51 protein-coding genes, 1 pseudogene and 1 riboswitch (2 of these 53 cut by a window edge) are annotated in these 57671 nt (G+C 42.6%); of the genes and pseudogenes, 30 read left to right on the plus strand and 22 right to left on the minus strand.

Translation table 11 applies throughout. The annotated features are described in order from the left end of the window. From FTV88_RS00240 to FTV88_RS00280, 9 genes are all read left to right on the plus strand, one after another. Positions 1 to 455, plus strand: partial view of a YhcN/YlaJ family sporulation lipoprotein gene (locus FTV88_RS00240; protein WP_162007817.1) — the 3' portion only. It extends 46 nt beyond the left edge of the window; only the last 455 of its 501 coding nucleotides appear in the window; its start codon lies off the left edge, out of view; it ends in the stop codon at positions 453 to 455. Positions 456 to 626: 171 nt separating this feature from the next. Further along, entirely contained in the window at positions 627 to 1589 is a 963-nt protein-coding gene (locus tag FTV88_RS00245) for a substrate-binding domain-containing protein (protein ID WP_153723843.1), read from the plus strand. Between the two features lie 143 nt (positions 1590 to 1732). Continuing rightward, positions 1733 to 3259 (plus strand): sugar ABC transporter ATP-binding protein, encoded by a 1527-nt coding sequence (locus tag FTV88_RS00250; protein WP_243137212.1) that lies wholly within the window; start codon positions 1733 to 1735, stop codon positions 3257 to 3259. Then, the gene (locus tag FTV88_RS00255; protein WP_153723845.1) at positions 3234 to 4202 is read left to right on the plus strand and encodes an ABC transporter permease; all 969 of its coding nucleotides are present in this window, start codon (positions 3234 to 3236) and stop codon (positions 4200 to 4202) included. The genes FTV88_RS00250 and FTV88_RS00255 overlap by 26 nt, the downstream gene beginning before the upstream one ends. 27 nt (positions 4203 to 4229) lie before the next feature. Further along, entirely contained in the window at positions 4230 to 5171 is a 942-nt protein-coding gene (locus FTV88_RS00260) for a sugar kinase (RefSeq protein WP_153726438.1), read from the plus strand. A gap of 18 nt (positions 5172 to 5189) precedes the next feature. Beyond that, entirely contained in the window at positions 5190 to 6041 is an 852-nt protein-coding gene (gene gatY / locus FTV88_RS00265; RefSeq protein ID WP_153723846.1) for a tagatose-bisphosphate aldolase subunit GatY, read from the plus strand. A gap of 29 nt (positions 6042 to 6070) precedes the next feature. Next, complete coding sequence (gene pfkB / locus FTV88_RS00270; RefSeq protein WP_153723847.1) at positions 6071 to 7006, plus strand: 1-phosphofructokinase; 936 nt, start codon at positions 6071 to 6073, stop codon at positions 7004 to 7006. A 50-nt stretch (positions 7007 to 7056) separates the two neighbouring features. Continuing rightward, positions 7057 to 7779, plus strand: coding sequence for a GntR family transcriptional regulator (locus FTV88_RS00275; protein ID WP_153723848.1), 723 nt, complete (start codon positions 7057 to 7059; stop codon positions 7777 to 7779). Between the two features lie 255 nt (positions 7780 to 8034). Next, positions 8035 to 11733, plus strand: a complete 3699-nt coding sequence (locus tag FTV88_RS00280) for a chemotaxis protein CheB (RefSeq protein WP_162007818.1) — start codon at positions 8035 to 8037, stop codon at positions 11731 to 11733. 14 nt (positions 11734 to 11747) lie between these two features. Here the strand turns inward: FTV88_RS00280 and FTV88_RS00285 are convergent, their stop codons facing one another. The 11 genes from FTV88_RS00285 to FTV88_RS00335 form a co-directional block, all read right to left on the minus strand. Then, positions 11748 to 12509, minus strand: coding sequence for an energy-coupling factor ABC transporter ATP-binding protein (locus FTV88_RS00285; protein ID WP_153723850.1), 762 nt, complete (start codon positions 12507 to 12509; stop codon positions 11748 to 11750). Between the two features lie 120 nt (positions 12510 to 12629). Beyond that, positions 12630 to 13382, minus strand: coding sequence for a cobalt ECF transporter T component CbiQ (cbiQ, locus tag FTV88_RS00290; RefSeq protein WP_153723851.1), 753 nt, complete (start codon positions 13380 to 13382; stop codon positions 12630 to 12632). Between the two features lie 107 nt (positions 13383 to 13489). Beyond that, positions 13490 to 14134 carry a cobalt transporter CbiM gene (gene cbiM, locus FTV88_RS00295; RefSeq protein ID WP_153723852.1) on the minus strand — a complete coding sequence of 215 codons (645 nt, stop codon included), beginning with the start codon at positions 14132 to 14134 and terminating at the stop codon, positions 13490 to 13492. Next, positions 14121 to 14651: a carboxypeptidase regulatory-like domain-containing protein gene (locus FTV88_RS00300; protein WP_153723853.1), complete on the minus strand. Its 531-nt coding sequence runs from the start codon at positions 14649 to 14651 to the stop codon at positions 14121 to 14123. Before FTV88_RS00300 ends, cbiM begins: the two co-directional genes overlap by 14 nt. Positions 14652 to 14854: 203 nt before the next feature. Beyond that, positions 14855 to 16210 (minus strand): adenosylmethionine--8-amino-7-oxononanoate transaminase, encoded by a 1356-nt coding sequence (gene bioA, locus FTV88_RS00305; protein WP_153723854.1) that lies wholly within the window; start codon positions 16208 to 16210, stop codon positions 14855 to 14857. A gap of 34 nt (positions 16211 to 16244) precedes the next feature. After that, entirely contained in the window at positions 16245 to 17105 is an 861-nt protein-coding gene (bioC, locus tag FTV88_RS00310) for a malonyl-ACP O-methyltransferase BioC (RefSeq protein ID WP_153723855.1), read from the minus strand. Then, positions 17098 to 17931: an alpha/beta fold hydrolase gene (locus FTV88_RS00315; protein ID WP_162007819.1), complete on the minus strand. Its 834-nt coding sequence runs from the start codon at positions 17929 to 17931 to the stop codon at positions 17098 to 17100. The genes bioC and FTV88_RS00315 overlap by 8 nt, the downstream gene beginning before the upstream one ends. A gap of 58 nt (positions 17932 to 17989) precedes the next feature. Then, positions 17990 to 19171 carry an 8-amino-7-oxononanoate synthase gene (gene bioF / locus FTV88_RS00320; RefSeq protein WP_153723857.1) on the minus strand — a complete coding sequence of 394 codons (1182 nt, stop codon included), beginning with the start codon at positions 19169 to 19171 and terminating at the stop codon, positions 17990 to 17992. Then, positions 19171 to 19914, minus strand: coding sequence for a dethiobiotin synthase (bioD, locus tag FTV88_RS00325; RefSeq protein WP_153723858.1), 744 nt, complete (start codon positions 19912 to 19914; stop codon positions 19171 to 19173). The genes bioF and bioD overlap by 1 nt, the downstream gene beginning before the upstream one ends. Before the next feature lie 3 nt (positions 19915 to 19917). Next, positions 19918 to 20883, minus strand: a complete 966-nt coding sequence (gene bioB / locus FTV88_RS00330; RefSeq protein WP_153723859.1) for a biotin synthase BioB — start codon at positions 20881 to 20883, stop codon at positions 19918 to 19920. 226 nt (positions 20884 to 21109) lie between these two features. Next, on the minus strand, positions 21110 to 21994 hold the full coding sequence (locus FTV88_RS00335) for an ABC transporter substrate-binding protein (RefSeq protein WP_153723860.1): 885 nt from the start codon (positions 21992 to 21994) through the stop codon (positions 21110 to 21112). Between the two features lie 186 nt (positions 21995 to 22180). Then, a riboswitch (molybdenum cofactor riboswitch) is annotated at positions 22181 to 22319 on the minus strand. Between the two features lie 682 nt (positions 22320 to 23001). Between FTV88_RS00335 and FTV88_RS00340 the strand changes: the two genes are divergently transcribed. Then, on the plus strand, positions 23002 to 24471 hold the full coding sequence (locus FTV88_RS00340) for a 4Fe-4S dicluster domain-containing protein (RefSeq protein WP_243137214.1): 1470 nt from the start codon (positions 23002 to 23004) through the stop codon (positions 24469 to 24471). 27 nt (positions 24472 to 24498) lie between these two features. Here the strand turns inward: FTV88_RS00340 and FTV88_RS00345 are convergent, their stop codons facing one another. From FTV88_RS00345 to FTV88_RS00355, 3 genes are all read right to left on the minus strand, one after another. Beyond that, on the minus strand, positions 24499 to 25137 hold the full coding sequence (locus FTV88_RS00345; protein WP_153723861.1) for a LutC/YkgG family protein: 639 nt from the start codon (positions 25135 to 25137) through the stop codon (positions 24499 to 24501). 651 nt (positions 25138 to 25788) lie between these two features. Then, on the minus strand, positions 25789 to 27240 hold the full coding sequence (locus FTV88_RS00350; RefSeq protein WP_153723862.1) for a LutB/LldF family L-lactate oxidation iron-sulfur protein: 1452 nt from the start codon (positions 27238 to 27240) through the stop codon (positions 25789 to 25791). Positions 27241 to 27627: 387 nt separating this feature from the next. Continuing rightward, entirely contained in the window at positions 27628 to 28377 is a 750-nt protein-coding gene (locus FTV88_RS00355) for a (Fe-S)-binding protein (RefSeq protein WP_153723863.1), read from the minus strand. Between the two features lie 102 nt (positions 28378 to 28479). Here FTV88_RS00355 and FTV88_RS00360 point away from each other — a divergent pair, with 102 nt between their 5' ends. Both FTV88_RS00360 and FTV88_RS00365 read left to right on the plus strand, forming a co-directional pair. Then, on the plus strand, positions 28480 to 29184 hold the full coding sequence (locus FTV88_RS00360) for a response regulator (protein ID WP_153723864.1): 705 nt from the start codon (positions 28480 to 28482) through the stop codon (positions 29182 to 29184). Next, complete coding sequence (locus FTV88_RS00365) at positions 29181 to 30764, plus strand: sensor histidine kinase (protein ID WP_153723865.1); 1584 nt, start codon at positions 29181 to 29183, stop codon at positions 30762 to 30764. Before FTV88_RS00360 ends, FTV88_RS00365 begins: the two co-directional genes overlap by 4 nt. Before the next feature lie 120 nt (positions 30765 to 30884). On the opposite strand, the gene FTV88_RS00370 is transcribed toward FTV88_RS00365, so the two are convergent. Together FTV88_RS00370 and FTV88_RS00375 are read right to left on the minus strand one after the other, a co-directional pair. Next, the gene (locus tag FTV88_RS00370) at positions 30885 to 31346 is read right to left on the minus strand and encodes a hypothetical protein (RefSeq protein WP_153723866.1); all 462 of its coding nucleotides are present in this window, start codon (positions 31344 to 31346) and stop codon (positions 30885 to 30887) included. Positions 31347 to 31497: 151 nt separating this feature from the next. Then, positions 31498 to 32268 carry a class I SAM-dependent methyltransferase gene (locus tag FTV88_RS00375; protein WP_153723867.1) on the minus strand — a complete coding sequence of 257 codons (771 nt, stop codon included), beginning with the start codon at positions 32266 to 32268 and terminating at the stop codon, positions 31498 to 31500. 81 nt (positions 32269 to 32349) lie between these two features. Here FTV88_RS00375 and FTV88_RS00380 point away from each other — a divergent pair, with 81 nt between their 5' ends. The 4 genes from FTV88_RS00380 to FTV88_RS00395 all read left to right on the plus strand — a co-directional run bounded on the left by FTV88_RS00380 (position 32350) and on the right by FTV88_RS00395 (position 35538). Beyond that, positions 32350 to 33054, plus strand: coding sequence for a response regulator transcription factor (locus tag FTV88_RS00380; RefSeq protein ID WP_153723868.1), 705 nt, complete (start codon positions 32350 to 32352; stop codon positions 33052 to 33054). A 15-nt stretch (positions 33055 to 33069) separates the two neighbouring features. Then, positions 33070 to 34602 carry a sensor histidine kinase gene (locus FTV88_RS00385; protein WP_153723869.1) on the plus strand — a complete coding sequence of 511 codons (1533 nt, stop codon included), beginning with the start codon at positions 33070 to 33072 and terminating at the stop codon, positions 34600 to 34602. Positions 34603 to 34704: 102 nt separating this feature from the next. Continuing rightward, positions 34705 to 35187, plus strand: a complete 483-nt coding sequence (locus tag FTV88_RS00390; RefSeq protein ID WP_153723870.1) for a hypothetical protein — start codon at positions 34705 to 34707, stop codon at positions 35185 to 35187. Positions 35188 to 35217: 30 nt separating this feature from the next. Next, on the plus strand, positions 35218 to 35538 hold the full coding sequence (locus tag FTV88_RS00395) for a DUF4405 domain-containing protein (protein WP_153723871.1): 321 nt from the start codon (positions 35218 to 35220) through the stop codon (positions 35536 to 35538). 90 nt (positions 35539 to 35628) lie between these two features. Here the strand turns inward: FTV88_RS00395 and recQ are convergent, their stop codons facing one another. After that, on the minus strand, positions 35629 to 37422 hold the full coding sequence (recQ, locus tag FTV88_RS00400; RefSeq protein ID WP_243137224.1) for a DNA helicase RecQ: 1794 nt from the start codon (positions 37420 to 37422) through the stop codon (positions 35629 to 35631). Between the two features lie 412 nt (positions 37423 to 37834). On the opposite strand from recQ, the gene FTV88_RS00405 reads away from it, so the two are divergent. The 5 genes and pseudogenes from FTV88_RS00405 (at position 37835) to FTV88_RS00425 (ending at position 41184) form a co-directional block, all read left to right on the plus strand. Beyond that, entirely contained in the window at positions 37835 to 38470 is a 636-nt protein-coding gene (locus tag FTV88_RS00405) for a HAMP domain-containing protein (protein ID WP_438266910.1), read from the plus strand. Then, positions 38463 to 38996: pseudogene (locus FTV88_RS00410) on the plus strand (methyl-accepting chemotaxis protein); the annotation flags it as partial. The gene FTV88_RS00405 and the pseudogene FTV88_RS00410, both read left to right, overlap by 8 nt. A 114-nt stretch (positions 38997 to 39110) precedes the next feature. Beyond that, positions 39111 to 39482 (plus strand): hypothetical protein, encoded by a 372-nt coding sequence (locus tag FTV88_RS00415; RefSeq protein ID WP_153723874.1) that lies wholly within the window; start codon positions 39111 to 39113, stop codon positions 39480 to 39482. A 320-nt stretch (positions 39483 to 39802) separates the two neighbouring features. After that, positions 39803 to 40669 (plus strand): polyamine aminopropyltransferase, encoded by an 867-nt coding sequence (gene speE / locus FTV88_RS00420; protein WP_153723875.1) that lies wholly within the window; start codon positions 39803 to 39805, stop codon positions 40667 to 40669. Between the two features lie 254 nt (positions 40670 to 40923). After that, on the plus strand, positions 40924 to 41184 hold the full coding sequence (locus tag FTV88_RS00425; protein ID WP_153723876.1) for an AbrB/MazE/SpoVT family DNA-binding domain-containing protein: 261 nt from the start codon (positions 40924 to 40926) through the stop codon (positions 41182 to 41184). A gap of 118 nt (positions 41185 to 41302) precedes the next feature. Here the strand turns inward: FTV88_RS00425 and FTV88_RS00430 are convergent, their stop codons facing one another. Then, positions 41303 to 42634 carry an ammonia-forming cytochrome c nitrite reductase subunit c552 gene (locus FTV88_RS00430; RefSeq protein WP_162007821.1) on the minus strand — a complete coding sequence of 444 codons (1332 nt, stop codon included), beginning with the start codon at positions 42632 to 42634 and terminating at the stop codon, positions 41303 to 41305. A 6-nt stretch (positions 42635 to 42640) separates the two neighbouring features. Beyond that, positions 42641 to 43156 (minus strand): cytochrome c nitrite reductase small subunit, encoded by a 516-nt coding sequence (gene nrfH / locus FTV88_RS00435; RefSeq protein WP_153723878.1) that lies wholly within the window; start codon positions 43154 to 43156, stop codon positions 42641 to 42643. 358 nt (positions 43157 to 43514) lie between these two features. On the opposite strand from nrfH, the gene FTV88_RS00440 reads away from it, so the two are divergent. The 6 genes from FTV88_RS00440 to FTV88_RS00465 all read left to right on the plus strand — a co-directional run bounded on the left by FTV88_RS00440 (position 43515) and on the right by FTV88_RS00465 (position 51641). Further along, positions 43515 to 43886, plus strand: a complete 372-nt coding sequence (locus FTV88_RS00440) for a PilZ domain-containing protein (protein ID WP_162007822.1) — start codon at positions 43515 to 43517, stop codon at positions 43884 to 43886. An 80-nt stretch (positions 43887 to 43966) separates the two neighbouring features. Beyond that, entirely contained in the window at positions 43967 to 45976 is a 2010-nt protein-coding gene (locus FTV88_RS00445) for an ATP-binding protein (RefSeq protein WP_162007823.1), read from the plus strand. A 29-nt stretch (positions 45977 to 46005) separates the two neighbouring features. Then, on the plus strand, positions 46006 to 47406 hold the full coding sequence (locus tag FTV88_RS00450; protein ID WP_153723881.1) for a methyl-accepting chemotaxis protein: 1401 nt from the start codon (positions 46006 to 46008) through the stop codon (positions 47404 to 47406). A gap of 127 nt (positions 47407 to 47533) precedes the next feature. Continuing rightward, positions 47534 to 49138: a spore germination protein gene (locus tag FTV88_RS00455; protein ID WP_153723882.1), complete on the plus strand. Its 1605-nt coding sequence runs from the start codon at positions 47534 to 47536 to the stop codon at positions 49136 to 49138. A gap of 2 nt (positions 49139 to 49140) precedes the next feature. Continuing rightward, the gene (locus tag FTV88_RS00460) at positions 49141 to 50232 is read left to right on the plus strand and encodes a GerAB/ArcD/ProY family transporter (protein WP_153723883.1); all 1092 of its coding nucleotides are present in this window, start codon (positions 49141 to 49143) and stop codon (positions 50230 to 50232) included. Between the two features lie 14 nt (positions 50233 to 50246). Beyond that, the gene (locus tag FTV88_RS00465) at positions 50247 to 51641 is read left to right on the plus strand and encodes a Ger(x)C family spore germination C-terminal domain-containing protein (protein ID WP_153723884.1); all 1395 of its coding nucleotides are present in this window, start codon (positions 50247 to 50249) and stop codon (positions 51639 to 51641) included. Between the two features lie 6 nt (positions 51642 to 51647). On the opposite strand, the gene FTV88_RS00470 is transcribed toward FTV88_RS00465, so the two are convergent. Continuing rightward, complete coding sequence (locus FTV88_RS00470; RefSeq protein ID WP_153723885.1) at positions 51648 to 52463, minus strand: UbiA family prenyltransferase; 816 nt, start codon at positions 52461 to 52463, stop codon at positions 51648 to 51650. A 126-nt stretch (positions 52464 to 52589) separates the two neighbouring features. Between FTV88_RS00470 and FTV88_RS00475 the strand changes: the two genes are divergently transcribed. Next, on the plus strand, positions 52590 to 53957 hold the full coding sequence (locus FTV88_RS00475; protein WP_153723886.1) for an NCS2 family permease: 1368 nt from the start codon (positions 52590 to 52592) through the stop codon (positions 53955 to 53957). Positions 53958 to 54066: 109 nt separating this feature from the next. Here FTV88_RS00475 and purE read toward each other — a convergent pair whose 3' ends face one another. Together purE and purK are read right to left on the minus strand one after the other, a co-directional pair. After that, complete coding sequence (gene purE / locus FTV88_RS00480) at positions 54067 to 54549, minus strand: 5-(carboxyamino)imidazole ribonucleotide mutase (protein WP_153723887.1); 483 nt, start codon at positions 54547 to 54549, stop codon at positions 54067 to 54069. A 17-nt stretch (positions 54550 to 54566) separates the two neighbouring features. Beyond that, complete coding sequence (gene purK, locus FTV88_RS00485) at positions 54567 to 55703, minus strand: 5-(carboxyamino)imidazole ribonucleotide synthase (RefSeq protein WP_153723888.1); 1137 nt, start codon at positions 55701 to 55703, stop codon at positions 54567 to 54569. A gap of 507 nt (positions 55704 to 56210) precedes the next feature. On the opposite strand from purK, the gene purB reads away from it, so the two are divergent. Together purB and purC are read left to right on the plus strand one after the other, a co-directional pair. Further along, a complete protein-coding gene (gene purB / locus FTV88_RS00490; protein ID WP_153723889.1) occupies positions 56211 to 57506 on the plus strand; it encodes an adenylosuccinate lyase in 1296 nt (431 codons plus the stop codon). A 44-nt stretch (positions 57507 to 57550) separates the two neighbouring features. Continuing rightward, positions 57551 to 57671: the beginning of a phosphoribosylaminoimidazolesuccinocarboxamide synthase gene (purC, locus tag FTV88_RS00495; RefSeq protein ID WP_153726441.1), read on the plus strand. The gene runs 596 nt beyond the window's last position; only the first 121 of its 717 coding nucleotides appear in the window; it begins with the start codon at positions 57551 to 57553; its stop codon lies off the right edge, out of view.

The raw sequence follows: 57671 nt of genomic DNA on the forward strand, positions 1-57671 counted from the left end.
TGCCAAAATTGTTCATACTCTCGATTCTTTTCCTTCTAACGTCGATTTTATTTACAGGCTGCGGTATACCTGAAGAAAGAAAAAAAGTAGAGTTCCACTCCAATGTTAGTGGAGACCCTGTACTTTATCATCCTGATATTGTTGAAGATATTAAAAACAAGGCCATGAATGTAAAAGGCGTTAAAGATAGTACTGCTGTAGTCATTGATAAAGACATTTCAACAGCCTTAAAAGTAACGGGCTTTGATCGATTGCGTCTTCGTTCGATACGCAATCAACTCGCAGAAGAAGTCTTAGAAAATTATGAAGGATATCGCATTCATGTTACGACTGACAAAAAAATATTTCACCAAATACGGCAAATAGAAACACAACAAGGGGAACAAGAAGCTATCATCACCCCAGAAATAGAAGCCAAGATTCGCGTAATTAATCATCAGATTGACAAGCTGTAAGTAAAAGAAGGGAACGGTTCTGTTGTAAAGATATAACAGAGCCGTTCCCTTCTTTTACTTAGTTATAAAAAAAATTGCAAACACATATGGACGTCCGTACCAGTTATATGTATAATCTAGTTATCGCAGAAACTTTCACAAGTATGCGTAAGAAAGCAAGGAGGATTCGTGATGAAGAAAAAGCTAGCCCTTCTCCTTAGTGTCCTGCTAGTGCTGAGTTTAGCAATCGCAGGCTGCTCATCCACCGCAGCAGACCCAGAAGACGATCAGATCCGTATTGGTGCCTCTATTCTAACACAGTCACATCCCTTCTATGTTTCTATCAAAACAGCCCTTGAAGAAGAAGCCGCAAAGCAAAATGTAGCCATCGACGTTTCTGTTGCCGACCAAGACTTAAACCGACAAATCTCTGCCATTGAAGATTTTATCAACAAAGGTGTCGACGCTATCATTATCACCCCCGTAGACTCTGACGGCGTCAAAGGTGCTATCTTAAAAGCCAAAGCGGCGAACATTCCTGTCGTTACTGTTGATATTAAAGCCAATGATGTAGAAGTAGATTCTCACATTGCAACAGACAACTACAGTGGTGGTATGATTGCTGCAGAGGCCATGGCGCAGTATCTAAACGGCCAGGGAGACATTGCTCTAATTACATACCCCGAAGTACAATCCGTTCGTGACCGCATTGATGGATTTAAGAAAATTGCAGCGACCCATCCCGGCTTAACTATCGTTACAGAATTACCAGGCCGAACTCGCCAAGAAGCGAAGTCTGCGTCTGAAGATATGCTCACGGGACAGGCCAATCTAAAAGGCATCTTTGGATTTGGTGATGATATGGCCATTGCAGCCAATGCAGCCATTACAGAAAGAAACTCCAATGCCATCGTTGTTGGTTTTGATGGACTCGAAGAAGCCAGAAACTCTGTCGATCAAGACAACGCATTCAAAGCTGTTGTCGTTCAATATCCTGACAGAATGGGTTCTGAAGGCGTAATTAACGCTATAAAACTTGCAAAAGGTGAAGCTGTGGAGAAAGAAATTCCCGTAACACCAGGTCTATACATCCATGGACAAGGTTTCGTAGATGTAAAGGTAGAAGATGGAAAAGTAATTGTTAACGTACAGTAAAACAACAAAAAGAAGATAAAAAGGATAACTGAATAGACCAAAAATTGAAGAAATATCGGCACTCGATATTTCTTCAATTTTTATCAGCCGAAAGCCACATTCCCAAGTAAAAGAGTTTGCACAAGTAGAAATGAGTGTGAATAATGATAAAAAAAATATTATCAATGAAAGGAATAAAAAAAATCTTTCCTGGCGTAGTTGCACTAAGTGGTGTCAACTTAGAACTAGAAAAAGGACAAGTTCTCGGTCTACTCGGTGAAAATGGTGCAGGCAAATCTACGCTAATGAAAATTCTCGCTGGCTCTTACAAGCCAGATGGCGGCGAGATCTATTTGGCTGAGCAAAAAGTTGAAATTCAAGATGTAAACCATGCCAAAGAGTTAGGCATCAGTATTATTTATCAAGAGTTAAGCTTATGCCCTAACCTAACAGTGGCTGAAAACATTTATGCCTTTCAAGAACCGACCCGCTTTGGCTTAATTGATGATCAGAAAATGATTGCAATGACGCAAAATCTTTTTAAGGAATTGGATATAGATATTTCTCCCACAGCAATGGTGAAAGATCTATCAATATCAAATCAACAGATGGTTGAAATCGCCAAAGCATTATCAACAAATCCAAAAATCATTATTATGGATGAACCGACTTCTGCGTTAAGTAGTAAAGAAACAGAAAAACTTTTTACAATTATTCAAAAATATAAAAACGAAGGTGCTTCCATGATCTACATTACCCATCGGATGGAAGAAATCTTTGCCATTACGGACTCGATCAGTGTATTGCGAGACGGTCAGTATATTGGAACAGTAGCAACAGAAAAAACGACGTCAGAAGAACTGATAAAAATGATGGTTGGCCGAGAAATGAACCAAGTCTACCCTAACAAAGACTTTCACTATGTAAAAGATGAAAAACTGTTAGAAATCAAAAATTACCGAAAAGAGAAGTATTTTTACGATGTTTCCTTTTTTGTCAGGCCTGGAGAAATTGTTGGCTTATACGGTCTTATGGGCTCAGGTAGAACAGAAATCGCCAAAGGAATTTTCGGGATTATCAAAAAAGAGAGCGGCCACATGTACATGAAAGGCAAAGAAATCAAGGTGAAAGATCCTTTTCAAGCGATTGAACATAACATTGCATTCGTCACAGAAGATCGAAAAAATGAAGGACTCGTCTTGTCAGCAGGTGTCTATGAAAATGTGACCATGGCCAACTTGGGAAGATTTTTGAACAAGTTCCGCATGATTGACAAGGAAAAAGAAGTAGAAGTGACGAGCCAACATATTAAAGATCTTCGGATTAAGACACCTACTTTTTATCAGACTGTCAACAAGCTCAGTGGTGGCAATCAGCAAAAAATTGTCCTAGCCAAATGGTTTGAAATCGATCCAGAAGTCTTAATTTTAGACGAACCTACCCGTGGTATTGATGTAGGTGCTAAATATGAAATCTATAAACTTATGATCGAACTGGCTAGAAAAGGTGTTGGGATTATCATTATCTCTTCCGATCTACCAGAAATCTTGAACGTATCTGATCGCTTGCTCGTTATCAATGAAAAACGAATTATTGCTGAATTAGATCCAAAGCAAACAACACAAGAAGAAATCATGACACATATTATCGGAAGAGGTGATCGCCATGGACAAACTAAAGAACTGGCTTAGTCAGAAAAAATTATTCAAAAGCTACAGCGGTGTCTTCCTCGCTTTGATCGGCTTGATGATTCTATTTTCTTTTCTCAGCCCCCATTTTCTTCAAACGAACAACTTGCTAACCATTCTCTCCCAAGTATCAATTATTGCCATCCTGGCTTTTGGCATGACATTTGTCTTAATGATCGGAGAAATTGACTTATCTGTCGGCTCTATTGTAGCTCTTTGTGGTATTGTCCTTGGTGTTATGCTCTCGAGCGGCCAAAGTGCTTTTGTCTCCATTGTGATTGTCCTCGCCGTCGGTGCTTTAGCAGGCTTATTTAACGGCATGATTAGTGCAAAATTCCGCATTCCTACGTTTATCGTCACTGTAGCCGCCATGGGCATCTTCCGCGGCATCGGCTATGCCATCACTGATGCAAGACCAATTCAAATTGAAAACTCTTTTATCTTATTTCTAGGGAATGGCAAGATTTTTGATACCATTCCAGTTCCTGTTGTCGTCGTACTCGTTTTGTTGCTAGCCGCTCATATTCTGCTTTCCAAGACCAAGTTTGGCCGACAAGCCAAGATAGTGGGAGGCAACCGCGTTGCTGCTGAATATGTAGGCATTAATATCAAAAGATTGCAAATGAAAATTTTTATGATCACCGGTCTTGCTGCAGCTGTTAGTAGTATTCTCCTCAGCGCACGACTTTACTCAGCCCAACCGAATGTGGCCATCGGCTACGAGTTAGATGCCATTGCCGCTACTGTCTTAGGCGGGACAAGCTTATCAGGCGGTTATGGAACCGTAATCGGAACATTCATAGGCGCCTTAATTATGGGTGTTATCAACAATGGTATGAACCTAATCGGCATGCCTTACTTCTATCAACAAATCGTCAAAGGCTTAATCATCATCATCGCTGTCTTTATTGATGTCAGAAACAAAGAACGACTGCTAGCCAAATAATTAATTACCTAGGAAATGAGTGATACAATGGCTCAAATCATTACCATTGGAGAAATTCTCGTTGAAATTATGGCAAAAAATGTGGGACAACGGTTCCATCAAAGCGGAGAATGGGTTGGCCCTTTTCCCAGCGGAGCGCCAGCCATTTTCATCGATCAAGCCGCTCGCTGTGGCAGTGACACCATGATTGTTGGCGCCGTCGGCAACGATGGCTTTGGTAAAATCAATATCGATCGATTGCACCAAAATGGTGTCAATATTTCTAAAATCAAAGTATTACCCAACGCTACGACAGGCGTTGCCTTTGTAACCTACAACGACGATGGCAGCCGCGACTTTCTTTTTCACATTGCCAATGCTGCATGCGGCACCATCGAAGCATCAGACATAGAAGAAACGCTGTTTCAAGACTGCAAATATTTTCACATCATGGGATCTGCCATCTTTAATGAGGGAATTCACCAGGCCATTATTAAAGGTATCGAATGGGCACAGAAAAAAGGAAGCGCCATTACCTTTGATCCCAACGTACGCAAAGAAATCATTACCAATGAAAGCAAAAGAAAAAATCTTGTCACCATCTTAGAACAATCGCAAATCATTTTAGCAGGAGAAGATGAGCTCTACTATCTAACAGGTGTAGAAGATGAGCAAGAAATCATCAGACACTTGCTCTCCCAAAAGGCCCAGATGGTCCTGATCAAAAGAGGCCGCCGCGGCGCTTCCCTTTATATCGAAAATAAGAAAATCCATGTCGAAGCACTGAAGGTAGAAGAAGTTGATCCTACAGGCGCAGGCGACTGCTTTGCCGGCACCTTCGTATCCTGCCTGAATCAGGGCATAGCGCCTGTCGAAGCCCTCTACCTTGCCAATATCGCAGGTGCAAGAGCCGTTACGCAGAAAGGACCCATGGAAGGAAACACTTCACTGGCAGAACTAAAGAAGATCTATCAAGACAAATATTCATAAAAAGTGAGGTGGCCCTTTATGCTCCTATCGACAAAACATATGCTGCACCAAGCCCAAAAAAAAGGCTATGCTGTTCCGGCTTTCAACATTCATAACTTAGAAACAGCGCTGGCCGTCGTACAAGGTGCCGAAGCCATGCAAAGTCCCGTGATTCTCGCTGCAACGCCTGGAACGCTCTCCTTTAATGGACGACCCTATATAACTGCCATTATCAAAGAACTAGCCCAACAAAGCAAAGTCCCCGTAACCTTTCACCTTGATCACCACGAAAGCTTTGAAGATATTCGCCCATCCGTCGATATAGGTTGCCGCTCTGTCATGATCGATGCTTCCCATGATCCTTTTGAAGAAAACGTAAGAAAAGTTCAAGAAGTCGTTCACTACGTACAAGCTCTAGGCGGTACTGTAGAAGCAGAACTGGGAAGACTCGGTGGCATGGAAGAACATATCAGTGTCAAAGAGAACGAAGCAACCCTAACGGATCCACTGTCAGCAAAGGAGTTTGTCGAGAGAACAAGCATTGACTCTCTTGCTGTGGCCATTGGAACAGCCCATGGCCTCTACAAAGCTGAACCGAAGCTTGACTTTGAACGACTCAAAGCGATCCGCGCACTAGTAGAAGTGCCTCTCGTTCTGCACGGTGCTTCTGGCGTACCTGACCAAGCGATTATCCGGGCTGTTGAGCTAGGCATATGCAAAGTCAACATAGCCACAGAACTAAAAATACCTTTTACAGAAGCTCTGCGAGACTACTTAAAGGCGCATCCGCAAGAAAGTGATCCCAGAAAATACTTTTTACCAGCGAAAAATGCAATTCAACAGGTGGTGCAAGAAAAGATCTTGCTTTGTGGAAGCCAAGGAAAAGCCTAAGCAGAGAAAAGAAAAGGAAGTCGAAGAGTATGATCTTGACCCTTACCTTAAATCCTGCTGTCGATACTTGCTACTATGTTAAGACTTTTCAAGTCAATGCTTCCAATCGCAGTCAGCGCTATTATAAAACAGCGGGAGGCAAAGGCCTTAATGTCTCAAGAGTGCTGCAGCAACTCGGAGCTTCCGTTGTGGCTACAGGATTTTTAGGTGGATTGACAGGTCAATTTATTGCAAAAGAACTACAAAAAATGGCCCTTCATTCTGCTTTTGTTCCTATTAAAGAAGACACAAGAAATTGCCTAGCCATCGTAGATGAACAGGGACAACAAACGGAGTTACTAGAAGCAGGCCCTACCATTTCCCCGCAAGAAAGGGAACAATTTTTGTCTTTGCTCACTGACTTGATCGAACAAGAGGCCATAAAAGTGCTTACTATATCAGGAAGCCTACCAGGAGGTTTACAAAAAGATTTTTACAAGAGCATTGTTGAGAAGGCGAAAGCAAAAAAAATTCTAACCCTTGTTGATACGAGTGGAGAAGCCTTTTCTGAAGCAATCAAAGCATCGCCCTATCTTATCAAACCCAATCTTTCAGAATTAGAAGAGCTTCTGTCCAAGAAAATCGAATCAGAAGAAGATGCTGCGCAGGCATTGCAAGAACTACAAACTTTTGGCATCGAAAATAGTATTCTTTCACTGGGAGCCCAGGGATCAATGGCTCGTTGTGGCAATGCGCTATACCGTGTACAGATTCCTTCTGTAGAGGTAAAAAGCCCTGTCGGTTCTGGTGATGCCATGATAGCGGGCATGGCTTGGGCGATTCTACGACAAGAATGCTACGAAGAAATGTTACGCATTGGCAGTACTTGTGGCGTTGTTAATGCAATGAATAACAAAACCGGAACGCTCGACATGGAACAATTTTCAACAATCTATAGGCAAATTGTGGTGAAAAGACTACAATAAAAACTGGCACAAATTGTGCAAAAAAAGGAGAGGATAGGTAGGGAAAGTTTATGATCGATAAAAACTCAAAAAGTCCAATCTACTATCAGATTGAAGAATGGGTCAAAGCACAAATAGAAAACAATACTTTCAAAATTGATAAATTGATCCCATCAGAACGAGAGTTCATTGAACGCCTCGGTGTCAGTAGGCACACGGTGCGTCAAGCGATAGGCAATCTTGTCAACCAAGGTTATCTCTATCGGATTCCCGGTAAAGGCACCTTCGTTAAAGATAGGAACTTAATTATCAAAGAGAATCGATACACAAGTTTTTCTGAAGATATGGCTTATATAGGAAAGAATTTAGTGAATGAGGTACTCTCCCTAGAGTATCAAGAAGCCTCTAAAAGCATTGCCAATCGGCTGACGATCGATGAAAAGAATCCTGTAATCAAGGTGCGAAGAATAAGAAAAGTTGATCAATTGCCCTTAGCTTATGAAATGGTCTTTATATCGCAAAAAATTGTTCCTGAGCTACCGGAAGAAAAGGCAAGAACATCGTTGCTTCAATTTTATGAACAAGAAAAAGACTTAAAAATCGGTTATGCCAGCGAAACAGTAGAAGCTGTTTTAGTCACAGAAAAAACAGCAGAACTCTTGGGTCTACCCCTGTTTTCCCCTCTATTATTAGTGAGAACCAAATTGTTTCTTGATAATGGACAGCAAGTACATTACATGAAAAGTTATTTTAGAGGTAATAAGTATAAGTTTTCTCTGAAACTACATCGATGAAAGACGCGACAAAGGGCAATTTGCAGGGAAAGCAAAGGCCCTTTTTCTTTTTTAGGACATCATCAAAAAAGAAAAGTGAAAATACTTTTTTGAAGATTTTGGGCAATTGAAGTAAATAGTATGATAAAATAGCATTAGTCCCTACAAGTGCAATCTTTGAAGATGCATAGAATAGATTTTGAAGAACTGACTTATACAGACATTACAGGCTTTCACTTTTATCAGACGAAAGATTTCAGAAGAAGGAGGGCTTTCATGCATAAAGGTGACGTAGACCATACAAATAATACTTCTGAAAATCTCTGGGTGCTTGCCATCGGTGCATCGGCAGGGGGATTGCGAGTTATTCAAGAAGTGTTAAGTACACTGACACCCAATGAAAAGCTCGTTGTACTAGTGGTGCAACATCTTTCTCCCCGCTATCCCTCACATTTGACATCCATCTTAAAAAGAGCTTCTGCGATGGATGTGCAAGAAGCGGTTAACAATAAGATTGTTGAAGGCGGAACCATCTATGTGGCTACGCCCAATCATCATATCTATTTACAAGGTCATCGAATCGTTCTAGATGCCCAATCAGAGAAAGTGAACTTTGCACGACCTTCCATCGATGTGCTTTTCGAATCAACATCTGAAGTTTTTGGTGCAAGAACGATAGGATTAATACTTTCAGGCACAGGTTCTGATGGTAGCAATGGAATTGTAACCATTAAAGAAAATGGCGGTTTTACCATTGCCCAGGAGTCTACCAATAGCTGCTATAATGCCATGCCTCAAAACGCGATTAACACAGGTGCCATAGACTTTATCTTACCTACCAATGAAATATCTAAAGTAGTATCCCAAATTATTGAAGATCCCGAGTCGGTACGGAAGGAACTGACCATCGATGAACACCTGGAAATCATCGATTTGTTGAGAACCCATCAAAAAGTAGACTTCTTTAACTATCGCCGATCTACTTTCAAACGGCGTGTGCGCAAAAGGATGACCTACCTTCAATTAAATAGCATCAAAGAATATATAGACTACTTGCGTAACAATCCTCAAGAGCTGGCAGAGCTTCATAACGATCTATTAATTAATGTAACGCACTTTATGCGAGATGATGAAGCCTTTGCATCTTTGCGCCAAAATTGCCTAAGATCGCTGGTTGAAAAAAAAGATGATGGAGAAAGTTTGCGAATCTGGTCTGTCGGCTGCTCTACAGGCGAAGAAGTTTATTCGGTAGCTTTTATGGTAGCTGACTTATTGGAGCAAACAGGAAAAAAACTAGATGTCAAAATTTACGCTACCGATATTGACGAAGCAGCTATCCTAGAAGCCCGACGAGGCTTGTATATAGATGCTAAAATGGCAAGCCTTCCTGAAGACTATCGAAAAAAATTCATGACGGATTATGGTGATTACTGCAAGGTAAAAAAAGAAATCCGCTCTTGGATCATTTTTGGTGTGCAAGATGTCATTTCTGCACCACCTATAGCCAAAGTTGATCTTGTTATTTGTCGCAATTTGCTGATCTATTTTGAAAAAGAATTGCAAAAAAAGGTATTGAGCAAACTGCACTATGCAATCAATCCTCAAGGCTTCCTTTTCCTTGGAAAGTCTGAAACCACATCTATTCTACCTGCTTACTTCAAGGTTATCGACAGACGTTGGCGGATTTATCAGAACCAGTTTGCCTCGACGCACCGAGTACTACCTATACGAAGTCGCAACAATTGGATAGAAACGGCGCCTAGCAAGGTGCAACAAAGGGATGAGCATATTCGTGAAATTGTACTAGAAAATATCCCCTTTCCAATGATTGCACTGAATAACCACTTACATGTACTTTTCTATAACCGTCGAGCCAAAGAAATCTTTCAAGGTCTTGGGTTGATTCAACCAGAAGGCACCATCGATGGAGAAACAATAATTTTCAACATCTTAGAAGAAGAAAAAACTCAAGCATTTCGAGAAGCCTTCCACACAGGGATAGTTCCAACCTATGAAAAAGTTGAATTACCCTATCGTGATAGCTATCGCTATTATTCTCTGCAAGCTTTCCTTGATGAAAGAAGCAAAGAGAGCACCCTCGTACTTCTCTATTGCCCCATACATAAAAGAGAGGAAGCCTACTCCCTAAAAGCAAATCAAAAGACCCATATGGAACGAGAGCTGAATGATGCTCTAACATTGAGTGAAGAATTGCAAGCGACTGTGGAAGAGCTAGAAACAACGAATGAAGAACTTCAAGCAGCCAATGAAGAATTAGAAACAACGAACGAAGAGCTAGAAGCATCGAATGAAGAATTAGAAACAATCAACGAAGAGCTTGAAGCGACCAATGAAGAGCTAGAGACCATCAACGAAGAACTTGATGTACGGTCCATTGAATTACAAAATGTTTCTAACTTAAAAAACAGTGTTCTCTCTTGCATCAATGTGGCTGTTATCGCTGTAGACTTAGAAGGCATTGTTATGGAATGGAATCCCGCCGCTGTTCATCTTTTTGATATTCCTGTCTATCGTGCTTTGCAGCGTAACTTTTTTGTGCTGAATGTACCACCGATTTTTGATGATCTACGCCAGTACGTAGAACGATGCGCCGCTGGTGAAGAAGTCAATATAATACGCACTGTTGCCACTTGGCAGCATAAAAAACTAAATATTGATTATGTGCCACTGCTCAAAGACAATGTTACCGTCATGGGTATCTTAATTGTGGCCTACGATATTACGGAGCAATATGAATTACAACATCAACTACAAAAGGCCCTGCTCAAAGAGCATCAATTGGTCGAAGAGCTGGCAGAAGCGAAGACCAATGCAGAAAAAGCCAATCACCTTAAGACACAGTTTATCGCCGAACTATCTCACGATCTGCGAGGATCCCTGAATGTCATTTTAGGCATGAGTCAACTGGGTATCGAATCTTGCAGTGAATGGCAGAACCTTAAAAACGATGACAATGAGTTACAACTTCTTTTTGAAACGACTTACAAAGCCGCCGTTAGCCTTAATGAAGTATTAACACAAGTCTTAGAATTGTCAGCCATAGAGCTAGGCAAAAAAACGATTGAGAACAAAGTCTTCTCTTCTGCACAACTGCTAGAACAAATTAATGCTGTAATTGCTTATAAAGCCAAACGTGCGCAAATCCGATACCTAGAATATGATGAAGTTCCCTCCCATTGTCTCATTGAATGCGATTTCTCCAAGACTTGTCAGGTTCTGCTTAATTTGCTTGACAATGCTATCAAATACTCCAAAAGCGGTGGAGAGGTATCTCTACAGATGAAAAAAGAAGACGACGACTTGGTCTTGTTGGTGAAAGACAAAGGCATCGGTATGTCTCAAGAAACAGTAGAGCAAATCTTTAACCCTTTTTATCGCAACAGAAAAGTAAAAGCCATCACCGGCTCAGGCCTAGGGATGGCGATTACAGAAAAAATGGTGAAAACCATGAATGGAACCATAGAAATTGAATCAGAGCAGGGACAGGGAACAACAGTGACAACCCGGCTTCCTGTACGTTTTCTGAAGAAAATGGAGGATAAATCAAATAAATCCAATCCAATTACACAAGAAATGTTGCGACCCAATTGGCTTAGCAAGAAAGTACTTATTGCCGATGATGACAGAACCTCAACGGTTCTTTGTCGTCAAGCATTAATGGCAATAGGCAGTGAAGTGATAACGGCTTCCACTGTAAAGGAAGCCCTAGAACAAGCTCAAAAAGTACAGTTTGATTTGCTCTTAATGGAACTACAGCTTTCTGACGGGGAAGGACGAGATATTATATCGGCATTATCCAAAGAAGAAGCAGTTCCTCCGAAAGTAGTCCTCGTAAGTCGAGATGCCGTAGAAATACAACTGTCTGGTGAATGGCAATGCTACGCCCAAGAGGTACTGGCCAAACCACTGTCCTTAGAACAATTTTATGCTTTGTTATGGAGAATGAGGGAATAAGAAGTGAGCCTTATTTATCGGATTGCTTTGTCTCTGGGACAGTGCTCACGATTCAAGCAAGAACGAAGCGAATAAGGCACTTCCAGACCATATTTCTCAAGCAGAGAGTGCTCAGACAATACTTCTCGAGGAGCACCCTCGGCTTGGAAGGCACCCTCGGCAAGTAGAAGAACGCGATCGCAAAGTTCAAGCACCATTTCGAGATCGTGAGAAGCTAGAAGCATCGCACAATCACGCTGTTGTAACAGATTGATCAAACGTCGGCGATAGCGCATATCAAGATTTGCCGAAGGCTCATCTAATAAAAGAAGGCGAGAACCCATGGCTATAATCCCAGCAATGGCAGCCATGCGTTTTTCCCCGCCTGAAAGATGGTGAGGCGCTCTATCCAGCAGTCCTTCAATCCCTGTTAAGGCACTTGCTTCTTCGACTCGTCGAGCCACTTCTTTCTCTGAAAGCCCCATATTCATCGGGCCAAAGGCAATATCTTCTCGAACAGAAGGACAAAAGAGCTGATCATTTGTGTTTTGAAAGACCATGCCGAGTTCAGGATAAAAAGCACCAGGAAGAACGGCTTTGTCAAAAAGAGAGACAGAACCTTTCGTTGGCTTGAGAATCGCACCTAAAAGTAAAAAAAGAGTCGTTTTACCAGCACCGTTGGGTCCGATTAAACCGACTCGCTCCCCTGCAGCAAGGGTTAGATGTAAATCATGCAATATAGATCTCTCTTCTTCATAGCGAAAAGAGAGATTTTTTATTATCAGCGCGGCTTCCATTGCTTCAACTCCTTGCAGATAAAATACTACCAAGATAAACCACGATAAAGAAGGCCTCGATGCCCTTTTCACCTTTATCGTCCTCCCTCTTATCGAAAGAAAAGAGGGAGTTGAATCTGATTAGGGATAGCCCAAAAAAGCAAAAGCAAGGGCTATCATTGTCGTAGCAGCAAAAAGCCATAAATCTTTGGGCTGGCTTTGAAAAGGATGAATATAAAAAGCATGTTGACCGTAACCGCGAAGTCGCATCGCTTTGTAGACTCGTTCTGCTTGATCATAGCTACGTACAAGCAGGGAGCCTAAGAGGTAAGAGGTCGTTGTAATAGAAGCGATGGAATCACTGCGATACCCTCGCAATCTTGCTGCCGTCGATTGACGTTCATAATCCTCTTGCAACTGAAACAAATAGCGGTATGTAAAGTGAACCATATCAGCCATTAACTCAGGAAGGCCTAGATGGCGCATTGCTTTTAAAATCATCAACATCGGTGTAGTTCCAAAAAGCACCAAGACCAGTGTGAGGATCGAAGTGAGCTTCCCAGCAATAAGCAAAAAGGCAACCAATCCTTCTAGGCGAAGGGCAAAAGGACCGGCTTGCCAAAGAATTTTTTCCCCTGCAAAAAAAGGCAATAGCAACGCTAAAGCCAAAAGAAAAAAAGCAGGCACTTTAATTCGAGAGAGCCAAAGTTGAAAAGGCAGAGAAGAAGAGAAAAACAAAAAGACCGTTACAAGCAACATAGCTGGCAGAACGAGAACATTTTGAACGAGAGCAAAGGCAAAAATCAACACCATAAAACCTAGAAACTTGTAGCGGGGATCCCAACGGTGTAGCCACCGATGCCCAGCAACGTAGGGATCAAGCTTTAGGCCCACGAAGGCTCACCTCCCCTAGCGATTCGAATCCAGGTACCTTTTTCGGCAGGCATCAAGAAAAATTGTTGATTCATTTTGGTACGGAAAAGTTTCATAGGTTTCTACATTCAAGGATTATCGAGAAGAGAAGGCTTAACACGCAGCAAAAAAGTTACAACCATGGCTGTAATCGCACCTTCAATCAATGCCAAAGGCAAATGAGATAAAGCCATAACATAAACGCCAGCTCGGATTACTTCATTATTTAGATGAGCTGGTAACATCGTTAGCAACAAGAAAGTCGCCATAACCGTTGTCAGCAATACACCAACGCTTCCGCCTAGAAAGCCTAAAACACCCAAAAGGGTTTTGTTTTTTCTCCAGCTAGGGCGATGGCGTAACTGAAAGAGAAAGTGACTTGCCAAGGCTGGAATGCCGACAAGGCAAGCGTTAATGCCTAACGTGGTTATACCACCATGTTGAAACATTGTAGCCTGAAAAAACAATCCAATCAAAATAGCAGGCATCGCATAATAGCCAAGCATAACACCCATTAACCCGCCAAGAATCAAGTGAACACTGGTAGGTGGAATGGGAATATGAATGAGAGAAGCAACAAAAAAGGCGGCTGTAAAAAGCGCTGCCTTAGGAACACCAGCTCTAGGATCGTCCTGTTGACCAATCTTACGAAGCGCATAAGCCGTTCCAGCTGCCGCAAGTCCGTACCCAGCCAAGGAAACAGAGAGGGGCAAGATCCCATCAGGAATGTGCATCTTTCTTTCCTCCTTGTGGCAAAGGATCTTTACGCCGTGAGAAATAAAGAGCCGTACCAACAAAGCCCCAGAGAACAGAACCGATCATAACAGCTTTTTGCAACGACGATACATCTTGCTGAACCCCTTTTAAAGGCATACTGTCGCCGACAGGAATGTCGATGGTAGCACCGTGGCCGGTATGTTGTACTTGCACCACATAAGTCCCTGCAACATCACGATCAGGTGTAAAAGAAAAGCGTCCGTCGTCATCACATTGTCCTTCTAACCAGGGCTCTGACGCGCCAGGCTTAAAGACGAAGAAGTGTCCACCATCCATCGGTTCTTGCGTATCATAAGCAGCTCGGACATGAATGGTAATATCAGCTTCATATTCCAAGCGCGTTCCATGGGCCCACGCTTCTGTAGCAGCGCTAGGGCCATAGCCAGCCGTAGCTACAATCGTAGCCAAAGCAGCAGTGACAAATATGTTTCGTACCTTTTCACGAAAAGACTTCTTACCTGTAAAGTAGCGCATTCAAAAACCCCTACTCCTTCTTACAAAACGTAGCAACAAAAAGAAAACTCCACTCCGCCTGTAGGTAACAAGGAGTAGAGTCGCCATTATAAACCATTCGACAAGAATGCCACAATTCCTGCCAACCAGTTATGTTCGCGGTCGGGCAAAGCCATTGATAAAATCCCTAAAGCCAAGAACGCAGAAGAACTGCCTCTACTGTATTATGGAAGATTGAAATATTGATTGATAGCCCGGAACGCTTTTGTGACCATAAATTCAATATCTTTATCATTTACAATATAAGGAGGCATAAAGTACAAAACATTGCCTAAGGGCCTAAGTAGCAACCCTTCTTGCAAAGCTTTTTGGTAGATCTGATATCCGACGCGCTTGTCCCAAGAAAAAGGTTCTTTCGACGCTTTGTCTTGCACCAGCTCTAGGGCCCCGATCATGCCGATTTGTCGAAACTCGCCAATGTAGGGGTGACCATGGGCGAAGGATTGGACGAGCTCTTTAATTTGGGCAGACTTTGCTTTGTTTTGCTCTAGTACATTGTCTTCTTCAAAAATTTTCAATGTAGCAAGAGCGGCTGCACAAGCTAGAGGGTTGCCTGTATAGCTATGACTGTGCATGAAGGCTTTTAATTCTTTGTAGTCACAATAAAAAGCTTGATAAATTTCATCGGTAACAACGGCTAAAGATAGGGGTAGATAGCCGCCTGTGAGCCCTTTGGATAAACAGATCATATCAGGCGAAATGTTGGCATGCTCACAAGCAAACATTTTTCCTGTTCGTCCAAAGCCAACGGCGATTTCGTCAGCAATCAAGTGGATCTTGTATTGGTTACATAGAGCCCGTAATTTTGATAAGTATTGCGGAGGGTAGATCTTCATGCCAGCGGCCGCTTGCACCAGTGGTTCAACAATAACCGCACAGATCTCATGGTGCTTTGCTTCAACGGCTCTTTCCATCTGCTCAAAGCAGGGAGCCTGACAAGAAGAGCGCTCTTGGCCATAAGGGCAACGGAAACAATCAGGGCTAGGCACTTTGATTGTATCAAGAAGCATGGGCTTGTAAATTTTGTTGTATAAATCAATATCACCGACAGAGAGGGCCCCTACGGTTTCACCGTGATAAGCATCTGTTAAAGCAACGAATTTCGTCTTGTTATGTTGACCTGCTTGTTGATGATATTGAAAGCTTAGCTTGAGAGCCACTTCAACAGCCGAGGACCCATTGTCAGCAAAAAATACTTTATTCAACCCCGGTGGTGTAATATCTACAATTTTTTCTGCTAGCTCAATGGCGGGTTGGTGAGAGAAGTTGGCGAATATCACATGTTCAAGCTGGTCGAGTTGTTTTTTTATGGCCTTGTTAATTCGCGGGTTACAATGACCAAAAAGATTCACCCACCAGGAAGAAACGGCATCTAAATAGGAATGACCCGTAAAGTCATACAGATAAGCGCCTTCTCCTTTTTCTATAACAATGGGCGGAAAATCCTCGTAGTCTTTCATCTGTGAGCAGGGGTGCCAGATATATTGTAAATCTTTTTTTTGAAGTTCTTTCATAATCATAAGCTTTTACCTCGTAATGTATTAACAGGTATCTCTAAGACAAGTCTTCTCGTTTTTCAATTTTAAAATATAGACAGTGATAGGTAGCTTGCGTTTTGTTGCTACTATGATAGGTTTGTTCGTATATTCGAATCATTTCTTTTAGCAAGGTAGGATGAGCCAAACGGTTACAGTTGCTGTTGCTAGCACCCACTTTTTTGATCGACTTTAAAAAATCCCGTACCGAAGCAAAATACTCTATTTCTTCTTTTTCCATGGTTGTAATGTGGTACGGCGATGGAGTTTTGCTTGTTACTTTTTCATGAAGTAGTTGGAGCAGTTCCTCTCTATGGAAAAAATTCTGTCCTGGTGAGGCATCGGTGGAAAGTTGAAGTATTTCTTTCGCTTTGGCGTAGGAGTGGTGCAGCTCTTGAAAGGTTTTGTTACCAAAGGTTGAAAAAATGAGAAGTCCCTGGTGCTTTAAGAGAGAGTCTAACTTGGCAAGGGTCTCACCGGGCTGGTTAAACCATTGAAAAGTGGCATTAGAAATAATAAGGTCAAACTTTTTAGGAATCCCGATCTCTTCAATATCGCCACAGAGAAAGTCGAGATTTTGGTGGTTCAGTTTTTTCTGGGCATAGTCAATCATGCCAGGGGCGATATCGACAGCTGTAATCTGAGCTTCTGGATAGAGGGTACACAGCCTTTTTGTTAAATAGCCGGTGCCGCAGCCAACTTCCAAAATGTCGATATTTTTGTTGCTGATTATAGGGCCATCTTCTTCTTGTCCCTTGTCTCCTTTGACAAGGAAAAAATTAAGAAGATCTTGGGCCATTTTTTTTTGTACATTGGCGTAGTTGTCATAATTGGCCGCGTTGCGGCTAAAATTGATGCGCAGCACTTTTTTGTCAATCATGGTTCTCCTTTAGCGCATGGCGCTTGATCACTGTCACAAAATCTTCTGGCCTGGTGTAAAAGGGCATATGGCCGGCACCTTCAAGGGAATGAAAAACTACAGGACCTTTCCAGTGTGTAGCAATATACGCCGCGGCAGATTCAGGACAAACTGTATCTTGGTCTCCTTGAATCAGCATAAGTGGTGTTGATAAGGTGGGAAGAACATGTCGAAGATCTTCTTGAAGTAGGAGGTCAAGGCCAGCGAGCAACGTTCCTAGATCGTAGTGTTCAGCGTTAATTTGATTTTCTTCCATAAATTGTTGATCGTAGCCTTGCTCTTTCTCTACTTCTGAGAACATGGAGATATAAAAGTTATGTAAACATTTTTCTTTGTCTTGGGTAAGAGCCCTTTTCATTTTTTCGACAATCTGAGGAGGCAACCCGCAGTTGTACTTGCTTTTGCGGTCTCTAGTAAAACGGCTCGTTCCACTGACGAGTATGATTTGCTGAAGCTGAGAACGGGGATGTGATGGTAGCTGCGGGAGATCTTGAAACTGAGATTGAGATTGCGCGGCCTTATAGTGAAAAGCAAATTGAATGGCCAGAAGGCTTCCTAGAGACCAGCCGAGTAAAGAAAAGGATTCCTGAGGAGCCACTTTTTCATGAATCAATGAGAAGGCCCGTTGATAATAGTCTTCTACACTTTTTAGGCCGTACCAGTCACAGCTATAGACTTCATAGTCTTCTGATAAAAGAGGAATTGCTTTACACCATACCCTGGAGTCCATAGACCAGCCTGGAAGAAGGATTAATTTTTGCTTTTTTTTCATTTTATGTTTTTCCATTGTCTCTACCATCTTCTCTATCATCTTTACAAAGAGGTTGTCTGCACTTCTACATTCCCTACTGTTTCTTTTCTGAATTATTTCTGATATCTTTACCAACTTGCAAGGTCTTTTCGATGGCCCTTTTCAGGTCTTTGTAGTCATGGGTAGCCATGATAGAATAGCGCAAGCGGCTGGTGCCTTGGGGAACCGTAGGGGGTCGAATTGCCGGTACATAGATGGCTTCTTCAAAAAGCTTTCTACTCCATTGCAAAGCAAGGTCAGCATCCCCTACTTGTAACGGAATAATGGGGCTGTTGTCCATAGGGACAGAGAAGCCGTTGTTATTGAGCTCACCTCGAAACCACTGTGCTTTCTCTAAGAGGCTTTTTCTCCGTTCTGGTTCCTTTTGAATAATTTCTAGCGCTTGTAGTGAAATGGCGATGGTGTGTGGCGCCGGTGCTGTGGAGTAGATGAAGCTTTTGGCTTTATGGCGAATGTAGTCTATCATGCTTTGCTTCCCGGCAATATAACCGCCTTCGCTGGCAAAAGCTTTGCTTAAGGTACCCATTTGAATATCGACTTGATCTTGTAAATTAAAGTGAGCAACAGTGCCACTGCCTTTTTTACCTAGAATACCTGTGCCATGGGCGTCGTCAACCATGGTTAGCAAGTTGTGTTCTTTTGCCAACCTTACGATTTCCGGAAGAGGCGCTATGTCACCGTCCATGCTAAAGACACCGTCGGTGATGATCAATCCTTTGCCTTTGTTATGGTACCGTTTTATCTTTTTTTCTAAATCGACCACGTCACAATGCTTATATACGACAAGTTTCGCGCCACTTAAGCGGCAGCCGTCAATAATACTGCCGTGGTTTAAACGATCGCAAAAAATGACCCAATCGGGATCGGCCAGCGCAGAGATAGTTCCTACATTGGTAGCATAACCTGTGCTAAAGACGATCGCTTTCTCTGTTTCTTTGAAGGCAGCTAGCTTTTCTTCTAGTTCTTGATGCAGCTTGTAGCTCCCTGTGGTAAGGCGTGAACCACCGGAACCGACGCCGTATTCTTGAATTGTACGAATGGCAGCTTCTTTCATGCGCTCATCGTTGCATAAGCCTAAGTAATTGTTCGATGAGAGCAGCAGTACTTTTTGACCTTCAATGATTGTGTAGGGATCTTGTGCTGCTTCCAGATAGTTTAATTTTCGATAGAGGTCTTTGGCGCGTAGCGACTCTAGGGTTTCTGAGAAATTGTACATTATATTTCAATCCGTCCTGTGCTATCTCTTGGATCCTCTATCTCCTGTATCTTCATAAAATTGAACTGGGTAAATACTTCTTTAAGATTACCGGCTTCTAGATTTTCTACCTGTAATGCCTCTATGGCTGGTATAACGGCTAAGACGGGAAGCTGGGTGATTTTACTGACCGTTTTAATATTGTCATTTTCTAAGAAGCTTCCTCGGTAATTATTGAAGATAAGGCCTTCTATTTTGATGCCGAGTTGCTCTGCCATTTTACAAGTTAAGTAGCTATGATTGATAGTTCCTAAGGTTGTTTTGGTAACGAGAAAGCAGCTTATGTCTAATTCTTTGATGAGTTCGTATTGCATATAGCCTTCTTCTGTTAAGGGAACAGCAAGACCGCCACAGCCTTCTACAATTAGGACGTCGTATTGTGCTTTTAGCTGCTTGTAGGTTTCTACAATCGCTGGAATGTCTACTTTTTTCTTTTCCATTCTTGCAGCGAGGTGCGGTGAGACGGCTGTTTTATAGCGAAAGGGGTTAATACGATCATCCTCTTCATCAAGGCCCGATACTTTTTTGACGAAAGAAAGATCGTAGGAGAAGAGTTCCCCTTCTTTTTCAATGGCGCCGCTGGAAATCGGTTTGAAATAGCAAGCGTTATGGCCTTTTTGAAGAAATTGGTACATTAGGCCGGCTGATATGACTGTTTTGCCTACATCGGTGTCGGTTCCAAGGATAAAGATGGCTTTTGTCAAGATTTATACCTCCAGACCGGCATCGCGAATCATTTTGATATCATCGGCGATGGAATTGCCGAGTGTAGTTAGATAGTTGCCTACGAGGGCGGCATTTACGCCTGCTTGAAAGCCTTTTTGTTGTTCTTGGCCAAGGGCGCTTCGGCCACCGGCGTAGCGAATGGTGCCATGAGGGATAATGAGGCGGAAAAGGGCAAGGGTTTTTAAGATTTCTTCCGGCTTTAAAATTTCCATATCTTCAAGTGGTGTGCCTTTAATGGGGTTGAGGATATTGATGGGAATCGATGGAACGCCCAGTTCTCGTAGTTCTAAAGCCATTTGGATCCGATCTGCCATTGTTTCACCCATGCCGATGATGCCACCACTGCAAACGTCAAGGCCTGCTTGTAAGACGTTTTGAATGGTTGTAATGCGATCCTCGTAGCTGTGGGTATCACAGATCTGGCTGTAAAAGTCGCGGCTTGTTTCGATGTTATGATGATACGATGTAATGCCTGCTTCTTTTAAATGTAAAGCTTGTTCGAAGGTAATAGTGCCAAGGGAAGCGCAGAGCAAGAGCTTTGTTTCCTGGCGCAACGTTGCAATGGTATCTAAGACTTGTTCAAAATCTTTTTTCGAGAGCTTTCCGCCACTTGTGACAATGGAAAATCTATGTACACCTTCGGCTTCATTTTTTTTGGCTTCTTCTACGATGCGTTCTTTCTCGAGAAGTGGGTATTCAGGAATGTTGGTATTGTAATGAGCCGATTGGGCACAGTATTTGCAGTTTTCAGCACATTTGCCAGACTTGGCATTGATAATGGTACAAAGATCAACGTGATCGCCTTTATACTTTTGACGGATTCTATTGGCGAGTGCGAGTAAAGCTTCTGTGTCAATCGACTCTTCAGCCAGTTGTAAGGCTTCTTCGTAGCTAAGAAGAGCACCACTTTCAAGCTTAGTCTCTATCTGTGTTAATAGTTGACTCAACTTTATCCCACCTTTTCATCATTCTATAATAGTTCCACTATTTCCTATCATAGCCAGTGGGAAAGTGATTGTCAATTGTGGTGTTGTCTGTAGGTTGACAATTGTTTTTGTGAAAAAAAGAGTACCTGCAAAAAAGCAGATACTCTTTTTTCTTGGCTTCTATCCTTGCCCTTTTACAGAAATCATTCTTTATTGTGATGAGTTACCTAAGGGATTTACAGTTTGCTTAATAGGTCAAACCATATTCAGCAGGATCACGATGAGCGTCAGGGAAAAAGAGAGGTGATCCGTACTTGTCAACGCCAAAGTCAGCGATGATTTGCTGTGCTTTTTCTGAAACCATAAACTCTACAAAAGCTTTGGCACCTTCTGCATTGATCAAGGAAGACTTTTCTGGATTCACTTGTGCTACGTGGTAGATATTCAGAAGATCTTTTTCTCCTTCAAGCAGGATTTCAAGGTGTAAGTTGTCTTTTAGAGCCAGGTAGGTACCACGATCGGTAAGGGTGTAACCGCTTTTTTCGGAAGCAACGTTCAACGTTGGCCCCATGCCGCTTCCTGTCTCAATGTACCAAGAACCGCGCGGTTCCATGGAGGCTTTTTCCCAGATGGCTAACTCTTTTTTGTGTGTGCCTGAATCATCAGCTCGAGAAACAAAAAGCTTTTCTGCTTCGGCAATTTTCTTAAAAGCTTCTGCTGAGGTGGTAAGGCCTTTGATGGCAGCTTCGTCGTCAGACGATCCTACAATGACGAAATCATTGTGCATAACGAGACGATAGTTCAGAATATCACCTTTGTCATAAAGCTTTCGTTCTGCTTCCGGAGCATGGGTCAAAAGTACGTCAGCGTCACCTTTTTCACCCATGGCCAGTGCTTGTCCCGTACCCACGGCAATAGTTTTTACAAAGTAGCCATGCTCTTCCATGAAAACAGGCAAAAGAGCGTCTAAAAGACCGCTATCTTGGGTGCTTGTGGTGGTTGCTAGAATTAGATTTTCTTTAATGTCTTCTGTTTTACCTTCTTGGTTGGTGGTACCACAACCTGTTAACGTAACAAATAGAGCAAGAATCAAAAGAATGGGGAGAAACTTTTTTACTTTTCCATGTTTCAAGTCAATGCGACCTGCCTTTCTTACGTGTAAATGGTTTTGATGAAGCTACAAAAGTTTATATAAGATTATCCTGATACTTGCAAGCCCTTAAAAAGGACTATAAAAAACAACACTTCCTCCTTTCCATAAATATAGAGTCGCGGAAAGGAGGAAGTGTTTTAAAACCAAATTTAAAACCTTCTTTACAAAGTTCTTAATGAGTCTCCTTTCCACAATGGGAGGCTAGGAAGTTTCCTTCGCTAACCCTACAGACTGGGAAACCATGCTACCGTCCATAAGCGATAAGTGGTAGTGTAGGCAAACCAGTTCGGAGTATGAAGTTTTTGATGGCATGTAGGCAGTTGCTTTCTACAGAGAAGTTACTTCACACCTACAGTACAATCTACTCTACATAAAAAATATTCTACAGTGAATGGCAATGTCCTTTTTTTCGATAACCAGAAACCTACTATGTTCTTTCATAACTGACCTTATTTCCTTCATGTTAACCAGTCATGCCCGGTTGGGCACAACCACTGATGAAAATAACTTTTCCTGATTACGTTGGGGTTACTTCATAGAGGGGCCAGGTCATCACGCTTTCCTCCGCTCTGGACTGGTCCCACGCTGTTACCGCCAGCAAGCTGGCGACAGCTGAGGTCCCAAGTCCCGCTGCGGAAAGCGTGATGCCCAGTCCCAGAAGGTTTTTGCTGATTGTTACTTCCGTTGGAATAGCTTGGCGAAACTTTCTTCTATCCGCAACTACCTATTGTATTTGCAATGCAATAGGCCAAAACTCAGTCACAATCAGCAAGATGTATCTGGGTCAGGCGTTATGACTTCCTGGAGAGAGGACTTCAGACCTCAGCCATCGGCAGCTTGCTGCCGCTCATGGCGTGGGATGAGTCCGTTCGGAAGGAATTCATAACGCCTGACCCCACCACAGGGTAGCTATTTTCGTGTTATAGTAAAGGAAGGTTATAAATTTTGACTGTCGAAATAGTCAAGTGTAAGAAGTAATAATCATAATGTTCATTCAGAAAGGTCGTGTCCTCATGCCTCGTCGCTTTGAGACAACGGTACAATGGTTGCGCCATCAAGTATTAGTAGAAGTAGCTCGCATGGCTATGAACGGAAAGATAGAGCAAGATAAAGAAATGATTCCCTACGTAGTTGTACCTGGGAAGAAGTCACGATTCCGTTGTTGTGTCTATAAAGAACGAGCTGTTGTTAAGCAAAGGGTAGAACTCGCTTGTGGTTCTGGTAGTGATGGTTCAAGAAACTGTAAAAGTGGTGAGATTATTCAAGTCTTAGAGACAGGTTGTGATGAATGTCCTGTCGATCGCTTTACGATTACAGAAGCTTGCCGTGGTTGCATATCTCATCCTTGTATGGAGTCCTGCCCCGTTGATGCAATCGTCCAAATTAATCGACGTGCCTATATTAACCAGAACAAATGCATCGAATGCGGCCGTTGTCATAGTGCCTGTCCCTATGATGCCATTGCCGATACACAACGCCCATGTATCAAAGCATGTCCCGTAAAAGCCATTGATTTTGGGGAAGACAAGGTTGCTCGAATCAATCAAGATAAATGCATTTACTGTGGTCTCTGTGCTCTGCGCTGTCCCTTTGGAGCAATTGCCGATGTATCCTGTATCATTCAAGTGGTAGAGTTGTTAAAGAAAAAAGATCAAGTGCCGATTCATGTTGTTATGGCACCATCTATCGTGGCGCAGTTTGAAGATATATCACTAGAGCAAATTCATGGTGCTTTGAAAGCACTCGGCTTTTCAGCCGTTCACGAAGCTGCTTTGGGTGCCGATATGATTTTAGCTGAAGAAGCAGAAGAAGTGCTGGAAAAAGTTCGAGAAGGTTCTTTCTTAACTTCCTCTTGTTGCCCTGCTTTTGTAGAAATCATTCGAAAGCACTTTCCTGAGTTGCAACATAACATCTCTACATCCGTTTCACCCATGATAGCCGTCGGTCGATATGTCAAAAAGCAGCATCCTGAGGCGATTACCATTTTTATTGGACCTTGCATAGCCAAGAAAGTGGAAGCTCGTCAAGGGGATCGCAACGACGCCATCGATTATGCCCTTACTTTTGAAGAGATGCTAGCTCTATTTGTCGCCGCTGGTATTGAACCTGCAGAATGTGAGCCTATTCCCTTAGAACAATCTTCTGTCTTTGGCCGCGCTTTTGCCCGCTGTGGTGGCGTCGGTGAAGCGGTAGCACAGGCGGTAAAAGAATATAATTTGCCTCTTCAAGTCAATCCAGTAAAATGTGATGGGGCCGCTGAATGTATCAAAGCATTGCGCATGGCGAAAGCAGGGAGACCACCTGGCAATTTTATTGAAGGCATGGCCTGTGTAAACGGTTGTGTCGGTGGTCCTGCTTCCTTTAACCATAAGGCAAAGGCGAAGAGAATGGTAGATGAACATAGCAAGAAAGCTATCTTGAAGACGATATCGGAAGCTACTTCTTTGCTAAAGTAAGAAATAGAAGAATTATCAGGCACTGGTCTATGTTGATTCAATGTAAATAATATACATTTTCCCAGGGCCATGGACGCCAATGGTAAGATCCATTTCAATATCGGAAGTGCGACTCGGGCCCGTAATTAGGTTCAGCGCCCGGTAGTCTTTGTAAGCAAGTCGTTGAAAAGCTTCTCCTAATGTTGCTACGAGCTCTTTTTGAGAAAAAATGGCCAAATGACTAGGAGGGAGAAGGCTGTTAGAGCGGTTCTGTTCAGAGCCTGCCATAAGAGCGACTGTTCCTGTTTCAGCAATGGCTCCATGAGCCCAGGTAATACCGAGAAGAGATTTTTCAACTTTTTTAATTTGGCCTTCCTTGTAGAAATCAGGGAAGGCCTTTATCAATTCTATTAGCTCAGAACCACGCCAGATGGCTACGTCTTTTTCTTCTATTTGGAGTTCTGCCATGATGGAACGGACTTGTTGCACCACTTCTTGCCAGTCTCGGGCTCGTATGAAAATTCCGCTCAAGGCTTCAAAGTTCTTAGCAAAATGTTCAAGAAGGGTTTCTTGATTCATACTTTGTTCAGCAAGAGGTGGTAACTTCAAAGTAGGCTTTTCTGTACTTTGGGGCATGGGCCTACCGAGGGCTGAAGCGATATTTTCGTAAAAATCTGTTTCAGACAATATAGAATCTCCTTTTTTAGACTTTCCACTTCTATAGAATCATGAATCCAACCATTATGCTATTTTCGTGTTTCCCCCTATGCCCGATCTGGCACAACCATTTGATGAAAATAGTTGCCAAGCAAAAACGTCCCTGTGACACAGGCTTATCATACTTACGATAGAGTAACCTCGTAGAGGGGCCTGGGCATCACGCTTTCCTCCGCTCTGGACTGGTCCCACGCTGTTACCGCCAGCAAGCTGGCGACAGCTGAGGTCCCAAGTCCCGCTGCGGAAAGCGTGATGCCCAGGCCCAGAGGGCTTTTTACTGATTGTTACTTTCCGTTGACATTGCTTTGCGCAACTTTCTGCGATGTATACGCAACTGCCTATTGTATTTGTATTTGCAATAGGCCAAAACTCAGTCACACCCAGCATAATGTATCTGGGTCAGGCGTTATGACTTCCTGGAGAGAGGACTTCAGACCTCAGCCATCGGCAGCTTGCTGCCGCTCATGGCGTGGGATGAGTCCGTTCGGAAGGAATTCATAACGCCTGACCCCACCACAAATTATCTATTTTAGTCCTAACCAGTCATGCCCGGTACATAGAAGAATAGTTGCTCTAGCTCTTATAAGTGATGGGGAGAAAGGGCTCTGTTCCTCTGTGCTTTTATTGGTCACCCTTTGTCAGGCTTGCTTCATTACGATCGACTTCTAGCTTCCCTTCTTGCCACCGTTGGCGAAAACTTTTCTCAGCAATGGGAGGAAAGTATCGTGAATTGGTCCAGTATGAGAGAGGGGGCGGGCCGCCTTCGAGGTGACCATCTTTTAGATAGGCTTTTTGTCCATAATAGGCACCTTTTATGGCCAGTCGATACAAGGATGGCCGGCTCCAAGTGCTTGCCCAGAGTTTGAAAGCACTTTTTTCTAAGCTTGGGGTGACCCCGGCTTCGACACGTTGAGCGCGCAATTGAAGTAGCATTTCATGAAGTGGAATGCGTACAGGGCAAGTTTCTGTGCAGGCACCGCACAGGGTAGAAAGACCAACAGTCTCGCCCCAATCTGATAAGTTCTCGTGAAGCAAGGGAGTGAGCACGGCGCCAATTGGTCCGCTATAGACCCAGCCATAGGCGTGACCGCCGATTTGACGATAGACGGGACAAGTATTCAGGCAAGAGCCACAACGAATACAACGCAATACTTCCTTATAAATGGGATCAGCCAGTAAGCGAGAGCGACCGTTATCAACGATAATAACGTGCATTTCCTGGGCCCCATCTTCTTCGCCAACGCCACGAGGACCGCGAATCACAGAGAGGTAAGAAGTAAGTTTTTGTCCTGTCGCTGATCGAGGTAACAATCGGGCCATGACTTCTAATTCTTGAAAGGAAGGTACAACTCGTTCCATACCCATAAAGACGACATGAACAGGTGGAACCGTCGTTACAAGGCGACCGTTTCCTTCATTGGTGAATAAGCAAACAGCGCCTGCATCAGCCACGGCAAAGTTACAACCAGAGACAGCCACGTCGGCTTCCATGAATAGACGCCGTAATTTTCGACGTGCGTACTGTGTTAGAGCAGCTGTATCGGCGACTTGCTTTTCCTGTGAATCTTTCTCGAATAGCGCAGCCACTTCTTGACGAGTCTTGTGAATAGCGGGAACAATAATGTGAGAAGGTGTTTCGCCAGCCAGTTGAATGATATATTCACCCAGGTCTGTTTCTACAACTTTGACACAGAGGTCTTCTAAGAGCTGGTTCACATGCAGTTCTTCAGAGACCATAGACTTTGACTTTACAACCAATTTGGCTTGATGTTTGCTTACAATGTTTTGAAAAATATCAAGGGCTTCTTGTCCAGTAACGGCCCAGTGCACCTGAGCACCTTGTGCTTGAATATTTTGGCTAAATTGATGGAGGTAGACATCGAGGTTATCAATCACATGATGGCGAATCTGGGCTCCAAGCTTACGCCACTCTTCCCAATGTCCCAGATCGTCACTGACCTTTCTTTTGCGATCGCGCAATGTATTTGTCGCGGAGCCAACGGCTTTGCGTAAAAAGGGATGGTCAAAAGCATCATTGAGACGTTTTTTTAGATCGACCTGAGCCTGGGCCATTGAAAACACCGCCTCTATGAAGAAAATTGTTATTCTCTATCGTTGGATTTACTTTCCTGCAAACGCCTCATGCACGGTCGGGCACAACCCTTTGATGAAAATAGCTGCCAAAGGAAAAGTCTTCGTGCCATTTCTGCCATTTTACTGATTACGTTAGGGTTACTGCTAGCAGGGGCCTGGGCATCACGCTTTCCTCCGCTCTGGACTGGTCCCACGCTGTTACCGCCAGCAAGCTGGCGACAGCTGAGGTCCCAAGTCCCGCTGCGGAAAGCGTGATGCCCAGGCCCAGAGGGCTTTTTACTGATTGTTACTTCCGCTGGAATAGCTTTGCGTAACTTCCTGCTATGTTTACGCACTACCCCACCACAAGGTATCTATTTTCCCGTTCTAAGGCAGGGTAGCCTTTTTTACCGCTTTTTGAGCCTCGTCAATTACCTGGGCAATGTGCATGACTTGTACTGTAGAACCGAGCTTTTCAAGACGACCTTTGATATTCATTAAGCAACCCATATCGGCACCCACAAGAACGTTGGCACCGCTTCGATGGACATTTTCTGCTTTTTCTGTTACCAGTGCTTCAGAGACTTCAGCCATTTTGACAGAAAAGGTACCACCAAAGCCGCAACAATCATAGGCACGAGGAAGATCAACCAGTTCCAGATCGGCAATGCTTTGCAACAACTGCAAAGGTTCATCTTTTATATTGAGAAACCGTGTGAGGTGACAAGAAGGGTGGTAGGCTACTTTATGAGGAAAAGAACCATCAATGGTCTCTGTTTTCATCACTTTGACTAGAAACTCCGAAAACTCATAGGTCTTATCACGAAGTTCTTCTACCACGGAAAACTCATCTTTATCGCCTTTAAATAAGCGTAGATAATTTCCTCGAATCATTTCTGCACAAGAACCGGAAGGACTGACCACATATTCAGCGTCTTGAAAAGCGCGCAAGCATGTGCGTGCCACTTCTCGTGCCGCATCGTGATAGCCCGCATTAAAAGCCGGTTGACCACAGCAGACTTGATCGGGTACAAAAACGACAGTAGCACCAAGACGGCGCAAGACGCGGACTGTCGCTTCGCCGACTTGAGGGTAAAAGTTATCACAAAGACAAGTAATCATCAGGGAAACCTGCAATTTTGATCCCTCCACAACAGTAAGAAAAAAGGCAGGAAAGAGGATTCCTATATAGAATGGCTTGGTAAAGGAAAAATACTCTGAAAGAGAGGTCTTTCGGATATGAAAAAAGATAAAGTCCTCATTGTGGAAGACGAAGAAAAAATACGGCGTATGTTACGCTTGTTCTTGGAACAAGAGAATATGGAAGTTCTTGAAGCTGAAGAAGGTGTGTCAGCACTAGATATCTTGGCACAACAAAACATTGATATTATGATTTTAGACATAATGATGCCGGGGTTAGATGGCTGGACCACCTGTCGAAAAGTACGAGAAAAATCGAATATACCTATATTGATACTAACTGCTCGTGGCGAGGAGTCAGATCGAGTCCTTGGCTTTGAGCTTGGTGCTGATGATTATGTTGTCAAGCCTTTTAGCCCTCGAGAAATTATATTACGTGTAAAAGCTTTGCTGAGAAGGCGTCTGGGAAAGGAGATTGGAAACAAATCGGGAGAAGAAGAAATTTACTTTCCTGCTCTGCAGATTATTCCTCAAGAACATAAAGTTATCGTGGAAGAACAAGCTGTGCTTTTATCACCTTTAGAATACAATCTTCTTCTTTATATGGCCCGTCATCCTCAACGAGTTTTTACACGAGAGGTTCTTTTAGATCAGGTTTGGGGTTATGATTTTATGGGAGACAGTCGCACTGTTGATACCCATGTAAGACGATTGCGTGAGAAAATTTCTCGCCATTCCGAAAAAGTGGCTGCCTACATTGTTACCGTCCGAGGTGCTGGTTATAAATTTGAGGTTGTGCCATGAAATTTTGGCAGAGCCTTGTATTTAAAATCTGGATTATGATGGTTTTTTTTTCACTGGCCTTGCTAGGTCTCATGGGAGCTTTTTTTTACGATCTCTTGGGAACCTATACGATGCAACGGGAAACGAGAGAGTTAGCCAGCAGAGCCGCTCTTGTGGGCGTAGAAAAAGATCTGGAAAAAGCCGCACAACTGTCTCACTCGATTTCGGTAGAGACAGGAGCACTTGTCCTTTTTGGCAGCACAAAAGGAGATATAGACGAAGTCTTTGCTTATGGCATCTCTCCTTTAAAAGAAGAAATGACCGTAGGAAAGCAAAGACAGTGGGGGCGCTGGCATGAACAAGAGACCTTAATGGGTCCAAGAGTGGGGCGAGAACAACGACATCTTGATCATACTTTGTTACAACCTAACGGCGTAAACCAGTTTTTTATCCCCGTGACAGCCGAGGAGTCACAACAATTAGAACGAGGTCATGTGGTAAGTCGCAAGGGTGAATTGCCTTTCTTAGAGGTTTCTGTACTGGCGGTTTTTGTACCTATTTTAGAATCGGATCAAGTATGGCGGGTTGTCTATATTCTGGCACCACTGCAACCGATAACGCAGGATCTAGAGCAATTACAAGCTTGGATTTTAAGTGCGGCACTCTTTCTATTGCTACTCTCTGGCATTGTCGCCTTTTTGCTTTCTAGAAAGGTTGCTCGCCCTCTAACTTTGCTTCATGGAGCCGCTGAAGAAATGCGCAAAGGGAAATTCCAACACTCTCTTCCTGTACAAGGGCGTGATGAGATTGGACGTTTGGGTCAAACACTGAATACCCTTTCTAAAGAGCTTTCAGATAGTTTGCAACAATTAGAAGAAAAAAACGAACAGCTAGCCCAGGGAATGCAAAGCATGCGCGATTTAGCTGCCAATGTATCTCACGACTTACGAACGCCTATGTTTCTGATTCAAGGTTACGCCGAAGCTCTTCGCGACGATATGGCTCGTACAGCGCAAGAACGTCAAGAAATGGCCGAGATCATACTATCTGAAACAGAACGAATGGAACGACTTGTTGAGGATCTTATGGAATTGGCGCGCCTTGAATCAGGGTATTTTCGATTTGAGATGGAAAAAATCTTACCTTACGATCTAATCAAAGAAACCTGTCGCCGCATGGAAGGGATGGCCAAAGAGCGTCATATTTTATTACAACCTTCTATAATAGACAGAATCGATACAATGAAAGAAATAAGAGCTGATGGGGGTCGATTAGAGCAAGCACTTATGAATCTCATTGACAATGGACTTCGACATACACCACCTGGCGGTCAAGTGACCGTTACATTGACTATGGAAAAAAAGGCTGTTCTTTTTTCTGTAAACGATACAGGATCGGGTCTATCAGCAGAAGATGTGCCTCGCGTTTGGGAACGTTTTTATCGCGGTGATAAGTCTCGCAATCGTAAAACAGATGCATCATCAGGATTGGGTTTGGCCATTGTTAAAGCCATTGTAGAAGGACATCGTGGCCAGGTGGGCTTAGAAAATCGACCCGGTCAAGGGGCTTCCTTTTACTTCCGAATCCCTAAAAATCTTTAAATCTAAAAAACAAGAAAAAGCTGTCTGGGCTATAGAAAATTGGTCAAAAAAAGACCGAAAGGATTGACTATCATCCTTTCGGTCTTTTTTGATATTCCATAATAGAGAGAGATAGAGAACTTAACGAGACCAAGCTGCCCCTTGTTTTAGACCTTGTGACTGCCCCATTCCACCGGCAAATCCTTGGCCTTGGCCATTTTTTGCTCCAAAGCCACTACCATTACCGAGACCGCCCGTTACTTCCCGCAGGCCTTGCTGCTTACCGGTGCCTCCATTCGTTCCTCTTTCAGGTGCGACAAAAGTACCATCGACCTGAAGGCCCTTACAGTCCACAAAACCCGTAGCTTCCTTGGCCACATAATTTTGTGCCATTTTAGATAAAGCAGCTGACATTTGTTCTGATGTAATCCGACCTGCATCCACAAGTGCTTGCAATCTTTCTGTATTTTGCTGTACTCGGATTGTATGGTGATTGGCAATTGCTTCTACCTGTTCAGGTGTAGCTGCCGAAGCAGTACCAACCATACCAAGGGCTAGACCAAAACCTAATGTAAGAGCGAGAATCTTTTTCTTTCCTTTCATGACATCGTCCCCTTTCAAGATTTGTGACAAGAGCAGGTGCTCTGTACACCTTTACTATATCTGGAGAAGATGACAGGGCTGTGTCGAGAAAGTTACAGTTTTGTGACAATTGAAATTTTGAGACCCCCATTGCCCGGTCGGGCACAGATACTTACTGTTTATCAGCCTGAAGGATAATGGAATAGGAACCCTCAACTTGATTGACTTCAGGCCAAGCAAAAAGTCGGCTAAAGTAGCGCAATGCCTCGGGGCTTTGATTGTAGTACCTCTGAACAGTATGAGGATTGTACTTGTATAAGTTGACAATTGTTTTTTCTCGATACCAACAAGTATTGGCCAAGGGTTGTCCCAATACCTGGCTTACTACAAAGCCTGCTTTTTCTACTAAACTACAAATAGAAGGTACGTCAAAAAGGTGCTTATGATGAGGATTCTTGGACTTGCCTTCCTTATCAATGGCTTCATAAAAAGCATTGGGCACCGAGAGCAACAAGGTTCCTTTGCTCGTCAGCATCTTATAAAATTCATCGAGAGCACGTTCCGGTTTCTCTAAGTGTTCTAAGGTCTCAAAAGTAACAATCAGATCTATCGATTCATGCAAATTCTGGGAAAAGCAATCTTTTTCTAAATCCATTTGCAAAAAGTCTACAGTAGAAAGACTTTGTTCTTTGAGACGCTCTAGGGCTTCTTGCAACAATTGTTCACTACTATCGACGCCCAGGACATAATCGGCTGAAGCAGACAAAGCTAGATCGAAGGTGCCATAACCGTTGGCGCAGGCAGCATCGACAATTCTACGGCACTGCTTCGTCTCAGCGACATAAGCAGCATACATGTATCGACCGAGGTGTTCTAATTTCATCCAATAAAAAGGTTGACTTGCATCATAAGGATCACAGTAATCTAGTTCTTTATTACTCATTCTTTAACTCTATCACGCCAATCTTATAAAAATCTTTACAATTCTATAGTACACTAGCTAAGAAGAGGAGTGTGAAAGGCTATGGCAAAAAAAATCCTCATTGTTGATGACGAGCAAAAAATTATTGATACGATTCGTACGTTTTTAATATCTGAAGGCTATGAAGTCTTGGAAGCTTTAGAAGGTCAAAAAGCTTTATGCTTGCTAGAAAAAGAGAATCCGCATCTGATCTTACTAGACTGGATGTTACCGGGAAAAAGTGGGCTTGATCTTTGTAAAGAAATTCGTGCTCAAAGAGAAACACCCATCATTATGCTGACAGCTCGCGTTGATGAAAGTGAAAAAGTACTGGGCTTGGAAATGGGTGCTGACGATTATATTACCAAACCTTTTAGTTTACGTGAATTGGCAGCGCGCATTCGCTCTGTACTGCGCCGATACGAAATCCATAGTGATAAAGCAGAACAAAAAGAAAGCAACCTTTTGAAGCGGGGAAACTTGTCGATTGACAATGAAAGATTTGAGGCATCCCTAGAGGGAAAACTCTTACATCTAACAGCTACGGAATTTAAGATACTACAGACCTTAGCGTATCGACCCGGCGTTGTTTATAGTCGCTTGCAACTGATGAACATTGTTATGGGAGAAACCTATGTAAATTACGAACGATCTATCGATACCCATGTGAGCAATCTACGCAAAAAAATTGGAGATACGCCAGGAAACCCTCAGTATATTCTTACTGTTTTTGGGATTGGTTATAAATTTAACGAACAGCAGAGTTGAGGTGGGTAATAACCGATGAAGCTACGAACCAAGATTCTGCTTAGTACCTTTCTGATTATTTTTAGCCTTGCTGTTGTTTACATTTTTTTATCGATTCAAGCGACCAATGCTGTCTTTGACCGCTATGAAAAGCATGTGCAACATCATATCGATGACCATATGATTCAAGTTTTAGCACAATACTATGTATTCAATAACGAAAGCTGGCAAGGTGTTGAGCGCCAGTTTATGCCTGTGCAGATCCGAGATCGAGACCGGATGAGTACAAACAACAGGCGACCTGCCATGGTCTTGTTCGATGAAAAGGAAGAGCCAATTGCAGCTTGGCCAAGAGGCAGTCATACTCGTTGGTCTGAACTTGATTTTAACACTTTTGGTATCAAGAAAACGATCGAAGTCAATCAGAAAGTTGTAGGCACCCTCTGGTTACCGTCACCTAATATCATTAATTTTGAAGGCATAAAAACTCATATCTTTTCCACCATGCTTGTAAGCTTTCTCTTATCAATCCTCATCAGTTCGATTATTGCTTTTGGAATTAGCTACCTGCTAGCGAGTCGACTAACTCGACCGCTTCACCAACTAGCCAAAGCGACAGAAAAAATTAAGAAAAGGCGTTTTGACGTACGGCTGCCTATTACTTCGAAAGATGAACTAGGGACCGTAATGAGTGCTTTTAATGAAATGAACAAAGAACTACAACGAGGCGAACAAGTGCGTAAAAACATGGTTGCAGATGTAGCGCACGAGTTACGGACGCCACTTACGGTAATGCAAGGTCAACTAGAATCGATACAACAAGGATTGATAGCACCGACAGTAGAAAATATTTTGCCGATTCATGATGAAGTGATTCGTATGAATCGTCTCATTGATGATTTACGGCAACTGTCTTTAGCAGAGTCAGGCAACTTGCCACTGCGAAGAATTGATACGGATATGCAAGGGTTGGTTCGTCGAATTCTTGAAATCTTCTCTATTGAACTGGAAGCAAGAAAGCTTCATGGTGAGCTCAATGTTTATGGAGAAATTCCAATTCTTTCAGTTGATCCTGATCGTATTACCCAAGTCATTGTTAATATCTTAAGCAATGCCATGGAATATTCCCCTCTTGATGGAAAGATTCGTATCATCATGAGAGAAATATCTTTGTCAATGGACGAAGGCGACAAAGAATTAGATGAACTGATATACAGTTGGACTTATAACTCAGCAGAAGATCAAGGAATTGATCATGTTGTTCCTGAGAAACCACTATTGCGATGGCCTGAAAAGCAAGCCAAAAAACAAAAAGGCTTGCTCTTGACCATTGTCGACGAAGGCCCTGGCATTGCTCTCGAACATTTGCCTCATGTCTTTGACCGTTTTTATCGCTGCGATTCTTCAAGGGGCCGGAAAAAAGGTGGAACCGGTCTCGGCCTAGCCATTGCCAAAGAATTTGTCTTAGCTCACGGAGGTATGATAACAGTACAAAGTGGGAAAAAGAAAGGTAGTTGCTTTGCTGTCTTTTTACCTGCTCAAAAAGAAGAAAAAAGTGGTCAATCTTGAAGAAATCTTAAAAAGTGCTTAAAAGGACCTTGAAGACAAGAAGATACAATGTTTGTAGAGCGAGTGGAACTCGCCCAAACATAATAAGAAGAGGTGTAAGAAATGCAAGGAAAATGGAAAAAAGGTATTATTGCCACAGCCGTTGTAGTTTCTCTCTTTGCAGGCGGACTGGTCGCATTTGCTGCTACAAGTAGCGAAGATAGCGCCATTGGAAAGCCCTTCCGTGGAGCCTATAAGGGCTTTTGCTTTGGCAATGGCCCTGCAGAAACACTACCATCCCAAAGATCTCGTGGTTTCTGCGGTGATAAAGCAGACTGCAAAGGTTTTATGAAAGAGAGAAGAGCGCCTCTAACGAATGACCTTGCTGAAGCCTTAGGCATGACCCATGAGGAAATCAGAGAGCAAGTGCAAGCCGGCAAAACAATTCTTCAAATCGCTGAAGAAAAAGGCATGACAGCAGAGCAATTCGAAGCCAAGATTCGAGAAATTCACGAGCAAAAGGTAGCTACACTGCTTGAAGAAGGTAAAATAACCGAAGAGAAAGCAGAACTGCTGAAAGAACGTATGGAAAAGCGCTTTAACTAGTAGCTATTTTTGGAGTGTGTTTTTGTAAAAATGAGCTCAATCACGTCGACAGAGAGAGAAGAAGGAATTCAGTCTCCCAAAAAATCAAGTAAAAGCGTTCTTAAGATAAAAGCCCTTACATCGCTAAGCCTTTTTATCTTAGGGCTGATCGTCACTGTAACAGGAATTGGCCTCTGGATTGCACCGTCAGGTCCTTTTTCTAGAGGCTTTACCTTCTTAGGGATGTCAAAGCCTCTGATGCTTGATCTTCACATCTGGTTAGGCTTTTTGCTCGTATTTCTCGTTCTTGCTCATCTAGTCTTAAATGCAAAAATGTTTTTCCAAGAATGGAAGCAATTTTTGAAATCTTAGATCAGACAAGAATAGCCTCACCCATTGCCGAGTCCGTAAGCGGCAATGGGTGAGGCTATTCAGCGTCCTCGAACCGTTCTCCTCTGTGTTCTACGGGTTTTCGAAGTCCTGAATCAGGGACAGAAAAGCTTCCCCATACAATCTGTACTTGTTCTCACCGATCCCTTTAATCGATAGCATAGCCAGCTGATCAAGGGGCCTACTTTGAGCCATTTCACGAAGGGTACTATCGTGAAAAATGATATAGGGTGGGATTTGCTCTTTCTGAGATATTTCTTTTCGCAGTGTTCGTAAAGCTTCGAATAGTGAGGGGTCACTTTCTTTTTTCTGAGCTTGTCTTTTTTGAACTTTTTGATACACTTTCTCTTGTCCTCTTAATACAGGCATTGCTCGTGGCGCCACTTGTAAGACAGGATACTGCCCTTCCGTCATAACCAAATAACCTTCGGCACAAAAGAGATTGATCAGATCGACAATCTCTTTTTCTTTGTATTCACTCATAATATTATAAGTAGAAAGCTTGTCAAAGCCTTGGTTCATTACTTTTTTGCTTTTCGATCCTTTTAGCACCGAAGCAACCATCGAAGTTCCAAAACGCTCTCCCATTCGCTTTACACAAGAAAAAATCTTCTGTGCTTCAATGGTCACATCAACAGATTCTCGATCGTCGAGACAGTTGCTACAATCATCACAGTGACCAGAGGCCTTTTCGCCAAAATAACGGAGGATATAATGGCGAAGGCATTGTGGTGTATAGCAATAGTCGATCATGGCCTGCAGTTTCTTATATTCATAGCTTTTCCGCTCTAGAGACATAGGGCTTTGTTCAATTAAAAACTTCTGTACCAGAATATCTTGGGGGCTAAATAACAAAATACAAGCGCTCGGCTCTCCATCACGACCAGCACGCCCTGCTTCTTGATAATAGGCTTCCATATTCTTAGGCATATTGTGATGAATGACGAAGCGAACATTGGACTTGTCAATGCCCATACCGAAAGCATTGCTCGCTACCATGACTTTCACATCATCATACAAAAACATCTCTTGGTTGCGATTGCGCTCTTCATCACTGAGACCAGCGTGGTAAGGAGCTACAGAAAAGCCTTTTCGCGACAAAAAATCGGCAAGTTGGTCTACTTCTTTGCGCGTAGATCCATAGATAATCCCCGATTCATCAAGATGATCAGAAAGATAGCGGAATATAAAGTCTCGCTTATTCTCACCGCGCAAAACAGAAAAGGTCAGATTCTCTCGATTAAAGCCCGTTATATAAGGCTGTACTTGTCGCAACCCTAATAGCCGAATGATATCATGGGTTACTTCCGTAGTCGCTGTTGCTGTAAAAGCAGAGACTACGGGACGGTACGGTAACTCTGCAATCATGGGAGCAATGGCACCATAACTAGGGCGAAAATCATGGCCCCACTGGGAAACACAATGAGCTTCATCAACAGCGACCTGTGCTATCGGTAGCGTTTGTAGCAAAGTACGAAAAGAAGGCGATTCCAGACGCTCTGGTGCTACATAAATGAGCTTATACCAGCCTTGAGCAGCTTTCTGTAAGCGCTCTTTCACTTCAGGAAAAGAAAGAGAACTGTTGACATAGGTTGCTGCAATACCGAGGCGTTGAAGTCCATCGACTTGATCTTTCATCAAAGAAATCAGCGGTGAGATAACCAGGGTAAGCCCTTGAAAAAGAAGAGCCGGAACTTGATAACAAATGGACTTACCACCGCCTGTAGGCATAATCCCAAGTGTATCCTGTCCCTGCAAGATCTGTCCAATTAAAGGCACTTGTCCAGAGCGAAAAGAAGAATAGCCATAATATTTATGCAACAATGCCTGCGCTTGTTCTATCAAGGGATGAGAAAACCCCTGCACGAGTAAACACTCCTTCTACCTAAGAACCCTTTAACATACTATTCTATTTCATCAAAAATTCTAGCTCTCGGACAGAAATCCTGTCAAAGAAGGATAAAGAAAAAAATGAATCTTTTTCTTCTCTACCTTTCGAGAAGAAAGGAGAATAAGAGGTAAATAGCGAAATAAAAAATGTTTAATGTTTTTTTATTATTTGTTTAGAAGCCAACTGTCTTCTTGCGTCAAAACAAAAAAGTGCAACGTGATCAAAGAAGTGTGAAGCATACGAAGTGGTTTTTTCATGCAGGTAATAATTTAAATATTCCATAAAGGGGAGCGGCCTATGAACCTACATACCAAGCTTGTTTTAGCGATTAGCACGGCCATTACAGTTGTCTTTTCTGCACTTTTTTTTCTAATTAACAGGGGGATCATGCAAGAAATACAAGGCCTTCTTTTTGTTGTGGCCATAGGACTTCTTGCTCTTTTCTTGAACTATAGCATTGGTTTTATTACAAGGCCCTTAAGTGACCTGTCACTGGCTATGGAACGATTCGGAAAGGATCAGACAGCAGGAGAGATAGATGAAGTCAATCAATATGTATCACGACAAGATGAGATTGGTAACATGGCGCAAGTCCTTCTAACGATGCAAAAACGTCTTGAACAAGCAACCAAGAAAGTAAATATTGCAGCAGAAGAGCTTGCTTCTTCTGCTGAAGAAATGACAGCCATGTCCCAACAAATCGCAGTGGCATCCGATCAGAGCTCACAGACGATTGAACAAATTGCCAATAGTATTCATGAACAAGCCAATGACACAGAAAAAGGCGCACAGATTATGATGCAGTTTGGAAAAATCATTGAACAAGAACTAAAGCTTGTAGAAAGACTGAGTCGCTTTGCCAATAATATGATGCGTATCAAAGATCAAGGTGAAGAAGCTTTTCATGAACTCGTGAAAAAAGCTGAAGAATCAAACCAGTCTGCTCTACAAGTATACAAAGTCATAGAAGGCAACAATGCCAATGACACAAAAAATCTCCGATGCCAGCCAAATGATTCGTAGCATCGCCGAACAAACGAACTTGCTGGCTTTGAACGCAGCCATAGAAGCAGCTCGTGCTGGTGAAGCAGGTCGAGGCTTTACCGTTGTAGCAGAAGAAATACGCAAACTAGCCGATCAATCCAACTTGTTCTCAAGAGAAATAGAGAAAGTACTAGATGAACTGATTACAGAATCTCAAAAAGCAGTACAAGTGATGGAAGCTGCTTCCCATCTTGTAGAAGAGCAAAGTGAGCACATTTCCATGACAGAGAAAAAGTTTGCAGGCATGGCTGGCGCTATCACAAAAATAAGAGAAATGTCAGGAACCATAGAAAAATCAGCTTTAGAAATGGAGCAACAAAAAGGTCACATCATTGAAGTATTAGAGAATCTTACAGCCATAGCTGAAGAAAATTCAGCCGCTATTCAAGAAGCTTCAGCGTCGATAGAAGAACAGAAAACATCGACAAGGGAGATTGCTCAGGCCAGTGAAAACTTAGTCAAAATGGCCGAAGACATGAAAAGGCACTCTCAGACAGTTTCATAAGTTACATAGCCCCCTCATAAAGTAGAAACGGTTAAAGTTATGCAAAAGTAGTTGACGGAATAATGACTCTATAGGTAGAATATGGCTATTGATTAAAAAGGGGGGGGCTACTGTATGAATGACTACGGTCAAATGCTCGATTACATGTTAACAAGGCTGCAAGATTCAGGCAAAGCGATTAACAAGCTGATTACAACAGATAAGCGCTACAGAGAAGCTATTATTTCGAACAAAGAAATCTGTGATGACGTGATTAAGATTACGCTCGCTTCAGGCGATATTTTAGAAATTGATACAAAAGCGATTAATAAGCTTACCTTTAACGGCTCACTGGCAGTTGAAGAAGTAGAAGAGTTTCAATCACTCTATGACTCCTTAAAAAAGAGTCTCTACTACGATATGCATTTTGAAGGTGACGAAGGAACCGTCTTAGATGTGATATACGATATCAAAGACAGCTATGTTTCCGTTAGTGGTGACTGGTAAAAACGTAGTTTCAAAAGATTGACGGAAAGCCTAATACGAATTTTTGTAAACCAGAGCACTATAAGAGGCTCTGGTTTTTATTTTTCTTAAGAAAAAGAGTCAAGGGCTATATTAGCGGATAATCTTAAATAAAGCTCCTTAATCTAACGGAAGCGGCTTATTACATCCTCTAAAGCAGTAACTAGAAGTTTGAAGAAGCTAGCTACTTTTTGTAAACTATTTGGATAACAGAGAGAATCAACGGGCCGAAGGAAACCATATATAAAGAGTAGAATCTTATCTAAGTTTTAAATGAGCATAAAGTAGAAGAGGAGTAGAGAATGAGCATTACGACATTTACAGAAGAGCATACGGAAGGTTATAACTTACAGTGGAAAATCAAATCAATTTTACACCAAGAAAAAAGTGCATACCAAGAGATAACAGTGGCCGACACCGTACAGTTTGGGCGTTGCCTTATCTTAGATGGTGCAATGCAAATTACCGTCCAAGATGCATTTATCTATCATGAATTAATGGCTCATATCTGCCTGGCTAGTCATCGTCAGCCTCGTAACGTCCTGATTATTGGCGGTGGCGATGGCGGTATAATTAAAGAAGTGCTAAAACATCCCATGGTCGAGAAAGTAACTCTCGTAGAAATTGACGAACGAGTTGTAGCCCTTTCTAAAAAATACTTGCCTGAATTTAGTCGCAGCCTCGATCATCCCAAAGTAAGTGTAGTAATACAAGATGGTTTTGACTTCATTGCGAAACACCAGAATCATTTTGACGTTATCCTTGTTGACTCTAGTGATCCTTCAGGACCGGCGGCTCCGCTTTTTTCCAAAAAGTTTTACCAACTCGTGCAAGAAGCATTGAAGCAAGAAGGGATATTTACAGCCCAGATCGGCTCACCCCTTTTTGAATTGGATAAGCTAAAAACCGTATATGAACGTGTCAAAAGCCTTTTCCCAATCGCACGGTATTATATGGCCTCTATTCCAACCTATAGCACGGGTCCCTATAGCCTCATTTACGGCTCAAAGGGTATCGATCCCCTTTCCCCTCGCGATGTACCTTATCTTGAAGGGCTGACACAATACTATACACCAGAAATTCATCGTGCCGCCTTTGCCTTGCCACCTTTTATCCATAATGCCATCGTGGGAAAAGATACCGATTTATCAGCGCAAGCAAGAAAATAGGACAATATATTATGCCTTTTTCGAGAGCCTACACCGTAGAGGGAAGGTTCTTTTTTTTGCTATAAATAGACTGTGTGAAAGTCAAAATATGAACAAAAGATTACAAAAGAATAGACAAATTCTATAAAAGGTATAATCTGCAATAATTAAAATTTAATTAAAAAAGGGCTAGACTTATATTAACTTGAATGGTATTATAAGGGTGTCAAACGATGTCGAATCTTGCTGAATAGATTAAGGAGGACGTATACAGTATGAAATCAACAGGTATTGTGCGCAAAGTGGACGAGCTCGGTCGAGTCGTAATTCCTATCGAATTACGTCGTACCATGGGCATCGATGAGAAAGATTCTTTGGAGATTTATGTTGATAATGAGAAAATCATTCTGAAAAAATATGAGCCTGCTTGTGTTTTCTGTGGCAGTGCTGTCGATGTACAAAACTTCCGTGGCAAAATCGTTTGTAACGAATGTGCCATTTCCATGGGTCAAAATGCTACTTCTGCTGCAGGTTAATGTCGCTTAAGAACATATTGAAGAACTATAACAATTTTTTATGTCCAATAGGGCATAAAAAAATTGTAAAATAAAAGGCGAAAGATAAGTGCTTATCTTTCGCCTTTTATTTTACCTTTTATTGTGGTGGGTTGCGATCTTCTTGGGTTGTATAGAAGCCAGGATTTCTCGGCTCTGGTAAGTCTGGAAGAGATTGACCTGTGAAAGATTCTAAAGCTTTTACTCTGGCTTTACCGGCGATACGTTGGCTATCAGCAAGTATTCGTAAGGCCTCCTGGGGATTGTGAAAGCCCATCGAGTTTTCTGAAGATATAAAGTCTACATACCATTGTGCCTCGCGATGCAATGCTCGAGCTTCATTCAAAGTATTTTCATTTACATTTTCCTGCTCCATAGCTTGGGCAATCGCTTGAATTGCACCGGTTACAGCTTGTTGAGCATGCATCATTTGATCGTAGACACGGCGCTGCGTATATAAGATGCGTTCTTTCAGATAATCTTCCGATTGACGATGACAGGCGCCACAAGATTCCTGAATATTGTGCATAGGGCTTGTCCACCAATGAGAAGAAATTTTCATGGATCCTACACGAACATAAGGCATATGGCAATCGGAACAAGATACACCATTTTGTTGATGGACACTGCCTTGATTGAGCTCCCAGTCGGGATGCTGTGCTTTCAGAACGGGCGTTTGTGAGTCTGGATGGACCCAATCGGAAAAGCCAATTTCTTCAAAATAAGCGTAGATTTCATCGGCTTTAACACCTCGATCCCAAGGGAAGACAAGCTTTTTCGTATCTGCTTCAAAATAATATTCGACATGGCATTGGGCACAGACGAGGCTACGCATCTCATTGCGTGTGGCTTCTGTAATATCTCGACCTTGCCGTTCAAAAGCTTCAATTAAAGCAGGGCGAGTGATAACTAGTTCATTCGTTTCAGGATTGTGACAGTCTAAGCACGAGACAGGATGCTGTGACTGCTCCAATAAATCAGTAATAGGCATGGCATATACTTCGTCGCCGTAGTTGTGGTACATCTCTTTGAAATCAGAAGTTTTACAGGTAATACAAGTTCCAACACTTTTGCGAGCTGGATCGATCATCTTAATATCTTCAAGTGAGTAGATGTGACCACGATCTTCATTGTACTCCTTAGAAAAGCCAAAGCCATTAAAGATAATACGGAGCAAAGGCTCCCGTTCTAGCTTTGAGTATTTATCAGAACCACCATATTCAGTGCGAGAAATATTATAGTTCTGTAGATAAGAGTCATAATGATCAGGATAGAGGCGCCCCCATACAGCAGGATCAGACTCAAATTCACCAAGCTCAACAGGAGCTCTCTCTGCTTGTTGACCTTGTAAAAGGGTACATCCTGGTGTATAGGCAATTAAAAAAAGGAAAAGGGCTGACCAAAAGAGAAGTACGTATTTTCTACTTTTCAACAGAAGCTACCTCCAATCGAGTTCACGAGGATTCGGTCCTAAGCCAGTTTGAATTCCGTGAGGCACATGACGGTGACAGGAGAAGCAAAATGTACCTTCCCCGTGCAAAGTATCGCCAATGCGACGGACAAGATGATCGTGACAGCGCACACAATTGTCATGCAAAATTTGTTGGGTATGTGGTTTCGCTCGAAATTGCGCTGGCATGGGACCTATATAATAGACCCAAGTATCGACAATGCCAGCCCGCGCTTTGGTAACCCATTTTCCTACGAAATTATGCGGTGTATGACAATCGTTGCAAGCAACATCACGATGAGAAGAGTGGTACCATGACTCATAATGAGGCTCCATGACATGGCAGCTTACACAAAGCTCTGGTGCATCAAGGGCATAGACCAAGCCTTTTAAGGGTTGTCTACCAATGATAAAGCCAATCGCAATCAAGACAAATAAGCCTAAGATGCCGGCTTTCCACCAAGTCATTTTCCACTCTTTTTTCCAAATTTTTTTCCAAGACATCTTCTCACCCTGTCTCAGTTTTTGACCTTTACGGTCTTTTTATCCATAGAGCATCCAAAGAAATAAAAATTAAAAATCATGAAAGAGTTTGAGAAAATGAAAAGAAGATGGGAGAAAAATCTTTTTAGATTGAACTTATTTCAATAAAACTTTTCTAAAAAGAAAGCGATTTTAATCATTGCAAAAAAATGCACAAAGATAGAAAATAAAAGTACGATTTATAATTACGGGCTGTGAGCAAGATGCATATAGATAGAAAGAATTATGCAGGGTAGAGCATAGTCTTAGCGGAGTTATAGTAGCAAAGAAAGAAAAAAGAAAGAAAGAAACCTTTTCATTAAAGATGGGGTGAGTGAAGATGAAGTGTCGTAGAAATTATATTCGCATTAACTGTTCAATACCAGCTATTCACGCCTTAGAAGGCGATATTGCCCATATGGATGAATGGGTTTGGTATGATTCTGAGATTTGTAACATTTCATTAGGTGGAATGCTCCTTTCAACAGGAGAAAAAAGAGAGCTTGGAGAACAGATTTGGATAGAATTTACTGTAGAAGAAAGCAAAAGCATCTTAGTGATAGGTCTTATTCGTTATGCGCAGGCGACTGTAGAAGCAAAAGGGACTTTCTATAAACTAGGCATTCAATTCCAAGATATCCTTGAAACAGATAGAGATATGATAGCTCGCTATATAACACAGTCTCAATTGAAAAACATTAGAAAAAAATAAGAAGCAACTATTGTTGTTCCATTATTCATAGGTATAAGGAACGTGGCAGCCTATGCTACGATGGAATGGAGGTCATAATCATGAGAGCCCTCCTAGTTGTCACTGATCAAGACAACCTAGATCGTCTTTCCTTATATTTACGTACTACTTCCGGTGTAGAAATTGTAGGTATAGCGAGAGATATCAAAGAATTTATCGACTTACTAGTGAAAAAAGAAATCGACAGCCTCTATCTAGATATGGAATTACAGAATCTCGATAGCATTCATGTAGTCAAAACATTGTTAAATGATAGAGATGTAGAAGTTGTCCTTGTAACAAGTCCTTCGGTAGATGCCTGTCAAGCTTATGAAATTGCGCCCCTTGATATTATTCTAAAGCCAATTACAGAAAAAGCAGTTCGCAGAAGCCTGTACCGTTTAACAGAAAGAATTCAAGAGAAAAGAAGACTGCGGCAAGCAGAAGATGGGGAACGCTTGCTCAGCGACATTTCTTTTCAAGTCCTTGATTGGCAACCTTTAGACCGAATTTTGCATTTTGCTTGTGATAAAATGGTGCAGATTTTTGACTTGCCCCTGGCTTGGGTTGCCTTACGAAAGCACGATGGTACAGTTACCATAGAAGCTTCTGCTGGTATCTTAAGCAATTACATAAAAAGCCCCTTTTTTCAAAGAGAAGAGATTTATCATCAGGCCCAGCCGATTCAAGCTGATTATGTTGAAGAAGTAACGAAGAGGCATTTAGAAGGAATCTTTATTACAGACCCCTACTTTCAACTGCGCAAAGAAAAAGAAGTTTGTAATTCCGTTAGCTTTTGTCTCGTCGTTCCGTTGAAGACCAAACAAAGTGTGCTAGGATACTTAGCCCTCTATGCTGGCACCTACGAACTCTTAAAAGCGCGACAAATTGCAGCTTTTAAGAGGTGTGCCGAACAAGTCTGCATAGCCTTGGCCGGTGCTATCCGTCGTCAGGAAGTTCATCTCCTCACAACGGCGGTAGAGTCTTCAGCCAACGCTATTGTTATCACAGACCCTACGGCCAAAGTGATCTGGTGCAACGAAGCTTTCGAAAAACTAAGCGGTTATGAGCTTGACGAAATAAAAGGAATTAAACCTTCTTTTTGGAAATCGGGTTTTCATTCAAGTTCTTTTTATGAAAACATGTGGTCTACCATCTTAAAAGGTAAAGTATGGAAAGGTGAGACTGTTAATAAAAGAAAAGGCGGTGACTTTTACACAGAAGAAATGACGATCACGCCTGTGAAAGACGAGCAGGGAAATTTAGTGAACTATATTGCGATGAAAGAAGATATTACTCTAAGAAAAGAAGTAGAAATGACCCTGCTGAAAGCAAAAGAAGAAGCAGAACAGGCTGAACGTGTAAAAAGTGAATTTCTATCTGTAATCAGCCATGAACTGAGAACACCTATGAGCGGCATTCTTGGTATGAATGAACTACTCCTTGATACGGACCTTGATCAAGAACAGAGGATATTAGCATCAGCGGTGGAAGAGTCTGCGCAAGATCTACTAAAGATTATTGATGCACTATTAACTTTTAGTTCAATTCAAGCAGGTCGTAAAAGTTTAAACTATACTTTTTTTGATATGAAAGCCTTTCTGAATGAATTTATTGAGCGTATAAACTACTCTATCCTTTCTAAAGGCCTTACCTTTCAAGCAAACATAGAGCCTTCCGTAGAAGGAACTTGGTGCGGTGATCCTTTGCGGCTACGGCAAATACTAGATAACATTATAGATAACGCCATTAAATTCACCGAAAAGGGCGAAATACTATTTAAAGTAAGCTTGCAAAAAGAAAGCAATGAGCCCTTCCTGCAGTTTGAGGTTATAGATAGTGGAATTGGTATGCCTAGGGACGTTCAAAAAAAATTGTTTATACCCTTCACCCAAAAAGATAGCTCTTTAGGTCGCCGATACGGTGGCATTGGTCTAGGCTTAACGATTAGTAAATACTTGATCGAACTAATGGGAGGCACCATTGCCGTAACAAGTGCTGAAAAAAAAGGCACCGTAGTATCTTTCACGCTTCCTAGTGAACCAGCATCGAATGCAGATTGGATTGAATAAAATGGCGTTGGGAAAGGAAGGTGTGTTTTTTGAAGCCAGAAAAAAAGATAGATAATAAAAATGATCTTGAAAAGCTCGTTCAGACAGTTGGCGTTGATAAGCTTACCAAAACAATGATTGGTTCTGTGACCAACATGAACAACGTACCGCTTAGCATCAAACTAAAAATTACCGTTAGCCTCGTTGTAGCTTTGTTAATCAGTCCTACCATTGCTGTATTTTTAGATCGCCTAATACAAGATCTATTAGCTTCTTCAGATATTTCTGTAGGTAATCTTTCTATCTATATCTCCACTCTTATTAACTTATCTGTAACAGCTCTTATTGTTTTATTTTTGTTAAACATTATTGTTCTCAATCCCTTAAAAGAGTTACGTGAAAAGATGATTCGTTTAGGGGAAGGTGATTTGACAGTTTCTGTAGACTTTCGATCGAAAGATGAAATTCAAGCGCTGGGCACTGCTTTTAACCTAATGGTTATAAATCAGACTGAACTGGTCAAAAAAGTAAAACAAAGTGCCCAGGAACTAGCTGCTGCTTCGGAAGAAATGGCTGCAACGACACAACAAGTGCGCTATGCTGTCTCGGAGATTGCCAAAAGTACACAACATGTTGCCGATGAATCGGAAGAAGGTACCAACTCGATTACAGAAGTTTCCCAGGTTCTAATTGAGATCTCATCTCTACTTCAAATCGCGAAAGAAAAAGCTCACCGTGCAACGGAGAAGTCCAATGAAACGATGGATAAAGCCGAAGTAGGGAAGGAAAGTGTAGATAAGAACAATCATCAAATGATTGATATTAAAGGGCAGATGAGCGATACAGAAGGTCAAATGAAAAAGCTACAAGAGTACTCGCGGCAGATTGGTACAATTACCAGTACCATCACCAACATTGCCAGTCAAACAAATTTACTAGCCTTAAACGCTGCCATTGAAGCAGCTCGCGCCGGTGAACATGGACGAGGCTTTGCCGTCGTTGCAGAAGAAGTACGCAAGTTAGCAGAACAATCCAACCAAGGTGCTGTAGAAGTCAACGAGCTGTTACAAAAAGTTCTTGTTGCAACAGAAGAGGCAGTACAAGCTGCTCAAAAAAGCAGAGCCGAAATCGACGAAGGTGCTTTACTTATCGTTGGAGCCGAAAGAGCCCTTAACGACATCCTAAAAGCCGTGAGCGACACTGTAAAAGAGATTGATAACGTCGCCAAGCTAGCGAATGAATCCGTGGCCAGCTCCGATCAGATTGTAGATCTGATTAGTTCTGTCGCTACCGTTATAGAAGATACTGCTACAACGGCGCAGGAAGTGGCTATGAAAACACAAGAAGCTTCTAGCTCCATGGAAACAATAGCGGCTACAACAGAAGAAGCCAGCGCTTTGGCGACAGAGTTGAACATGTTGGTCGATAAATTTAAGATTGCATCTTCGTAAGAGAGCCGCGATGTTTGATCTATAGACAAGAAGCCCTGGTTGCAGGAAATGCAACCAGGGCTTCTTGTCTTTGTTAGACGGGGCATTCTTTTTCTATTCTGGGAAAAGCTACTGTCGGGTGAAAGTGATGGGAAAAGAGCAGAAAAGTCTATGGACGACTTTTTTATTTAAACATAGAGAAAATGAAAGTACGCCACCACCGAAAGAGGATGACTACAAGGTTGAGCAGGTGCTGCCAGCAACGCTTTTATCATCGAAAGAAATGCTGGAAAATAGCCTGGGTAAGCCTGATGATTTATTCTTTCGCTTTGTGGAGCCACCGGCACTGAAGCGAAAGTTTATGATCTGTGCCATTGAAGGACTTATCGATCAGAAAGAGCTATCTCTTCATGTGGTAGAGCCTCTGCAAGTAAGCCGTGAAAAGCTAGACGAATCTGAAGATATCTTAGAAGCTCTTGGAGAAAAGATTATATCAGTTTCTAATTATAAAAAGATTGATACCATCGACGAAGCAAAAAACCAGCTTTTAGATGGCAACAGCTTGCTCTTTGCAGAAGGCCTTTCCTCGGCCCTTGTCATTTTCAATCATGAATATGAACATCGCACCGTAAATGAACCGATTACAGAGCAAGTTATTCGAGGTCCGATAGAAGGCTTTGTTGAGTCTTTACAAGTCAATCGAGCCCTCTTGCGTAAACATATTAAAGACGAACGATTGCGCCTTGATGGCATGCGCCTGGGTCGACGGAGCCGCTCTAATGTTGTTGTAGCTTATATCGATGGCATTGCCAATAAGCCTCGCGTTGATGCGGTTAAAGAAGATTTGGCTAGCCTAGATATTGATATTGTCCATGATGTGGCTGAGCTTTCGATTTTGTTACAAAAACGATCGGCCAATATTTTTCCTTTAAGTATGACTAGTGAGAGAACGGATAAGGTGACGGCTGCCCTTATGGAAGGGCGAATTGCTGTTTTTTTAGAGAATTCGCCGGCAGCCATGGTTGTGCCAGCCTTATTTATTGACTTCTGGCGCACGCCGGAAGATTACTACAGTTCCCCGGTTATAGCTACTTTTTATCGTTTTATCCGTATGATCTTTGGCAATCACTTGACCATGATGCTACCGGCTCTTTATGTAGCTTTTACGAGCTTTCCCACTGGCATCATAGGGTCGCAGCTAATTATGAATATGGCTTCATCACGAGAAGGTATCGCTTTTCCACCAGTCATTGAAGTATTAATTATGTTAATTCTTTTAGATATTATTCTTGAAGCCAGTCAACGATTGCCTCGCTTGGTGGGTGGTGCTACCACCATTGTGGGAGGTTTGATTCTAGGTCAGGCGGCCGTACAAGCAAAGCTCGCTTCTAATATTATGGTTATTGTTGTTGCTGTAACTGCCATTACCAACTTAACAGTTTCGAACCTGGCTATGTTACCAGCCATGCGGCTTCTTAAATATTATTTTGTACTCTGGGCTTCCTTTTTTGGCGTCGCTGGCATTGTTTTTGCTGCTACAACCGTTCTTGCTTACGTAGGCTCCCTCAAGTCCTATGGTATACCCTACTTAAGCCAAATGTCGGCCATCCATCTGCGCGATATTTTTGATACGATCTATGTATTATCTCCCAAAATGCGAACCCATCGACCTCGAACTCTTAAAACCATCGATGGACAGCGTTGGGATTCTAAAACGATGAAGTATAACGAGGATAGTTTGGACGATGTATAACCATGTATAGTGAAAAAATATCAATGTTACAAATTGGATTGTTGATGGGCTCCTTTTTTGTAGCCGGTGCGGGCTTGTTTTATAATGGTTTTTTATTTCAAAGCGTTGATTTTAATCCTTTTGTACCTCTACTATCGGGGCTTCTATTAAGCTTGTTACCTGCTGCTCTTGTAGCTTGGCTCTGCACGCGCCATCGCCGCAAAAACATTTTATCTATCTCCCAAGAAGTGGTAGGCCCTTTTTTTGGCTTTCTGCTTGTCTTTCCTCTCGTGGTCGCGCACTTTCTACTTCCTCTTCCACTAAGCCGAATTGCAGCAGAACTGGTTGTAGATGTTTACTTGATTCAAACACCGCCGCTCCTATTAACGGTTGTTATACTAACGATATCCTGTTGGATTGCCACCTTAGGGACTGAATCAGTCGCTCGTACCAATGATGAACACCTTGTCATTATTTTCCCGCTCACTGTGATTATGTTTGCTTTATCTGTACCGGACATTCGACCGGAGTTGGCTAGACCTTTTTTTCAACCTGACTTTTCCTACTGGAACCAGTTAGAATTCTATGGTTCCTTATTAATCTTTTTAAGTTTTAGCCTTGTTCTTTTTTTGAATAATTCTATCAGCCATAGCGAAAAGATTTATCGCATGATTTTTGCGCTGAAAGGCTTTGGCGTTATCTATTTGTTCATCACGGCCTATATGATCATCGGTACGCTAGGCATGGAGATGGCAGCTACTTTTGATCAGCCCTTAAAAGTAAAAATGACGACTTTGCGTGAGACTGTTTTTATAGAACGGGTTGATATCTTTTTAATTCTGCTCTGGCTTTTTCCTACTGTAACAGCCATGGCCGCCTTGATTGTAACGGCAGCACGAGCGATGGGACAGTGGATGGGACTGCCTAACTATCGAATTATCGTTATTTTGTATTATATTGTAGCCGTTATTGCATCGCCGGTCATGTTGCCGTTTCAGCATGCAAAAAGAATGTTACTTTATATGGGACCTATCTGGATGGCTTTTCTAACAGTGGTGCTTCTCATACTATTTGTTGCTTCTCTTTGGAAAAGTCCGCAAAAAATAAAAGCCTGAGCAGGTGATTACTGTTGATAAAAGCCTTAAATGCAAAAACCTATATCTTTTTAGGGAACCTTATAATACTCCTTCTCACAGTCGGTTGCTGGGACTCAGCCGCCATGGAGCGTCGAGCTCTCGTGATGAATATTGGCTTTGATATAGGCGAAGAAAAACCTCTTGCTCTTGTTTTAGATATTCATAACGCCAAACAATCAGACGCCAATACCATGGTAGGACCGCCGGGAAGTCTAGGTCCTCCTGTCATTGCGCCAAGAACGGAAGGCACCACCATTGATGAATGCGTAGAAGAACAACGACGGAATATGCCCAGACATATTGACTTTGGTCTTACTTCAGCCATTGTCATAACAGAAGAAGCGGCACGAGAAGGAATTTTTCCTTATTTATCTTGGATATTTTTTCACCCTAATGTGCGCAACAATTCTTTTGTGATTATTACAACCACAGACTTACAAAAGCTTTTTACAGAGCAAGCAAGAGTTATAGAGGGCACAATGGGGGGCGCTTTGCTGGTAAGTCAGTTGCTTGCTGACCGCAGTACAGCTTCGGTAACGAGGGTGAATTTGTGGGAAGCTTATCGTGTCCAACTTGATGGTACAGGCAGCCTAGTAGCACCTTTGATTCGTTCTGAAGAAGGGCGCATTTATTATGACGGTGCAGCTATTTTTGATGGTGATCGCATGATCGGTACCATCAATCCTGAAGAAGCAGCCCTTGTAAATATCTTAGCCGACGAAAGAGTGCCTTACCATTTTACCTTTACTTTTACGCCTCCAGAAAGAGAGCAAGAAGAGCAACAGCCTGCTGTAGAAGAACGACAAGAAGCACAAGATGAAGAAGGACAAGGAGCAGAAGGATCGGTTACGGAAACCCTTGCCTCTGAGGAAAAAGAAACAGAAGCATCGCCTGAGAAAGGTCATCTTGATGATCAGGGAGCGAGAGAGGCGAAAGAAGAACAGAAAAAAAGAGACAATGCTGAAGAAATGGATATTGACCGAGAAGGAAAGATGGATGTACCGGAAGAGAAAATCTCTAGAATGACCTTACGATTTCATCGCGTGCAAAGAACAATGGATGTGAATCAACTTGGTCCAGGAAAGTATGAAGTTCATATTCATGTAGACTTTGAAGGAATGCTGAGTGACGCCAATCCACCGCAAGTACGCTATGACAGAGAAGACTTTAATGCGATGAATGAGCAAGGAGCAGAAGCCTTGCGAGAAAAAATGCAAAAAGTGATAGAGAAATCTCAACAAGAGTTAAGAGCAGATCTTCTTCACATCGGTCGCTACGTACGGGCGCACAATATCCGAAAATGGGAAGAGATGGATTGGCCCGAAGTGTATCCTGAAGTAGAAATGCATATTTCTGTCAATGTGCGTGTTTTAGGAGCAACGAGGTAGTTTGTTTTAACGCCCTAGGATTGCACCGAGTAAGACAAGGAGCGCCCAGAGATGGCTGGGATGGCTAGCAGAATGATTTTCATCCCATTTTAACGCGTGTCTGGCAATGATCAGGGAAGCAGGTCCTGCAAAAAGTAGGTAGAGAAGATGAAAGTTAAAAAAAGCAGGTAGAAGGAGTAAGAAAGAAGCAACTAAGAGATTATAGCGAACCCAAAGGCGAGCCATAGAGACATTAATATGGGGCAGCGTTCGCAACGGTCGCTGTGTATCTCCTTCTAAGTCCCATTCGTCTCGAATTACGCGACTGGCCAAATGAAGTGTACTGATGGCTAGAGCTAACAAAAGAAGTTTTGTTGAAGGAAAACCAGCAGTGGCAGCAGCTCCAAGTAAAAAAGCGGAGAAAATAAATAAAAAAATAGAAATACTACGACCAACCCAATGTTCTTGCAAGATTCTATGCAGAGGAGGGATGATAACAGATGCAGCGATAAGGAGCAATATGATAAGTGCTTGTACGTGAAAAAAAGCCAGTGAAAAAGAGAGAATCAATGTGGCAGCGCCAAAAATTCTTGCTTCTGTAACTGTAATTTTGCCAGAGGGCAGAGGTCTTTCTGGATGATTGATCTGATCTTCCGGTAAATCTTCAATATCATCAAAGATGTGGACAGAAAGAACAAGAAAAAAACCAGCCATTGCAATAGTAAGGATGGAAAAAAAAGTTGCATTTTCAATGAAAGCAGCAGCTGCAACAGTAAAAGCGTAACGAATTGCCACAGAGCCTCGCGCTAATGATATCCACAAGGTCCAATCTAACAGTTTCATAAAGATCTCCTTTCGGTCTCTTGCCTGTGTCACCGATCTTGTTATTGCTCTGACAATAGACTGCCCTTCCGTGATATCAAAATTTCACCTCTTTCAAAGGAAGAAGGTAAAAAGGAGAAATCAGGCTTGTTAGAAAGATTATTTCAACTTCAAGCTCGAGGTACCACACCGAGCACCGAGATTACAGCTGGTGTAACTACTTTTATGACCATGGCTTATATCTTGGCTGTCAACCCTAATATTCTAGCAACCACTGGAATGAGTCGTGATGCTGTCTTCTTTGCAACTTGTGTGGGTGCTGCTCTTGTAACCATTGCAATGGGTCTTTATGTAAATTATCCGGTTGCTCTAGCACCGGGTATGGGTCTAAATGCTTACTTTGCTGTTGTTGCCTCTCCCAATGGTGGCATTCCTTGGGAAGTCGCTCTCGGTGCTGTCTTTCTCTCTGGTGTAATTTTTGTAATACTAACAGTGACGCAGATCCGACAACTTTTGGTTGTAGCGGTGCCTAACTCGCTAAAAAAAGCGATTACCGTTGGTATTGGACTCTTTATTACCATTATTGGTCTTAAACTATCTCACCTTACTATTGTGAGCCTTCATCTAGGTCCATCTTTCGATCAGATTGCAGAGACACGAGGTTTTGGCAATCTTCTCCACTTTGAGTGGGATATTACGATGGGCGCTTTGACGCAGCCCGATACGCTGTTGGCTTTAATCGGCCTTACAATTACAGCTGGCTTAATGGCCTTAAAACTTCGAGGTTCTCTTCTGATTGGTATTGTAGCAACGACACTGATTGGCATTCCGTTGGGTGTAACCAATCTAGGCGACTTCACTTTTGCCTGGCCTGCCTTTGATGACTTGGCCGTTGGTTCCATGGATGTCTGGGGTGCCATTGAAATGGGAATTATTGCTGTGATTTTAACTTTTACCTTTGTAGAGCTTTTCGATACTTTTGGAACTCTTGTCGGTACAGCCAATAAAGCAGGCCTACTTGATGAAAAAGGAAACTCTCCACAGCTAGGAAAAGCCATGATGGTCGATGCAGGTGGCGTAAGCTTAGGTGCTTTTCTCGGTACTTCTGCGATTACTGCTTACGTAGAATCGGCAGCCGGCATTAGTGAAGGTGGCCGGACTGGTTTAACAGCTGTTATTACAGGCATTCTTTTTCTCTTTGCCCTTGTTCTTGCACCCTTTTTCCGTATCATACCGGATGCAGCGACAGCACCGGCTTTGATTATTGTGGGTGTTCTTATGATTTCGGTCGTTCGCGATATCGATTTTAATGACTTTACCGAAGCCTTGCCTGCTTTTCTCACCTTGTCATTAATGCCCTTTACTTATAACATTGCCAACGGTATCGCAGCTGGTATTGTTTTCTACACTTTCTTGAAAGTTTTCACAGGCAAAGCTCGAGATGTTCATTGGTTGATGTACGCGATTACAGTGCTCATAGTTTGGCGCTATGCTACTTTGGGGGCTGGTCACTAAGCCCAAGTGGTCGTAATAAAGCAAAAAAAAGACTGGCACTACAGTATGCCAGTCTTTTTTTGCTCTTTTCTTAATCCTTTTGGACTTCTGAAATACATCCTCTTCGGCTCTACTGAAGCCCCTCTTCATTCATAGCCATTACCTTGCGTGCTTCGTTGGCTTTATATTCTTCCAAGCGCTCTGCGATAGCTTGATCTTCAATGGAAAGAATACGTGCAGCCATGAGGGCTCCGTTCTTGGCACCGGGGATGCCGATGGCCATGGTGGCTACGGGAACGCCGCCGGGCATTTGAACGATGGAAAGCAAAGCGTCAAGGCCTTCTAATTTGGTGGCTGGAATCGGTACGCCAATAACAGGGAGTGTTGTTTTGGCAGCAACCATGCCGGGGAGGTGAGCGGCGCCACCAGCACCAGCGATGATTACTTTAATTCCTTTTTCCCGCGCTGTTTCAGCATATTCAAACATCCAGTCTGGTGTACGATGGGCCGAAACAACTTGACTTTGACAAGGGATACCTAACTGCTCCAAGAGAGCGGCTGCTTCTTTCATAATGGGCCAGTCGCTTTTACTACCCATGATAATACCAACCATGTGCTCATCGACTCCTTCTATTTCAATGAATCCCAGCCTAGTTTTTCTTCTAGCAAAGATAAGACTTGTTCCGGCTTGTCTGTTTTTATGGTAAGATGACCTACTTTGCGGCGCCAGGCCATTTCTTTTTTTCCATAGATATGAATTTTTACTTCTTCTGGTAAATGGGGGATCAGTTTTTCTAAGCCTTCATAATCTTCACCAAGGATATTAATCATGACGACAGGGAAAGAGAGATCTACAGGTCCGAGCGGCAAGCCGCAGACGGCACGAATCAGTTGCTCAAACTGAGATGTATAGCAGGCTTCCCAAGTGTAGTGACCCGAGTTATGAGGTCTTGGAGCCATTTCATTTACATAAAGAGTCTTGCCTACTAGGAAGAATTCTACGGCAAGAAGACCAACAACCTGAAAGTGTTCTGTAATTCTTTCGGCAATATCTTGGGCCTCGGCAACAATGGTAGGATCAATGCGAGGCGGTACAATAGAAGCTCGTAAGATCTGATGTTGATGAATGTTTTCAGCGGCAGGAAAAGAGCGCTTTCTACCATCGGGTGTTCGTGCCACAATAACTGACAATTCAGTGGTTAACTCCACTCTTTTCTCAAGTACCCAGGGGCCTGCTTTGAGTTCTTCTCGAATCTTTTCCCATTGTTCTTTTTGGCGTATCACCCACTGCCCTTTGCCATCGTAACCACCGAAGGCTGTTTTGAGAATGCAGGGACAGCCGATTTCTTCTATAAAAGCAGGGATTTCTTCTGCTTTTTCGGCAATTCGATGAGGTACAACAGGAAAGCCAGCTTCATGAAGACGGGTCTTTTCTTCTCTTCGATCTTGAAAATAAGATAGAATCTGGCTGGATTGAGGTACCCAATGCTCTTTTTCTAGCTCGGCTACAACTTGTGCATTAATGTTTTCTGTTTCATAGATAAGAACATCACTTTGTTCTGCCAGTTTGCGGGCTGAATCTAAATCTTCAAAAGAACCAATAATTTGTTCATCACAAACTTGGCCACAAGGACTTTCGGGCGTTGGATCGAGGCAGACCACTCGATAGCCCATGCGCTTTCCTTCCATAGCTAGCATACGGCCTAACTGGCCTCCGCCAAGAAGACCGATTGTCTTACCAGGTAAAATTGGTGTGAATTTGCTCAAGCTAGGAGCCTCCTTCTATCAGGTCCGTCGACATAACTAGGCAAATTCTATCAGATGGCGATATTCTTCGCAATAGAGGCGTCAGCACAAAGCAAGAAGATAATTATCAACAAAACTCACGATTTTCTACAAATCCATGGTTCCCATAGGACCTATTCTTATGGTAAACTGACGCTATAACGATACTACAGTAAATAATATATTTCGCGTGGAAGTGCAGCTTAGGGTTCCGCACAATGTGGTCAGGTCCGAGCGCTGCAAAAAGGTTTATCCTCTCAAAGGATGAGTCTTTTACACCGAAGGGAGAAAAGCCCAGGCGGATAGGTTCTCACCTTTGTGGGAGTCTATCCAGTCTGGGTTTTGATTTTTTTCTGAATCTTGTTCTTTATTCTTGCCTTTATTTTGATTCTGAAGGACAATATAGGAGTAGGTGACAGGATTCGCTAAAGATTGTCAAAATTCTTACCCCTCGGGTGGACACAGGGATTTGCAAGGAGGACATGGTGAATGATTGAACGTTACACACTACCGGAGATGGGCGCTATCTGGGCAGATCAGAATCGGTTTCAAAAGTGGCTTGATATTGAAGTAGCTGCTTGCGAGGCGTTGGCAGAGCAAGGAAAAATTCCTCGTGAAGCTTACGAAGTCATTCGCGACAAAGCAGGCTTTAATGTGCAGCGTATCTTAGAAATTGAAGAAGTTACCAAGCATGATGTACTTGCCTTCTTAACTTGTGTGGCCGAGTATATCGGTGAAGAGTCAAAGTATGTTCACATGGGCATGACATCTTCCGATGTCCTTGACACAGCTCTTTCCTTACAAATGAAAGAAGCAGGAGAATTGATTGTTGCTAAACTGAAAAAACTTCGTCAAGTCATCGGTGAAAGAGCCATTGAACACAAGTACACAGTTATGGTTGGAAGAACGCACGGTATACACGCCGAACCTGTTACTTTTGGTCTTAAGATGGCACTCTGGTACGATGAAGTAGGACGCTCTATTACAAGAATGAATCATGCTATTGAAACGATTCGCGTGGGTGCCATCTCTGGTGCTGTAGGAACTTTTGCGCAAATCGATCCTTCTGTCGAAGAGTTTGTTTGCAAGCGCTTAGGTCTGAGACCGGCTCCTATTTCTACGCAGGTCATTCAAAGAGACCGCCATGCTGAGTATATAACGACACTGGCTGTTGTTGCCAGTTCTCTCGATAAGTTTGCAACTGAATTTAGAAACTTACAACGTACCGATATCCATGAAGTAGAAGAATCTTTCAGCAAAGGCCAGAAAGGTTCCTCCGCCATGCCTCATAAGAAAAACCCCATCACATCAGAGCGAATCTCCGGACTTTCTCGAGTTCTTCGTGGTAACGCCATTGCAGCGCTAGAAAATGTGGCCCTCTGGCACGAGCGTGATATTGCCCACTCTTCCGTAGAACGTGTTATCATTCCGGACTCTACCATTTTGATGGACTACATGTTAAAGAAAATGATTGATGTGGTAGAAAACCTTAAGGTTTTCCCAGAGAATATGCAGAAAAACTTAGAGAAGACACTAGGTCTTGTCAATAGTCAGCGGGTTATGTTGGCTCTCGTTGATAAGGGCATTCTTCGCGAAACAGCCTACCACTGGGTACAACGGAATGCTCTTAAGGCCTGGGAGATCAAAAAGCCTTTCAAAGAGCTTGTTCTACAGGATGAAGAGATTATGGCGAAAATAACAGCAGAAGAAGTGGAAGGGCTATTTGATTACGATTACCATACCAAACATGTAGATACCCTCTTTAAGCGCGTTGGTCTGGCCTGAGGTCTTGGCTTTTAGAAAGGTGGGTCCCTACGAACATGGCTCCAATCGAAAAGTTAGAACAGCTTTACGAAGGTAAGGCAAAAAAAGTTTATAAAACGACAGATCCTGATATTGTATGGATCGAGTATAAAGACTCGGCAACAGCATTTAATGGACTCAAAAAAG

It is taken from the genome of Heliorestis convoluta (assembly GCF_009649955.1).
GTDB classification, from domain to species: domain Bacteria; phylum Bacillota; class Desulfitobacteriia; order Heliobacteriales; family Heliobacteriaceae; genus Heliorestis; species Heliorestis convoluta.

Bases quoted from the DNA above. Each gene is read 5' to 3' on its own strand.
- FTV88_RS00470 (WP_153723885.1), bottom strand. From the start codon at position 52,463: ATGAAACTGTTAGATTGGACCTTGTGGATATCATTAGCGCGAGGCTCT.
- FTV88_RS00275 (WP_153723848.1), top strand. From the start codon at position 7,057: ATGATCGATAAAAACTCAAAAAGTCCAATCTACTATCAGATTGAAGAA.
- FTV88_RS00460 (WP_153723883.1), top strand. From the start codon at position 49,141: ATGTATAGTGAAAAAATATCAATGTTACAAATTGGATTGTTGATGGGC.
- pfkB (WP_153723847.1), top strand. From the start codon at position 6,071: ATGATCTTGACCCTTACCTTAAATCCTGCTGTCGATACTTGCTACTAT.
- FTV88_RS00300 (WP_153723853.1), bottom strand. From the start codon at position 14,651: ATGCGCTACTTTACAGGTAAGAAGTCTTTTCGTGAAAAGGTACGAAAC.
- FTV88_RS00250 (WP_243137212.1), top strand. From the start codon at position 1,733: ATGATAAAAAAAATATTATCAATGAAAGGAATAAAAAAAATCTTTCCT.
- FTV88_RS00350 (WP_153723862.1), bottom strand. From the start codon at position 27,240: ATGGCCCAGGCTCAGGTCGATCTAAAAAAACGTCTCAATGATGCTTTT.
- bioC (WP_153723855.1), bottom strand. From the start codon at position 17,105: ATGATTGACAAAAAAGTGCTGCGCATCAATTTTAGCCGCAACGCGGCC.
- gatY (WP_153723846.1), top strand. From the start codon at position 5,190: ATGCTCCTATCGACAAAACATATGCTGCACCAAGCCCAAAAAAAAGGC.
- FTV88_RS00440 (WP_162007822.1), top strand. From the start codon at position 43,515: ATGAAGTGTCGTAGAAATTATATTCGCATTAACTGTTCAATACCAGCT.
- FTV88_RS00395 (WP_153723871.1), top strand. From the start codon at position 35,218: ATGAGCTCAATCACGTCGACAGAGAGAGAAGAAGGAATTCAGTCTCCC.
- purE (WP_153723887.1), bottom strand. From the start codon at position 54,549: ATGGTTGGTATTATCATGGGTAGTAAAAGCGACTGGCCCATTATGAAA.
- FTV88_RS00380 (WP_153723868.1), top strand. From the start codon at position 32,350: ATGGCAAAAAAAATCCTCATTGTTGATGACGAGCAAAAAATTATTGAT.
- FTV88_RS00455 (WP_153723882.1), top strand. From the start codon at position 47,534: ATGGGAAAAGAGCAGAAAAGTCTATGGACGACTTTTTTATTTAAACAT.
- FTV88_RS00390 (WP_153723870.1), top strand. From the start codon at position 34,705: ATGCAAGGAAAATGGAAAAAAGGTATTATTGCCACAGCCGTTGTAGTT.
- FTV88_RS00405 (WP_438266910.1), top strand. From the start codon at position 37,835: ATGCAAGAAATACAAGGCCTTCTTTTTGTTGTGGCCATAGGACTTCTT.
- FTV88_RS00360 (WP_153723864.1), top strand. From the start codon at position 28,480: ATGAAAAAAGATAAAGTCCTCATTGTGGAAGACGAAGAAAAAATACGG.
- FTV88_RS00375 (WP_153723867.1), bottom strand. From the start codon at position 32,268: ATGAGTAATAAAGAACTAGATTACTGTGATCCTTATGATGCAAGTCAA.
- FTV88_RS00260 (WP_153726438.1), top strand. From the start codon at position 4,230: ATGGCTCAAATCATTACCATTGGAGAAATTCTCGTTGAAATTATGGCA.
- FTV88_RS00255 (WP_153723845.1), top strand. From the start codon at position 3,234: ATGGACAAACTAAAGAACTGGCTTAGTCAGAAAAAATTATTCAAAAGC.
- FTV88_RS00245 (WP_153723843.1), top strand. From the start codon at position 627: ATGAAGAAAAAGCTAGCCCTTCTCCTTAGTGTCCTGCTAGTGCTGAGT.
- speE (WP_153723875.1), top strand. From the start codon at position 39,803: ATGAGCATTACGACATTTACAGAAGAGCATACGGAAGGTTATAACTTA.
- FTV88_RS00285 (WP_153723850.1), bottom strand. From the start codon at position 12,509: ATGGAAGCCGCGCTGATAATAAAAAATCTCTCTTTTCGCTATGAAGAA.
- FTV88_RS00385 (WP_153723869.1), top strand. From the start codon at position 33,070: ATGAAGCTACGAACCAAGATTCTGCTTAGTACCTTTCTGATTATTTTT.
- cbiM (WP_153723852.1), bottom strand. From the start codon at position 14,134: ATGCACATTCCTGATGGGATCTTGCCCCTCTCTGTTTCCTTGGCTGGG.
- bioA (WP_153723854.1), bottom strand. From the start codon at position 16,210: ATGATTATGAAAGAACTTCAAAAAAAAGATTTACAATATATCTGGCAC.
- bioF (WP_153723857.1), bottom strand. From the start codon at position 19,171: ATGTACAATTTCTCAGAAACCCTAGAGTCGCTACGCGCCAAAGACCTC.
- FTV88_RS00280 (WP_162007818.1), top strand. From the start codon at position 8,035: ATGCATAAAGGTGACGTAGACCATACAAATAATACTTCTGAAAATCTC.
- FTV88_RS00315 (WP_162007819.1), bottom strand. From the start codon at position 17,931: ATGGAAAAACATAAAATGAAAAAAAAGCAAAAATTAATCCTTCTTCCA.
- FTV88_RS00340 (WP_243137214.1), top strand. From the start codon at position 23,002: ATGTTCATTCAGAAAGGTCGTGTCCTCATGCCTCGTCGCTTTGAGACA.
- FTV88_RS00415 (WP_153723874.1), top strand. From the start codon at position 39,111: ATGAATGACTACGGTCAAATGCTCGATTACATGTTAACAAGGCTGCAA.
- FTV88_RS00425 (WP_153723876.1), top strand. From the start codon at position 40,924: ATGAAATCAACAGGTATTGTGCGCAAAGTGGACGAGCTCGGTCGAGTC.
- purB (WP_153723889.1), top strand. From the start codon at position 56,211: ATGATTGAACGTTACACACTACCGGAGATGGGCGCTATCTGGGCAGAT.
- nrfH (WP_153723878.1), bottom strand. From the start codon at position 43,156: ATGTCTTGGAAAAAAATTTGGAAAAAAGAGTGGAAAATGACTTGGTGG.
- FTV88_RS00445 (WP_162007823.1), top strand. From the start codon at position 43,967: ATGAGAGCCCTCCTAGTTGTCACTGATCAAGACAACCTAGATCGTCTT.
- FTV88_RS00365 (WP_153723865.1), top strand. From the start codon at position 29,181: ATGAAATTTTGGCAGAGCCTTGTATTTAAAATCTGGATTATGATGGTT.
- FTV88_RS00370 (WP_153723866.1), bottom strand. From the start codon at position 31,346: ATGAAAGGAAAGAAAAAGATTCTCGCTCTTACATTAGGTTTTGGTCTA.